At 64.1% G+C, this 56,001-nt stretch carries 52 protein-coding genes and 1 tRNA gene (2 of these 53 only partly in view); 35 read left to right on the forward strand and 18 right to left on the reverse strand.

Annotated features, from left to right (window positions below; translation table 11 throughout):
• Together dgcA and AC6BOR_RS12490 are read left to right on the forward strand one after the other, a co-directional pair.
• Nucleotides 1–697 carry the 3' portion of an N-acetyl-D-Glu racemase DgcA gene (gene dgcA, locus AC6BOR_RS12485; protein ID WP_498058717.1) on the forward strand. It extends 296 nt beyond the left edge of the window, so the window shows 697 of its 993 coding nt (coding positions 297–993); its start codon lies off the left edge, out of view; its stop codon occupies nucleotides 695–697.
• A gap of 40 nt (nucleotides 698–737) precedes the next feature.
• The gene (locus AC6BOR_RS12490) at nucleotides 738–3,500 is read left to right on the forward strand and encodes a [protein-PII] uridylyltransferase (RefSeq protein WP_498058718.1); all 2,763 of its coding nucleotides are present in this window, start codon (nucleotides 738–740) and stop codon (nucleotides 3,498–3,500) included.
• A gap of 7 nt (nucleotides 3,501–3,507) precedes the next feature.
• Here the strand turns inward: AC6BOR_RS12490 and AC6BOR_RS12495 are convergent, their stop codons facing one another.
• On the reverse strand, nucleotides 3,508–3,867 hold the full coding sequence (locus tag AC6BOR_RS12495; protein WP_498058719.1) for a winged helix-turn-helix transcriptional regulator: 360 nt from the start codon (nucleotides 3,865–3,867) through the stop codon (nucleotides 3,508–3,510).
• A 116-nt stretch (nucleotides 3,868–3,983) separates the two neighbouring features.
• On the opposite strand from AC6BOR_RS12495, the gene gstA reads away from it, so the two are divergent.
• From gstA to AC6BOR_RS12510, 3 genes are all read left to right on the forward strand, one after another.
• Nucleotides 3,984–4,595 carry a glutathione transferase GstA gene (gene gstA, locus AC6BOR_RS12500; protein WP_498058720.1) on the forward strand — a complete coding sequence of 204 codons (612 nt, stop codon included), beginning with the start codon at nucleotides 3,984–3,986 and terminating at the stop codon, nucleotides 4,593–4,595.
• A 115-nt stretch (nucleotides 4,596–4,710) separates the two neighbouring features.
• Complete coding sequence (gene scpA / locus AC6BOR_RS12505) at nucleotides 4,711–6,849, forward strand: methylmalonyl-CoA mutase (protein WP_498058721.1); 2,139 nt, start codon at nucleotides 4,711–4,713, stop codon at nucleotides 6,847–6,849.
• A 60-nt stretch (nucleotides 6,850–6,909) separates the two neighbouring features.
• Nucleotides 6,910–7,740 (forward strand): TauD/TfdA dioxygenase family protein, encoded by an 831-nt coding sequence (locus AC6BOR_RS12510; RefSeq protein ID WP_498058722.1) that lies wholly within the window; start codon nucleotides 6,910–6,912, stop codon nucleotides 7,738–7,740.
• Nucleotides 7,741–8,024: 284 nt separating this feature from the next.
• Here the strand turns inward: AC6BOR_RS12510 and AC6BOR_RS12515 are convergent, their stop codons facing one another.
• Entirely contained in the window at nucleotides 8,025–8,870 is an 846-nt protein-coding gene (locus AC6BOR_RS12515; protein WP_498058723.1) for an SDR family NAD(P)-dependent oxidoreductase, read from the reverse strand.
• Nucleotides 8,871–8,959: 89 nt separating this feature from the next.
• Between AC6BOR_RS12515 and AC6BOR_RS12520 the strand changes: the two genes are divergently transcribed.
• The 6 genes from AC6BOR_RS12520 to AC6BOR_RS12545 are packed head-to-tail and all read left to right on the forward strand — an operon-like array spanning nucleotide 8,960 to nucleotide 13,734.
• Nucleotides 8,960–9,814: a pirin family protein gene (locus AC6BOR_RS12520; RefSeq protein WP_498058724.1), complete on the forward strand. Its 855-nt coding sequence runs from the start codon at nucleotides 8,960–8,962 to the stop codon at nucleotides 9,812–9,814.
• A 12-nt stretch (nucleotides 9,815–9,826) separates the two neighbouring features.
• Nucleotides 9,827–10,783 (forward strand): proline iminopeptidase-family hydrolase, encoded by a 957-nt coding sequence (locus tag AC6BOR_RS12525; RefSeq protein ID WP_498058725.1) that lies wholly within the window; start codon nucleotides 9,827–9,829, stop codon nucleotides 10,781–10,783.
• 32 nt (nucleotides 10,784–10,815) lie between these two features.
• Nucleotides 10,816–11,235, forward strand: a complete 420-nt coding sequence (locus AC6BOR_RS12530) for a protein tyrosine phosphatase family protein (protein WP_498058726.1) — start codon at nucleotides 10,816–10,818, stop codon at nucleotides 11,233–11,235.
• Nucleotides 11,235–11,615, forward strand: coding sequence for a hypothetical protein (locus AC6BOR_RS12535; protein ID WP_498058727.1), 381 nt, complete (start codon nucleotides 11,235–11,237; stop codon nucleotides 11,613–11,615). The genes AC6BOR_RS12530 and AC6BOR_RS12535 overlap by 1 nt, the downstream gene beginning before the upstream one ends.
• Nucleotides 11,612–12,520, forward strand: a complete 909-nt coding sequence (locus tag AC6BOR_RS12540; protein ID WP_498058728.1) for a sterol desaturase family protein — start codon at nucleotides 11,612–11,614, stop codon at nucleotides 12,518–12,520. Before AC6BOR_RS12535 ends, AC6BOR_RS12540 begins: the two co-directional genes overlap by 4 nt.
• Nucleotides 12,517–13,734 (forward strand): Acg family FMN-binding oxidoreductase, encoded by a 1,218-nt coding sequence (locus AC6BOR_RS12545; RefSeq protein WP_498058729.1) that lies wholly within the window; start codon nucleotides 12,517–12,519, stop codon nucleotides 13,732–13,734. Before AC6BOR_RS12540 ends, AC6BOR_RS12545 begins: the two co-directional genes overlap by 4 nt.
• A 56-nt stretch (nucleotides 13,735–13,790) precedes the next feature.
• Here AC6BOR_RS12545 and AC6BOR_RS12550 read toward each other — a convergent pair whose 3' ends face one another.
• The 3 genes from AC6BOR_RS12550 to AC6BOR_RS12560 form a co-directional block, all read right to left on the reverse strand.
• Nucleotides 13,791–15,356, reverse strand: a complete 1,566-nt coding sequence (locus AC6BOR_RS12550; protein WP_498058730.1) for a DEAD/DEAH box helicase — start codon at nucleotides 15,354–15,356, stop codon at nucleotides 13,791–13,793.
• A gap of 160 nt (nucleotides 15,357–15,516) precedes the next feature.
• Nucleotides 15,517–18,426 carry a TonB-dependent receptor gene (locus AC6BOR_RS12555; RefSeq protein WP_498058731.1) on the reverse strand — a complete coding sequence of 970 codons (2,910 nt, stop codon included), beginning with the start codon at nucleotides 18,424–18,426 and terminating at the stop codon, nucleotides 15,517–15,519.
• 223 nt (nucleotides 18,427–18,649) lie between these two features.
• A complete protein-coding gene (locus AC6BOR_RS12560; RefSeq protein WP_498058732.1) occupies nucleotides 18,650–19,129 on the reverse strand; it encodes a hypothetical protein in 480 nt (159 codons plus the stop codon).
• Nucleotides 19,130–19,295: 166 nt separating this feature from the next.
• Here AC6BOR_RS12560 and AC6BOR_RS12565 point away from each other — a divergent pair, with 166 nt between their 5' ends.
• The 3 genes from AC6BOR_RS12565 to AC6BOR_RS12575 all read left to right on the forward strand — a co-directional run bounded on the left by AC6BOR_RS12565 (nucleotide 19,296) and on the right by AC6BOR_RS12575 (nucleotide 23,773).
• On the forward strand, nucleotides 19,296–20,708 hold the full coding sequence (locus AC6BOR_RS12565; RefSeq protein ID WP_498058733.1) for an FAD-binding oxidoreductase: 1,413 nt from the start codon (nucleotides 19,296–19,298) through the stop codon (nucleotides 20,706–20,708).
• A gap of 103 nt (nucleotides 20,709–20,811) precedes the next feature.
• Complete coding sequence (locus AC6BOR_RS12570) at nucleotides 20,812–21,570, forward strand: SapC family protein (protein WP_498058734.1); 759 nt, start codon at nucleotides 20,812–20,814, stop codon at nucleotides 21,568–21,570.
• Nucleotides 21,571–21,694: 124 nt separating this feature from the next.
• Nucleotides 21,695–23,773, forward strand: a complete 2,079-nt coding sequence (locus AC6BOR_RS12575; RefSeq protein WP_498058735.1) for a TonB-dependent receptor — start codon at nucleotides 21,695–21,697, stop codon at nucleotides 23,771–23,773.
• Between the two features lie 184 nt (nucleotides 23,774–23,957).
• Here AC6BOR_RS12575 and AC6BOR_RS12580 read toward each other — a convergent pair whose 3' ends face one another.
• Nucleotides 23,958–24,827, reverse strand: a complete 870-nt coding sequence (locus tag AC6BOR_RS12580; RefSeq protein ID WP_498058736.1) for an N-formylglutamate amidohydrolase — start codon at nucleotides 24,825–24,827, stop codon at nucleotides 23,958–23,960.
• A gap of 116 nt (nucleotides 24,828–24,943) precedes the next feature.
• On the opposite strand from AC6BOR_RS12580, the gene AC6BOR_RS12585 reads away from it, so the two are divergent.
• The 9 genes from AC6BOR_RS12585 to AC6BOR_RS12625 all read left to right on the forward strand — a co-directional run bounded on the left by AC6BOR_RS12585 (nucleotide 24,944) and on the right by AC6BOR_RS12625 (nucleotide 33,119).
• A tRNA-Val gene (locus tag AC6BOR_RS12585) sits at nucleotides 24,944–25,018 on the forward strand.
• Nucleotides 25,019–25,167: 149 nt separating this feature from the next.
• A complete protein-coding gene (locus tag AC6BOR_RS12590) occupies nucleotides 25,168–26,154 on the forward strand; it encodes a site-specific integrase (protein ID WP_498058737.1) in 987 nt (328 codons plus the stop codon).
• 2 nt (nucleotides 26,155–26,156) lie between these two features.
• Entirely contained in the window at nucleotides 26,157–26,759 is a 603-nt protein-coding gene (locus AC6BOR_RS12595; protein WP_498058738.1) for a hypothetical protein, read from the forward strand.
• Nucleotides 26,760–26,820: 61 nt separating this feature from the next.
• Nucleotides 26,821–27,255: a hypothetical protein gene (locus AC6BOR_RS12600; protein WP_498058739.1), complete on the forward strand. Its 435-nt coding sequence runs from the start codon at nucleotides 26,821–26,823 to the stop codon at nucleotides 27,253–27,255.
• Complete coding sequence (locus tag AC6BOR_RS12605) at nucleotides 27,252–27,575, forward strand: 3'-5' exonuclease family protein (RefSeq protein ID WP_498058740.1); 324 nt, start codon at nucleotides 27,252–27,254, stop codon at nucleotides 27,573–27,575. The genes AC6BOR_RS12600 and AC6BOR_RS12605 overlap by 4 nt, the downstream gene beginning before the upstream one ends.
• Nucleotides 27,576–27,708: 133 nt before the next feature.
• Nucleotides 27,709–28,275, forward strand: a complete 567-nt coding sequence (locus AC6BOR_RS12610; protein ID WP_498058741.1) for an SAM-dependent DNA methyltransferase — start codon at nucleotides 27,709–27,711, stop codon at nucleotides 28,273–28,275.
• Nucleotides 28,276–28,284: 9 nt separating this feature from the next.
• Nucleotides 28,285–29,865, forward strand: coding sequence for an Eco57I restriction-modification methylase domain-containing protein (locus AC6BOR_RS12615; protein ID WP_498058742.1), 1,581 nt, complete (start codon nucleotides 28,285–28,287; stop codon nucleotides 29,863–29,865).
• Nucleotides 29,858–32,389, forward strand: coding sequence for a GIY-YIG nuclease family protein (locus AC6BOR_RS12620; RefSeq protein WP_498058743.1), 2,532 nt, complete (start codon nucleotides 29,858–29,860; stop codon nucleotides 32,387–32,389). The genes AC6BOR_RS12615 and AC6BOR_RS12620 overlap by 8 nt, the downstream gene beginning before the upstream one ends.
• A 79-nt stretch (nucleotides 32,390–32,468) precedes the next feature.
• On the forward strand, nucleotides 32,469–33,119 hold the full coding sequence (locus tag AC6BOR_RS12625) for a hypothetical protein (RefSeq protein ID WP_498058744.1): 651 nt from the start codon (nucleotides 32,469–32,471) through the stop codon (nucleotides 33,117–33,119).
• A gap of 44 nt (nucleotides 33,120–33,163) precedes the next feature.
• Here AC6BOR_RS12625 and AC6BOR_RS12630 read toward each other — a convergent pair whose 3' ends face one another.
• A complete protein-coding gene (locus AC6BOR_RS12630; RefSeq protein WP_498058745.1) occupies nucleotides 33,164–33,730 on the reverse strand; it encodes a tyrosine-type recombinase/integrase in 567 nt (188 codons plus the stop codon).
• A gap of 828 nt (nucleotides 33,731–34,558) precedes the next feature.
• Here AC6BOR_RS12630 and AC6BOR_RS12635 point away from each other — a divergent pair.
• Nucleotides 34,559–34,843, forward strand: coding sequence for a DUF6626 family protein (locus tag AC6BOR_RS12635; RefSeq protein ID WP_498060660.1), 285 nt, complete (start codon nucleotides 34,559–34,561; stop codon nucleotides 34,841–34,843).
• Here AC6BOR_RS12635 and AC6BOR_RS12640 read toward each other — a convergent pair.
• Nucleotides 34,805–35,955, reverse strand: a protein-coding gene (locus AC6BOR_RS12640) for an IS3 family transposase (RefSeq protein ID WP_498058251.1) whose coding sequence is annotated in 2 segments (ribosomal slippage) — nucleotides 34,805–35,703 and nucleotides 35,703–35,955 — 1,152 coding nt in all. Because the reading frame shifts where the segments join, the coding sequence is not laid out codon by codon here. The two genes, AC6BOR_RS12635 and AC6BOR_RS12640, sit on opposite strands and share 39 nt — an antisense overlap.
• 755 nt (nucleotides 35,956–36,710) lie before the next feature.
• On the opposite strand from AC6BOR_RS12640, the gene AC6BOR_RS12645 reads away from it, so the two are divergent.
• A complete protein-coding gene (locus AC6BOR_RS12645; protein WP_094473505.1) occupies nucleotides 36,711–37,403 on the forward strand; it encodes a hypothetical protein in 693 nt (230 codons plus the stop codon).
• A gap of 204 nt (nucleotides 37,404–37,607) precedes the next feature.
• On the opposite strand, the gene AC6BOR_RS12650 is transcribed toward AC6BOR_RS12645, so the two are convergent.
• Nucleotides 37,608–38,609, reverse strand: a complete 1,002-nt coding sequence (locus AC6BOR_RS12650) for a fumarylacetoacetate hydrolase family protein (protein ID WP_498058746.1) — start codon at nucleotides 38,607–38,609, stop codon at nucleotides 37,608–37,610.
• Between the two features lie 88 nt (nucleotides 38,610–38,697).
• Between AC6BOR_RS12650 and AC6BOR_RS12655 the strand changes: the two genes are divergently transcribed.
• Nucleotides 38,698–39,912 (forward strand): acyl-CoA dehydrogenase, encoded by a 1,215-nt coding sequence (locus tag AC6BOR_RS12655; protein ID WP_498058747.1) that lies wholly within the window; start codon nucleotides 38,698–38,700, stop codon nucleotides 39,910–39,912.
• Here AC6BOR_RS12655 and AC6BOR_RS12660 read toward each other — a convergent pair.
• The 6 genes from AC6BOR_RS12660 to AC6BOR_RS12685 form a co-directional block, all read right to left on the reverse strand.
• The gene (locus AC6BOR_RS12660) at nucleotides 39,909–41,069 is read right to left on the reverse strand and encodes a glycosyltransferase (RefSeq protein WP_498058748.1); all 1,161 of its coding nucleotides are present in this window, start codon (nucleotides 41,067–41,069) and stop codon (nucleotides 39,909–39,911) included. The genes AC6BOR_RS12655 and AC6BOR_RS12660 overlap by 4 nt on opposite strands.
• Before the next feature lie 92 nt (nucleotides 41,070–41,161).
• Entirely contained in the window at nucleotides 41,162–41,701 is a 540-nt protein-coding gene (locus AC6BOR_RS12665) for a DUF2141 domain-containing protein (protein WP_498058749.1), read from the reverse strand.
• Nucleotides 41,698–42,621, reverse strand: coding sequence for a hypothetical protein (locus AC6BOR_RS12670; RefSeq protein WP_498058750.1), 924 nt, complete (start codon nucleotides 42,619–42,621; stop codon nucleotides 41,698–41,700). The genes AC6BOR_RS12665 and AC6BOR_RS12670 overlap by 4 nt, the downstream gene beginning before the upstream one ends.
• Nucleotides 42,622–42,758: 137 nt before the next feature.
• A complete protein-coding gene (locus tag AC6BOR_RS12675) occupies nucleotides 42,759–43,472 on the reverse strand; it encodes a DUF2334 domain-containing protein (RefSeq protein ID WP_498058751.1) in 714 nt (237 codons plus the stop codon).
• 3 nt (nucleotides 43,473–43,475) lie between these two features.
• Nucleotides 43,476–44,210: a 3'(2'),5'-bisphosphate nucleotidase CysQ gene (locus tag AC6BOR_RS12680; protein WP_498058752.1), complete on the reverse strand. Its 735-nt coding sequence runs from the start codon at nucleotides 44,208–44,210 to the stop codon at nucleotides 43,476–43,478.
• Between the two features lie 43 nt (nucleotides 44,211–44,253).
• A complete protein-coding gene (locus AC6BOR_RS12685; protein ID WP_498058753.1) occupies nucleotides 44,254–45,687 on the reverse strand; it encodes an NAD-dependent succinate-semialdehyde dehydrogenase in 1,434 nt (477 codons plus the stop codon).
• A 111-nt stretch (nucleotides 45,688–45,798) separates the two neighbouring features.
• Here AC6BOR_RS12685 and AC6BOR_RS12690 point away from each other — a divergent pair, with 111 nt between their 5' ends.
• Genes AC6BOR_RS12690 through AC6BOR_RS12705 form a run of 4 tightly spaced genes read left to right on the forward strand, consistent with a single transcriptional unit; the run spans nucleotide 45,799 to nucleotide 49,058 of the window.
• Nucleotides 45,799–47,103, forward strand: coding sequence for a spinster family MFS transporter (locus AC6BOR_RS12690; RefSeq protein WP_498058754.1), 1,305 nt, complete (start codon nucleotides 45,799–45,801; stop codon nucleotides 47,101–47,103).
• Nucleotides 47,078–47,983, forward strand: a complete 906-nt coding sequence (locus tag AC6BOR_RS12695; RefSeq protein WP_498058755.1) for a haloalkane dehalogenase — start codon at nucleotides 47,078–47,080, stop codon at nucleotides 47,981–47,983. Before AC6BOR_RS12690 ends, AC6BOR_RS12695 begins: the two co-directional genes overlap by 26 nt.
• A 5-nt stretch (nucleotides 47,984–47,988) precedes the next feature.
• Nucleotides 47,989–48,399: a DUF1330 domain-containing protein gene (locus AC6BOR_RS12700; protein ID WP_086117652.1), complete on the forward strand. Its 411-nt coding sequence runs from the start codon at nucleotides 47,989–47,991 to the stop codon at nucleotides 48,397–48,399.
• Complete coding sequence (locus AC6BOR_RS12705; RefSeq protein ID WP_498058756.1) at nucleotides 48,396–49,058, forward strand: 2-hydroxychromene-2-carboxylate isomerase; 663 nt, start codon at nucleotides 48,396–48,398, stop codon at nucleotides 49,056–49,058. The genes AC6BOR_RS12700 and AC6BOR_RS12705 overlap by 4 nt, the downstream gene beginning before the upstream one ends.
• Here AC6BOR_RS12705 and AC6BOR_RS12710 read toward each other — a convergent pair.
• Both AC6BOR_RS12710 and AC6BOR_RS12715 read right to left on the reverse strand, forming a co-directional pair.
• Entirely contained in the window at nucleotides 49,055–49,675 is a 621-nt protein-coding gene (locus AC6BOR_RS12710) for a YoaK family protein (protein ID WP_498058757.1), read from the reverse strand. The two genes, AC6BOR_RS12705 and AC6BOR_RS12710, sit on opposite strands and share 4 nt — an antisense overlap.
• Before the next feature lie 21 nt (nucleotides 49,676–49,696).
• Nucleotides 49,697–50,752, reverse strand: coding sequence for an MBL fold metallo-hydrolase (locus AC6BOR_RS12715; protein WP_498058758.1), 1,056 nt, complete (start codon nucleotides 50,750–50,752; stop codon nucleotides 49,697–49,699).
• Nucleotides 50,753–50,851: 99 nt separating this feature from the next.
• Here AC6BOR_RS12715 and AC6BOR_RS12720 point away from each other — a divergent pair, with 99 nt between their 5' ends.
• The 4 genes from AC6BOR_RS12720 (at nucleotide 50,852) to AC6BOR_RS12735 (ending at nucleotide 53,537) form a co-directional block, all read left to right on the forward strand.
• Nucleotides 50,852–51,223 carry a DUF4345 family protein gene (locus AC6BOR_RS12720; RefSeq protein WP_498058759.1) on the forward strand — a complete coding sequence of 124 codons (372 nt, stop codon included), beginning with the start codon at nucleotides 50,852–50,854 and terminating at the stop codon, nucleotides 51,221–51,223.
• A 74-nt stretch (nucleotides 51,224–51,297) separates the two neighbouring features.
• On the forward strand, nucleotides 51,298–51,885 hold the full coding sequence (locus AC6BOR_RS12725; protein WP_498058760.1) for a TetR/AcrR family transcriptional regulator: 588 nt from the start codon (nucleotides 51,298–51,300) through the stop codon (nucleotides 51,883–51,885).
• 84 nt (nucleotides 51,886–51,969) lie between these two features.
• Entirely contained in the window at nucleotides 51,970–52,473 is a 504-nt protein-coding gene (gene purE, locus AC6BOR_RS12730; RefSeq protein WP_498058761.1) for a 5-(carboxyamino)imidazole ribonucleotide mutase, read from the forward strand.
• Nucleotides 52,473–53,537 carry a 5-(carboxyamino)imidazole ribonucleotide synthase gene (locus AC6BOR_RS12735; RefSeq protein WP_498058762.1) on the forward strand — a complete coding sequence of 355 codons (1,065 nt, stop codon included), beginning with the start codon at nucleotides 52,473–52,475 and terminating at the stop codon, nucleotides 53,535–53,537. Before purE ends, AC6BOR_RS12735 begins: the two co-directional genes overlap by 1 nt.
• Here AC6BOR_RS12735 and AC6BOR_RS12740 read toward each other — a convergent pair whose 3' ends face one another.
• The gene (locus AC6BOR_RS12740) at nucleotides 53,538–55,169 is read right to left on the reverse strand and encodes a M28 family metallopeptidase (RefSeq protein ID WP_498058763.1); all 1,632 of its coding nucleotides are present in this window, start codon (nucleotides 55,167–55,169) and stop codon (nucleotides 53,538–53,540) included.
• 74 nt (nucleotides 55,170–55,243) lie between these two features.
• On the opposite strand from AC6BOR_RS12740, the gene AC6BOR_RS12745 reads away from it, so the two are divergent.
• Nucleotides 55,244–56,001, forward strand: partial view of a M16 family metallopeptidase gene (locus AC6BOR_RS12745; RefSeq protein ID WP_498058764.1) — the beginning only. The gene runs 2,026 nt beyond the window's last position; the window shows 758 of its 2,784 coding nt (coding positions 1–758); it begins with the start codon at nucleotides 55,244–55,246; the stop codon falls past the right edge of the window.

A 56,001-nucleotide genomic window follows, 5' to 3' on the forward strand; every position in this document is an offset into this window, starting at 1 on the left:
GGAGGCCAAGCTGACGGGCACCCGCGTGTGGCAGCGGCTGGGCCTGCCGGTGCCGCAGCCGATGCTCACCGCCTATACCGTCAGCGTCGGCGATATCGATGCGATGGCCGCCGCCGCCAGCGCCGCACGCGGCCGGGAGCTGTTGAAGATCAAGCTGGGCAGCGCCGATGGGCCCGATGGCGATGTCGCGCGGCTGGCTGCCGTGCGCCGGGCCGCGCCCGATGCCCGGCTGATCGTCGATGCCAACGAAGCCTGGGGCGGCACCGATGTGGAGCGCACGCTGGCCCGGCTGGCGCCGCTGGGGGTGGAGCTGGTCGAACAGCCGGTGCCCGCCGGCCGCGATGCCGAGTTGGACGGCATCACCGCCGCCGTGCCCCTGTGTGCCGATGAAAGCTGCCACGACCGCACCAGCCTCGATGCCGTGGTGGGCCGTTACCGCTTCATCAACATCAAGCTGGACAAGGCCGGCGGCCTGACCGAGGCGCTGGCCCTGCGCCATGCCGCAGCCACCCGCGGCCTGGGGGTGATGACCGGGTGCATGCTGTGCACGAGCCTGGCCATCGCGCCCGCCTTCCTGGTGGCGATGCAGGGCAGCTATGCCGATCTGGATGGCCCGCTGCTGATCCGCGACCGGCCGCATGGCCTGACCTTTGCCGGCAGCGACGTCTATCCCCCGCAAGCAGCGCTGTGGGGCTGATGGTGGCCAGCCGGGCCAAATCCCTCTATCGTCGCGCGGCATGAACCCGCACGACAGCATCAGCAACCGCCGCGCGATCATCGATCGCCGCCAGCTGGCCGACGAACTGGCCGCCGGCATGGCGCGGCTGGATGCGTTGCCGGCGCGGCGGCAATATCTGGCCGACACGCTGCGCGGCGCGCTGGTGGCCGGCCGCGCCGAAATCGCCCAGCGGCTGGAACGCCAGCCCGGCCGCGGCCTCGAACATGCCGCCGCACAAAGCTTCCTGGTCGATCAGATCCTGCGCCTCGCCTGCGACACCGTGGTGGAGCGTTTCTATCCGCTGGCCAATCCCACCCAGTCCGAACGGCTGGCGCTGGCGGCCGTCGGTGGTTACGGCCGCGGCCAGATGGCGCCGTTTTCCGATGTCGACATCGTGTTCCTCACGCCGTGGAAGCAGACGCCGTGGGGCGAGCAGGTCATCGAAACCCTGCTCTATCTGCTGTGGGATCTGGGCCTGAAGCTGGGCCACGCCACCCGCAGCCTCGACGACATGGTGCGCATGGCCAAGGCCGACATGACGATCTGCACCGCCTTTCTGGAGGCGCGCTTTGTCTGGGGCGACCAGGCGCTCTATGCCGAAGCCGCCACCCGCTTCCGCCGCGAGGTTGTGCAGGGCACCACGCGCGCCTTTGTCGCCGAAAAACTGGCCGAGCGTGAAGCCCGGCACCAGCGCATGGGCGACAGCCGCTATGTCGTTGAACCCAATCTGAAAGAGGGCAAGGGCGGCCTGCGCGACCTGCACGCGCTGTTCTGGATCGGCAAATATCTGCACCAGGTCGACAGCGTGGCCGACCTCGTCGACAAAGGGCTGCTCACCGCCGACGAGCTGCGCCAGTTCCGCCGCGCCGAGAGCTTCCTGTGGTCGGTGCGCATCATGCTGCACCACATCACCGGCCGCGCCGAGGAACGCCTGACCTTCGATGTGCAGCGCGAGCTGGCCATCCGCCTGCGCTATGCCAACCGCGAGAACATGAGCGCGGTGGAGCGCTTCATGCGCCATTATTTCCTGATGGCGAAATCGGTCGGCGATCTGACCGGGCTGTTCCTCGCCCACCTGGATGAATCGACCGCGCGGCTGGCCTGGCTGCCCACGCTCACCCGCCGGCCGTCGCGGCTGAAGGGCTTCACCTTGCGGCGCGGCCAGATCGGTGTGCCGTCGGACGAGTTTTTCCGCGAAGACCCGGTGCGCCTGATCGAGATGTTCGCGCTGGCCGACAGCGAGGGGCTGACCATCCACCCGCTCGCCATGCGCGCCGCCGCCCGCGATGCCGCGCTGATCGATGACCGCATCCGCCGCGACAAGACCGCCAACGCGCTGTTCCTGTCGGTGCTCACATCCCCGCGCGATCCCGAAACCGTGCTGAGGTGGATGAACGAGGCTGGCGTGTTCGGCCGCTTCGTGCCCGATTTCGGCCGTGTCGTGGCGCAGATGCAATATGACATGTACCACCATTATACGGTGGACGAGCACACGATCCGCGCCATCGGCCTGGTGGCGCGCATCGAACGCGGCGAGCTGAAGGGCGATCACAGCCTGTCCTCTGCGATCATCCACCAGCTGATCGATCGCCGCGTGCTGCACGTGGCGGTGCTGCTGCACGATATCGCCAAGGGGCGCGGCGGCGATCACAGCCAGCTGGGTGCCGAGGTGGCGCGGCGGCTGTGCCCGCGCTTTGGCCTGTCCCCGGCCGAAACCGAAACCGTGGCCTGGCTGGTCGAATATCATCTGCTGATGAGCCGCACCGCCTTCAAGCGCGACCTCAGCGATTTCAAGACGATCCTCGATTTCGCCGCCGCCGTCGCCAGCCCGGAGCGGCTGCGCCTGCTGCTGATCCTGACGGTGGTGGACATTCGCGCCGTCGGCCCCGGCGTGTGGAACGGCTGGAAGGCGCAGCTGCTGCGCGAGCTGTATGAAGCCGCCGAGGAGGTGCTGCGCCTGGGCCACAAGCAGACCGGCCGCGCGACACGGATCGCCGCCAAGCAGGCCGCGCTGAAGGCTTCGCTGGCCTGGCCGGAACCGCGCTTTGCCGCCTATGCCCGCCGCTTTGCCGACAGTTACTGGATCGCCGAAGCGCATGAGGTGCTGGTGGCCAACGCCGCGCTGGTGGCCAGCGCCGGGGAGGCGCCGCTCGCCATCGCCTGCACGCCCGATGCCGCCAGCGGCACCACGCTGGTGGCCATTTATGCCACCGATCACCCCGGCCTCTTCTATCGCATCGCCGGCGCCATTTCGCTGGCCGGCGGCAACATCTTCGATGCCCGCATCCACACCACCCGCGATGGCATGGCGCTCGACAATTTCGTCGTGCTCGATCCCTTGGGCCAGCCCTTTGCCGAACCGTCCCAGCTCGCCCGGCTGAAACGCAACATCGAGGATGTGCTGACCGGCCGGGTGCGCCTGGCCGACAAGCTCGCCGCCCGCCCGCTCGCCCGCCGCAAGGCCGAGCTGTTCCGCGTGGAGCCGCGCGTGCTGATCGATAACAAGGCCAGCAACCGCTACACGGTGATCGAGGTCAACGCCTCTGACCGGCCGGCTTTGCTCTATGCGCTGACCAACGGCCTGTTCCAGCAAAAGCTGACCATCCACAGCGCCCATGTCGCCACCTATGGCGAGAAGGCCACCGACACCTTCTATGTGACCGATCTGACCGGCGCCAAGATCGACAATCCCACCCGCCTGAAGACCATCGAGAAGCGCCTGCTGGCAATCGCGGCCACCGCCAGCCCCAAGGTGGAAACGCTGGCCGAGGCGGCGGAGTAGGCCAGCCTCACGCCCACGCCGTGCGCCCGCTCCATTTCAGTGCCAGCGCATCCAGCGCGTCAAGCGCGCCATGCAACTCCTGCCCGCGCGGCGTCAGGCTGTAGGTCACCTTCGGCGGGATCGATGGTTCATGCTGCCGGTCCACGATGCCGGTCTGTTCCAACAGGCGCAGCCGCTCCGTCAATACCTTGGCGGAAATTGCCGGCATCTGCTTCTTCAATTGCCCGAACCGCATCGGCCCGCGCTGGCGGAGCAGCCACAGGATATAGGTTGTCCACGGCCCACTCAGGATGGTCACCAGGCCGTGCACCGGGCAGTCCATCGAACTGTAGCTCTGCAGGTTCAACGCTGGGGCGGTGCTGGCCATGGTCACTCCGGGGAAACTGGTTACTTCAGGGTACCTACTTGCCTGAAGTAACCAATAGCAGCATCTGGCTGGCGTGGCACCTGAAATCCGGCCACGCCCCCAACCCGGAGTCCCCCATGAAGCTTTTCTACAGCCCCGCTTCCTGCGCGATGTCGCCCCACATCGTGCTCGCCGAAACCGGCTTGCCCTACACGCTCGACCGCGTTGATCTTGCCGCCAAGACGACCGAAACCGGCCGTCCGCTGAAGGAGATCAACCCGCAGGATGCAGTGCCGGTGCTGCTGCTCGACAGCGGTGACACGATCACCGAGGGCGCCGCCATCGTGCAGTATATCGCCGACCAGCGGCCCGAGGCCGGTCTGTTGCCGCCTGCCGGCACGCTGGACCGCGCCCGGGTGCAGCAGTGGCTGAACTATATCGCCACCGAACTGCACAAGGCGCATGTGCCGCTCTTCAAGGCCGATTATCCGCCGGTCACCCAGGAGATCGCCCTGGCCAATGTCAGGCGCGGCTATGATTTCGTTGCAGCGGCGCTGGCCGACCGCCCGTTCCTCACGGGAGAGGGCTTCACCGTCGCCGATGCCTATCTGTTCACCATCTTGAACTGGCACAAGTTCATCGGTGTGGAACTTGCAGCCTGGCCGGTGCTGGTCGCCTATCAGGCCCGCATCGCCGCGCGCCCTGCTGTGCAACAGGCGATGGCCGAGGAAGGCCTGCTGGCCGCTTGAACCTGAAGGGCCCCGGTCCCCACGCTGGGGCCCTTCCTGCCAGACGGCCTATTTGTCGCGCTGGTTGACGTGGGCCTCCCCAAGTGGCTTGGAGAGCCACGACGGAGGGATTTCGATGACCAAGCCGACGGTAGAGCAATGGGCCGCGATGGCCGCCAAGGAAGTGAAGGGGCAGTCGCTGGACTGGCACACGCCCGAAGGCTTCACCGTCAAGCCGCTCTACACCCAGGATGACACGGCGGGCTGGGACCCGGGCCTGCCCGGTTTCGCGCCGTTCACGCGCGGGGTGCGCGCCTCCATGTATGCCGGGCGGCCGTGGACGGTGCGCCAATATGCCGGTTTTTCCACGGCCGAAGAATCCAACGCCTTCTACCGCCGCAACCTGGCCGCCGGACAGAAGGGGCTTTCCGTCGCCTTCGATCTCGCCACCCACCGCGGCTATGATTCGGACCATCCGCGCGTGTCGGGCGATGTCGGCAAGGCCGGCGTGGCCATCGACACGGTGGAGGACATGAAGATCCTGTTTGACGGCATCCCGCTCGACCAGATGTCCGTCTCGATGACGATGAACGGCGCCGTCATCCCCTGCCTCGCCTTCTTCATCGTCGCGGCCGAGGAAGCCGGCGTGCCGCAGGCCAAGCTCGATGGGACCATTCAGAACGACATTCTGAAGGAGTTCATGGTCCGCAACACCTATATCTATCCGCCCGAACCCTCGATGCGCATCGTGGCCGACATCATCGCCCACACGGCGCGCAACATGCCGAAATTCAACAGCATTTCCATTTCCGGCTATCATATGCACGAAGCCGGGGCGACGGCGCTGCAGGAACTGGCCTACACGCTGGCCGATGGCATGGAATATGTCCGCGCCGCGCAGAAGCAGGGCCTGGATGTCGATGAATTTGCCGGGCGGCTGTCCTTCTTCTTCGCCATCGGCATGAACTTCTTCATGGAAGTGGCGAAACTGCGCGCTGCTCGCACCCTGTGGGCGCGGATCATGACCAATTTCGGCGCCAAGGACCCGCGCAGCCTGATGCTGCGCACCCACTGCCAGACGTCGGGTGTTTCGCTGCAGGAGCAGGACCCCTACAACAACGTTATCCGCACCACGATCGAGGCGCTGGCCGCCGCGATGGGCGGCACGCAGAGCCTGCACACCAACGCGCTCGATGAGGCCATCGCGCTGCCCACCGATTTTTCCGCCCGCATCGCCCGCAACACGCAATTGGTGCTGCAGGAAGAAGCCGGCATCACCAAGGTCGTCGATCCGCTCGGCGGCAGTTACTATGTCGAGGCGCTGACCAAGCAGCTGGTGGACGGCGCCCAGGCCATCATCGACGAGGTCGAGGCGCTGGGCGGCATGACCAAGGCCGTGGAAAGCGGCATGCCAAAGCTCAACATCGAAGCCGCCGCCGCCGCCAAGCAGGCGGGCATCGACATGGGCGAGACGGTGATTGTTGGCGTCAACAAGTACAAGCCCTCGAGCACCGACGAGGTGCCGGTGCTGGATGTCGACAATGTCGCCGTGCGCGCCAGCCAGATCGCCCGCATCGAGGCGGTGAAGGCCGCCCGCGATCCGGCCCGCGTGGAGGCGACGCTGGAGGCGCTGCGCCAGGGTGCGCGCGGCAACGAAAATCTGCTGGCGCTGGCCATCGAATGTGCCCGCGCCCGCTGCACGCTGGGCGAGATTTCGGCCGCGATGGAAGATGTGTTTGGCCGCCATGCCGCCGTCGTGAAGATGGTGAAGGGCGTTTATGCCGATGCCTACAAGGCCGATCCGGCCTATGTGCGCGTGGCCGAAGGCGTGGAGGCGTTCGAGCGCCGCACGGGCCGCAAACCCCGCGTGCTGATCGTGAAGATGGGCCAGGACGGCCACGATCGCGGCGCTAAGGTGGTCGGTACCGCGCTGGCCGATCTGGGCTTTGATGCCACCGTTGGCCCGCTGTTCCAGACGCCGGAGGAAGCCCGGGCGCTGGCCATCCAGCTGGAGGTCGACATCGTCGCCGCCTCCAGCCTGGCCGCCGGCCACAAGACGCTGGTGCCGGCGCTGATCAACGAGCTGAAGGCCGCCGGCCGCCCCGACATCAAGGTCATCGCCGGCGGTGTGATCCCGGCGCAGGATTATGAGTTCCTGACCAAGGCCGGCACGCTCGCCATCTTCGGCCCCGGCACCAACATCGTCGAAAGCGCCGCCGAACTGCTCCGCCTGCTGGGCCACAACCTGCCGCCGCTCAGCGAGGCGGCGGAATAAGCCCGGCATCTTGTCCTTCCCCCGCCGCCCTGCCACCATCGCGTGCGGGGAGGACAGGCGATGAACATCGAACCAACCGGGCAGGCCTGCGGTGCGGTGGTGACCGGGCTTGATCTTTCCGCCGCGCTGGCGCCCGAACAGATCGCCGCCATCCGCGCCGCCTGGCTGCAGCATCATGTGCTGGTGTTTCCGGATCAGGCCCTGTCTGACGATGATCTGGAACGCTTCACCCTGGCCATGGGCGGCTTTGGCGAGGATCCGTTCATCGCGCCGATCCCTGGCCGCCGCCATATCATCGCCGTGGCGCGCGCGGCGGATGAGACCGCGCCGATCTTTGCCGAAACCTGGCACACGGATTGGAGCTTCCAGGCCCGGCCGCCGGCCGGCACCTGCCTGTATGGCATTGAAATCCCGCCAATGGGCGGCGACACGCTGTTTGCCAACCAGCACATGGCGTGGGACGCGATGCCAGCCAGCCTGCGCGCCCGCGTCGAGGGGCTGGTGGCCATCCATTCGGCGCAGCGTGCCTATGCCCCCGATGGCTTCTATGGCGAGCAGGACAAGGGCCGATCGATGGACATCCGCCCGTCGGACACCGCCCGCGCCACCCAGACCCATCCGTTCGTCCGCCTGCACCCCGAAACCGGCCGCCCCGGCCTGTTCGGCTGCCTGGGCTATATCATCGGCTTTGAGGGCATGGCCGAGGCCGAGGCGATGCCGCTGCTGATGGAGCTTTATCACTGGCAGGGGCAGGAGCGGTTCCAGTATCGCCACACATGGCGGCCGGGCATGCTGGTGATGTGGGACAATCGCTCCGTGCTGCACGCCGCCACCGGGGGTTACCAGGGCCACGCCCGCCGCCTGCACCGCACCACCATCGCAGCGGCCTAGACTCGATTGCAATTTGAATGAACCGCTCATGCCGAGCTCGTCGAGGCACCGACCACCCTTGGAGCATGCTTCGACAAGCTCGGCATGAGCGGGTTTGGGTTTCAATCTTGCCGCAATCGGGTCTGACAGCCTGACCTACACGGGGTGAATCTGTCATCATCAGCGATCAGATTGCCTGCGCCGGCATCTGAAATTGCTTGGTATTTTTCCGGAATCCCGGCGAAAACGACAAAAGTGTCAAATGGCGCGGAGCCTGCTGTTCCTTCTTAGCTGTGATGGTCCATTCAACGGCGCGGCACCCGACCGCGCACCCGGTCAAACCCCTGCTTGATCGCCGAAAAGCGCGCGTCCACGCCCATTTCGAACTGGGTGTCGGTGAAGATATAGGGCCAGTCGCCCTGGATCGCCTCCACCACCAGTTCGCCGACATAGAGCGGATCAATGCCATGGGCGATGGCCTGGGCGGCCATGGCAGCAAAGTCGCTCAAGGGCTCGTCGCTGGGCGGCGGGATGGCGCCGGCCAGCCGTTCCGGCACGGCGCGGGCCGATTCCATGATCCGGGTGCGGATGAAGCCGGGGCAGAGCACCGAAACGCCAATGCCGCGCGCCGCCAGCACCGGGCGCAGCCCTTCCGAAATCGCCACCACGCCATATTTGGTGGCGTTGTATCCGGGGGCCACTGCCGCCACCAGGCCAGCCATCGATGCGGTGGAAACGATCTGGCCGCCGTCGCCGTGCGCTTCGATCAGCGGGCCGAAAATCTCGAACCCCCACACCACGCTCATCAGATTGACGCCTAGCACCCATTCCCACTGCGCGTCGGTCCATTCGCCATAGCCGCCGCCGCCACCCACGCCGGCGTTGTTGACGAGGATATGCACCTTGCCAAAGCGTTCGATCGTGGCTTCGGCCGCGGCCTGCAGATCAGCCTTCAGGCTGACATCGGCGCGGATCCAGCTGACATCGGCATTGGTCGCCGCCAGCCGCGCCGCCTCCCGCTCCACCGCGGCGCCGTCGATATCGGCCATCATCACCTTCACGCCGGATTGCGCCAGCGCCTCGGCAATGCCCAGCCCGATGCCGGATGCCGCCCCGGTCACAAAGGCCACCTTGCCGGCGAGTGACTGCATATGCTTTGCTCCCTTTCTATCCAGAGCTTAAACCGTGCCGGCCATGAGCCAACTCTCACAAGCCATGGCCTTGCCATCAGGAGCCCGCCATGCCGATCTCTGCCACCATCCCCGGCCGCACCCGTGATCTGGGCGGCTTTTCGGTGGCGCGGGTGCTGCCGTTTCCAGGCCGCCGGGCGCTGGGGCCGTTCGTGTTTTTCGATGAAATGGGCCCGGCTGATTTCCCGCCCGGCGCCGGCATCGATGTGCGGCCGCACCCGCATATCGGGCTGGCCACCATCACCTGGCTGTTTGCCGGCGCGCTGGGCCATCGCGACAGCCTGGGCACCATCATCGATATCCACCCCGGCGCGGTGAACTGGATGACGGCGGGGCGCGGCATTGTCCATTCCGAGCGCACGCCGCCGGCGGAACGGGCGGCCGGCCACCACATGCACGGCATCCAGGCCTGGGTCGCCCTGCCGGTTGCCGACGCCGAATGTGAGCCGGCGTTCGATCATCATCCGGCCAAAACAATGCCGCGCCATGTGGCCGACGGGGTGTCGGCGGTGGTGATTGCCGGCACGATGTGGGGCCTCACCTCCCCGGTGCGCTTCCCGCATCCGATTGTCTATGCGGAGGTGCAGATGGCGGCTGGGGCCCGGCTGGCACTGCCGGCTGAATGGGGCGAACGCGGCGTCTATCTGGTTGCGGGGGCTGCCGAAATCGATGGCGATCCGCTGGCGGTGGGCAGTCTTGCCGTTGCCACCGATGGTGATGCCGAACTGGTCGCTAAGGCGGCCAGCCGGCTGATGCTGCTGGGCGGTGCGCCGCTGCCGGAAGGGCGGCACATCGAATGGAATTTCGTCTCCCACGATCCGGCGCGCATCGCCCGGGCGGTGCGGGATTGGCGCGACGGCCGCTTCCCGCCGGTGCCGGGCGAAACTGAGTTCATCCCCTATTGAGGAGGCCGTGACATGATCAACCGCCGAACCATCATGAGCGGCCTTGCCGCCACCATGGCCCTGCCAGCCTTCGCTCCGCTGCTGGCCAAGGTGCCGGTCTCGAGCGGCTATCTGCCCGTCAATGATGGCCGCATCTTCTTCATGCGGCTGGGCAAACCGGGCAAGACGCCGCTGGTGATGCTGCACGGCGGGCCGGGCGCCGGCTATCGCTATCTGGAGCCGATGGCCCAACTGTTGGCCGACGAGCGCGAGGTGATCCTGTATGACCAGCTTGGTTGTGGCCTGTCGGACGCGCCAGAGGACCCGGCCATTTACACAGTGGCCCGCTATGCTGAGGAGTTGCAGCGCCTGCGCGACTGGCTTGGCCTGCGGGAGATCATGCTCTTCGGCAACAGTTGGGGCACGATGCTGGCGATCGAATATCTCACCGGCGCGCCGCGCACCGGGGTGAAGCGCCTGATCCTGTCAGGCGCGCTGGCCAGCGTTCCGCAGGCCAGTGCCGGGATGCAGCGACTGATCGATGCACTGCCCGATGGCAAGGGTAAGCGGCTGCACGCGCTGGAAGTGGCCGGCAAGCAGAACAGCCGCGAATATGCCGCCATCGCCCAGCTGTTTTATGATCGCCATGTCTATCGCCACACGGGGCCGACCAGCCCGGCCTGGGATGCAACGGCGGCCGTGATCGCGAAATCGCCGGCCTATCGCATCATGAACGGGCCCAACGAATTCACCATCATCGGCAGCATGAAGGACTGGGACAGGCGGGCCGATCTTGGCCGCATCACGGTGCCGACCCTGCTCACCACCGGCGAGCATGATGAGGTGACGCTGGATTGCCACGAGACCATCCGCGACGGCATCACGGGATCGCGGCTGGTCGTGCTGCCGGGCCAGAGCCATGTGACGATGCTGGAAGACGTGGCCGGTTATACGAAACTGGTGCGCGACTTCCTGAATGAGGAGGCATGACAAGCGGTGCCAGCGGCGATAGCATGAGCATCATGTTCATTCCCATCACGTCCACGGTTTCGGTTGCGCCGCAGATCAGTGCCGACGATGTGGCTGCCGCCGCAGCCCAAGGCTTTCGCACCATCGTCAACAACCGGCCGGATGGCGAGAGTTTCGATCAGCCTGCCGGTGCCGAAATTGCCGCAGCCTGCGCTGCGCAAGGCCTTGATTATGTGGCCATTCCTATCGACCATACCGGCTTCAGCCTGGAACAGGTCGAGGCGATGGCCGCAGCCTTGGCCAACGGCCCGGTGCTGGCCTTCTGCCGTTCGGGCACCCGCAGCTGCAATTTGTGGGCGCTGGCAGCAGCCAAGGGCGGCATCGCGCCCGCAGAGATTGTCGAGGCCGCGGGGCAGGGCGGCTACAATGTCGCCGGCCTGATGCCGTTGCTCCGGCAGCTCGCTAGCGCCTGATGGAGCGCATCGGCCTCCTCGGCTTTTCGGTGCTGGGCGTGGCCGTGCTGGTGCTGCTCACGCGGCTCTTGGGCTTTGCCCGCGCGCCCCGCCTGGCCAATCGGCAAGCTGCGGCCGATCTGGCACAGGCGGCGATTCCGGGCCTGATCGTGGCCGAAACCGCGCTTTCGGTGGACGCATCGGCGGCGCTGGTGGCCGCCACCGATGGCCGGGTGGCGCTGGTCCGCCCCTTTGGTGACCGGTTTGTCGTCCGCCTGCTCGATCACCCGCTGGTCAGCCGCGCCGGCACGGTTTTGCGCATCCGGCCCGATGAGCCGATGTTCCCCGAAACCGCGATCGATCTCGGCCCGGCGGCCGGCACCTGGGCGGCACGGCTGTGAACTGGACCAATCTGCCCGATCCGGTGGCCTTTGCCATCCCGGTGTTCGTGCTGAGCATCATCATCGAATTGGTGGCCGTGCGGCTGGGCTGGCGCGGCGATTATGATTGGCGCGACACCGGCACCAGCCTGGCAATGGGTCTGGGCAACACCATTGTCGGCGCGCTGCTGGCTGGCACATCGGCTGGCATCGCGCTGTGGGCCTGGCAATATCGGCTGTTCGATGTGCCCATGGGCTGGGCCAGTTTCGCGCTGTGCTTTGTGCTGGATGATCTGGCCTATTATTGGATCCACCGCGCCGGCCACCGCATCCGCTGGGCCTGGGCGGCACATGTCATCCACCACTCGTCCCAGCACTACAACCTGTCCACCGCGCTGCGGCAGACGTGGAGCGGGCTGTTCGGCCTCACCTTCATCATCAAGCTGCCCCTGTTCCTGATCGGCTTCCCGCCGGCGCTGGTTGCCTTTTGCGGCGGCCTCAACCTCATCTATCAATTCTGGATCCACACCGAGGTGATTGGCCGGCTGCCGCGCTGGTTCGAAGCGGTGATGAACACGCCGTCGCACCACCGGGTCCACCACGGCACCAACCCGCGCTATCTCGATCGCAACTATGCCGGGGTGTTCATCATCTGGGACAAGCTGTTCGGCACGTTCGAGGCGGAGCGGGATGACGAGCCGGTGCGCTATGGCATCATCAAGAATCTCGCCACCTTCAACCCCTTCTGGGTGGCGATCCACGAATGGGTCGGCATCGGCCGTGATCTGCTGAAGGCGCGCAGCTTGCGCCAGGCATTTCTGGCGGCCTTTGGCCCGCCGGGGGCCTTGAGCGGCGATACGGCCGATGTGATCCGCGCCCGCTGGGAAGCGCAAGCCGCCCGCACCGTGGCGCATCCCGCCGAATGAACGCGCCGAGCCGCCGCCAGCTGCTGTTCGGCGCCGGCGGCCTGGCGCTGGCCGGGCTTGGCGGGCGCGCCTGGCAACAGGGGCTGCTGGGTGGCGACAATCCGGCGCTGACCGCCTGGGATGATTGGTCCAGCGGGCGGCTGATCGGCCCGTTGAAGCTGGTCGGCGCCGGGGTGCTGGCGGCCAGCCCGCACAACACCCAGCCCTGGTCGTTCGCGGTCGGCCGGCTGGGGGTGGATATTTTCGAAGTGCCCGGCCGCCATCTTGGCGCCATGGACCCGTTCGGCCGCGAACGGCTGGCCGGGCTGGGCGCCGCCATCCACAACATGGCGCTGGCCTCCACCGCGGCTGGCCGGGCGGCGCGGGTGCGGCTGCTGCCCGATCCCGGCAATCCCGCCCATGTCGCCCGCATCGTGCTGGGCCCAGAAGGCAGCGGCCCGCCGCCGCACCGGCTGTTGCCCTTCATCGGCCGCCGTCATACCCACCGGGGCGCCTGGCGCGGCGGTGGCATCGTTGAGGCCAAGCTGGCGGCGCTGCTGGATTTTCCGGCCTTTGCCGATGTGCGCGTTGCCCTGTTCACGCCGGCCAGCGCCCGCGGGCAACGCTTTGCCGCCCTCACCAGCGATGCCACCGCCGCCATCGTGGCCGACGCGGCGATGATGGCCGACAGCCACCGCTGGATGCGCCACGAGCGCCGTGATGCGATGCGCCTGAAGGATGGCCTGACCATCGCCACGTCGGGCGTGTCGCCCGTGCTGGCCAATATCGCCGCGCTGCTGCCGGAACAGTCAGCCGCCAGCGAGGGTGAATATTGGCTGGCCAACACCAGGGACAATCAGCTCCCCACCGCCTCGCTGTTCGGGCTGGTCCTCACCCCCAACCCGCACGACCGGCGCAGCGCCCTGCTGGTCGGCAGCGCCTGGCAACGCCTGCACCTGAACGCCACCGCCGCCGGGCTGGTGGCGCAGCCGCTGAACCAGCTGCCGGAAATGATTGACCGCGAGCGCCAGCTTGGCCAGCCCGCCCGCTTTGCCGGCCAGACCGATGCCTTGCTTGATGATGCTGCCTGGCGGCCATCCTTCGCCTTCCGCCTGGGCCTGGCCGATGGCCCGGCGCCGCCCGCGCTGCGCCGCCCGGTGAGCGAGGTGATCGGCCCGCCGGCGCGGCTGGAGTGGGAAGTGGAACAATGGCGCGCCGCCGGCGGCGCGTTTTGAACCGCGCGGCCTGAACGCCCGCGGCCGCGGGGCGCCGCACGCGAATGCCTGCTGGCTTATTTGGCGGCCTGGCGGATCGGGCGGGCGAGGAATTCGGGCACGCCTTCCGGGCCGAAGCCGATGAAGGCTTCGCCATCATCATCGTTGCGGTGCCGGTTGGGGGCCTGCGGGGCGAGCGCGCGATAGCTGGCAAGCGGATCGCGGCCGGCGGGGGCGCGGCGCGGTGCGGCCTCGCTGCGCGGAGCCGGTTCGCTGCGCGGGGCACGCTCGGCGCGCGGCTCCGAATGCGGCCTGGCGGCCTTGGCCGGTTCGCTGCTGGCCACGGCAACAGGCGCGACATCGGCTTGCGTCGGGCGTTCCGGCCGCTCGCCACGGTCAACGCCACGGCGCTTGCGGTCACGCTTGCGCTTCTCGCGCGGGGCGCTGTCGGCAGCGGCCTCTGCCGGAGCCGGGGCAGCCGGAGCAGGGGCAGCCGGCGCCGGGGTGGCTTGCGCTGCTGGGGCTGAGTCGCCGCCCGTCCAGCGGGCGATCTTCTGGCGTGTCAGCTTTTCGATGTTGGCCAGATTCTCGGCATCGTCGGGCGTGGCAAAGCTGTAGGCGGTGCCGGTGCGGCCGGCGCGGCCGGTTCTGCCGATGCGGTGGACATAATCATCCGGGTGCCACGGCATGTCATAATTGACGACGTGGGAGACGCCGGGAATGTCGAGCCCGCGTGCCGCAACGTCGCTGGCCACCAGGATGGTGATGGCGCCCGACTTGAACCGGTCAAGCTCGCGGATGCGGTCGGCCTGTTCCATGTCGCCGTGGATCTGGCCAACCGGCAGGCGGGCGCGCTTCAGGCTGTCGGTCAGCTCGCGCACCGTGGTCTTCTTGTTGCAGAAGATGATGGCGGTGGTCACATCCTCCTGCCGCAGGATGGAGCGCAGCAGCTCGCGCTTGTCGCGGCTGGGCGTTTCCACGATCCATTGGGTGATGTTGGTGTTGGTGCTGGCGGCGCGGGCGACCTCGATGCTTTTCGGGGCATCCATGAACTGGTCCGCCAGCTTCTTGATCGGCGGCGGCATGGTGGCCGAGAACAGCAGGGTCTGCCGGGCCTTGGGCAGCTTGGAGCAGATGGTCTCGATATCGGGGATGAAGCCCATGTCGAGCATGCGATCGGCTTCATCGATGACCAGCATGGCACAGCCGGAGAGCAGGATCTTGCCACGGGCAAACAGGTCCATCAGCCGGCCCGGCGTGGCGATGAGCACATCGACACCCTTTTCCAGCGCGGCCAGCTGATCGCCCATCGAAACGCCGCCGATCAGCAGCGCCATCGAAAGCTTGTGGTTCTTGCCATATTTCTCGAAATTCTCGGCCACCTGCTGCGCCAGTTCGCGGGTGGGTTCGAGGATCAGGCTGCGCGGCATCAGGGCGCGGCTGCGGCCTTCGGCCAGGATGTCGATCATCGGCAGCACGAAGCTGGCGGTCTTGCCGGTGCCGGTCTGGGCAATGGCGATGATATCCTTGCCCATCAGCACGGACGGGATGGCCTGGCGCTGGATGGGCGTGGGCGTGTCGTAACCGCTGTCTGCAACGGCGCGCAGCAGGGCATCAGAAAGGCCCAGATCGGAAAAGCTCATCGTGTTCCTGTGAAAGCAGCCGCTATCCGGCTTGCATGCGGCAATGCGGGTGATGCCTCAAAAAGTCAATGGGCGGGCGGGAGCCTTCGCTGGCGGTGATGGACCCAAAAGGAAAGGGCGGCCATCGCTGGCCGCCCCCCTTGGTGACAGATGCCGCTGATCAGAAGCGGAAGCCGGCCGCCACACCATAACGCCGGGGTTCCAGCGTGAAGATGTTGGTGAACAGGCCCGACGACTGGTCGGTGACATACAGGCCGGTGACGGCGTTGTTGTTGGTCAGGTTCTGCACAAAGGCGCGGACATACCATTTGTCGTCCTTGCCGTTCAGCTGCATCTGGGCGTTGACCACCGTGTAGCTGGGCACCCGGTTGATCGCACCGTTGAAGATGTTGCCATAGCTTTCACCGGTGTGGGCGATGTCCACGCGCGGCACGAAGCTCATGTCATCCCCGATGGCCAGGGTATACTGGGCACCAACCGAGAACTTGTACTGCGGCGCCTGCGGCAACTGGTTGCCCTTCAGGTTCTGCAACACGCCTTCCGGCAGCATCTGGAACTGGGTGCCGGTGCCAAGCGCCTGCAGCACGCCGCAGAAGCTGAAGGCACCGCCCACCCCGGCCGGCAGGCCGCTGTCGGACGGGAAGTCGGTGGGGGCGCGCAGGCCGGCGCCGGCCTGCAGACCCGGGATCAGGCCGGCGTTGATGGCGCCATTGGCTTGGGCCACGAAGGCACGGGTGGCCGCCTGGCCGCCTGCACCATTGTTGACCACGGCGCAGTTGGAGCCGTTGGAGATATCCTTGATGATCACCGCATCGCTGCGGTCACCAGCCGGATTGCGCGGATTGGCCAGGAACTTGTCGGTCGACACCCGGGTGTTGAGGTACGACGCGTTCATGTTGATCGCCAGGCGGCGGGTCGGCTGGATGATGAATTCGCCTTCCACACCATAGACGGTGGCATCAACGTTGTCGTTGACCGACGTGCGGGCGGTGATGCGCGACAGCTGCAGGCCCTTGTACTTGTAATAGAAGGCCGTGATGTTGGCGCGCAGCGTGCCATCCAGGAAGCTGTTCTTCGAGCCGATTTCAAACGCATCGATGAACTCCGGCGTGAACGTGTCAGGCACCGCGAAGATCGGCTGCAGCGGCGGGTTGATGCCGCCCGACTTGTAACCGCGCGAGTAGGAGAAATAGAGCAGATTGTCGTCGGTGATCTGCCAATCCACCACAAAGCGCCCGGTGACTTCCGAGAAGCTCACGTTGCGGTTGGAGAAGGGCTGGATGCCGGCGCGGTTGGGATCGCCGTCAAAATTGGCTGCCGCCGGCGAATTGAAGGCATTGCCGGTGGTGCCGAACGGCACGAAGAAGCTGGCCAGCGTGGAGCGGGCCGAAACGAACTTCTTGTCGTTGTTGTACCGCAGACCGGCCGTGATCTTCAGATTGTCGGTCAGGTTGTAATAGGCTTCACCGAAGACGCCATAGCTCTTCAGCGTGTAGCGCGCGGTGTTGTTGCGGAAGAACGGGGTGCCAAGATAGCCACCGTTCGCCGCGCCGAGCACGCCGACCAGATAGTCGATACCCCAGCTGTTCACATAATAGCTGTTTTCCGGCAGCACGGTGTCGACATAGATGCCGCCGAGCAGGAAGTTGAACTTGCCGTCCCACTGCGAGGAGATGATGCCTTCCAGCGTCTTGCCGCGGACAATCTGGTTCGACCGGTCAAAATCCTGCGGTGTGGAATAGCAGTCCCGGAAGCCGCCATAGGCACCCAAGCCATTTTCGACCGGCTGCGAGGTGCAGAAGCTGGTGCCGCTGCTGACAGCGTTGACCACGTTGGTCAGGCCGGGGATGGCCGCGCTGAAGGCACGCGCCGTGGCCAGGGCCGCATTGGCCACCGCCGGGTTGAACACGCTCTGGTTATAGTCGATCGAGCTGTCCACCTCGTTGCGCTGGTACATGCCGGTCAACTGGGCCTTGATCCCGCCGAAGTCATGCTGGATGCGCAGCATATACTGCTCTTCCTGGGCGAAATATTTCGGCGTGTAGTCGGTGCGGATCTGGCGCACATCGGCCGGGTTGGTGTGGCCGGCATAGTTGTACGGGTCAGGCGCATATAGGCTGCCGAGGCCGAGCGCACCAAAGGCGGCGCCGCCCTGGGTGGTCAGGAATTCGCGGCTGGCCAAGGTGCCGACGAAGGTGGAATTGGCGTTGATGAAGCCATTGTCACGCCGGCCGGGCAAGCAGCCGAGCACGCCGGTGGGATCGGTCTGGCACAGCTGCTTCTGGTTGCGGTTGCGATCATCCTTTTCGCGGAAATAATAGGCCATGGCATCAACCGTGGTGTTCTCGGTCGGCTGCCAGCGGATGCTGCCGCGGATGGCATAGAGATCACGGCCATCGATGCGCGTGTTGTTGAACACGTTGGTGGTGAAACCGTCGCGCTTCAGATAGGTGCCGGCCACGCGCACGGCCAGCGTGTCGCTGATCGGCAGGTTGAACATGCCCTTCAGGCGCAGCGAATCGAAATTGCCATATTCGACTTCGCCAGCGGCATGGATCGCATCCATCTTGGGCTTGGCGTTGACGAAGTTGACCACGCCGCCGGTGGCGTTGCGGCCGAACAGCGTGCCCTGCGGGCCGCGCAGCACTTCCACGCGCTCCAGATCGAAGAATTCGGCTTCGAACAGGCGGGTGGCGAACAGCGGCATGCCTTCGGCGTGGATGGCGGTGGCGCTGTCGCACGTCACGCCGACGCACAGATCGCCGATGCCGCGGATGGTGAAGCTGGAGCCGGTGAAGTTGCCCTTGGTGAAGGTGATGTTGGGCAGGGTCAGCTGGATGTCGAGCGGGTTGTTGATCTGCTGACGGGCAAGCGCGGTGGCGTCAAAGGCGGTCACCGCGATCGGCACGTCCTGCAGGCTTTGCGCGGTGCGCTGCGCGGTGACGACGATTTCCTCGATGCCGTTCTCCTCGGCCTGGGCTGCCTGCTGGGCAGCGGCCGGCAGCGCCAGCATGGCAACGATGGACGCACTGGCCACCAGACCGGCACGGAATCCAGACACAATTCGCATGTTCTTCCTCCCCAAAAACCCAAGACGGCGGGACCTTTGGCATGGGCTCTGGCGGCCCGGTCCTCTGCCGTTGCATCAGGCCTCTTCCCTGGCCATCGCTGCAATCATCAGTTTGGACAGGAGGCGGTGGCTTTGTCCAGCCTTGCAGGGGGTTGCGCCAATTTGCCGGGGGCACGCGGCACCTGAATGTGGCGCGGGTGCAACAGTGGATTGCCGGTGCAGATTATTTGCGCGGCAATTTCGTGCGGCCGGCCGGCATGATCGAGGCAATGGCGCATTCGCCGCCAGAACGCGCGCCGATCACGTCGCGGCCGGCACACAGCTGGCCGGCCTGCTTCTGCTGATAATAAAAGCCCTGGTAGAAGGACAGCGCCGGGCATTCCTGCGCCAGATAGAGCCGCCAGCGCCGGCCACCCTTCAGTGTGAGCTCGATGGCGCGGTCACCAAACAGCTGGGCCGCCGCAATGGTGTCGATGGCGATGCAGCGGCGGCGGCCGGCGCGCGGCGCCTTTTCGCGTGGCAGTGCGGCGGGTGCGATGCCGCCGGGCCGCACCGGCACGCGGCGCCAGGCTTCGCCGTCAAAGCTTTGCAGCGGAGTGGCCGGTGGCGGCGGTCGGCGGCGGTCGGCAGCCGTGCCGCTGGCGGCGATGCCCATCAGCATCGCCATCACGCCCAGCCGCCAGACCCTCAGCCCGTTCCGCAACACCTGCTCCTTGCCCCCAAGAACATGCCGGACGCGCCGTTGCCGGCCATGGTGCCCCCACCTCGGCCGCAGACCCGCCCGCATCCTCCCTGTTGCCGGGCAGTTTAACAGCCCGTGAATGGTGCGGCCTGTTCGGACGGCGGCAAAAGGGGTAAGCCCTGTTGCCATGACTTTGCCTGCGTCCCGCCCGGTTTCGCCCGATGCCCTCGCCGCCCTGAAAGCCGCCGCCGGCGCGGACTGGACCGACGATCCCGAACTGATGGCGCCGCGCCTGGTGGATTGGCGCGGCAAGTTCCACGGCGCGGCGCCGATGATGCTGTTGCCGCGCGATGCCGAAGCGTTGGCGGCGACGGTGCGCGTGGCTGCGGCCCACCGTATCGCGCTGGTGCCGCAGGGCGGCAACACCGGGCTGGTGGGCGGCGGCATCCCGCCCGGCGATGGCTCGGCGGTGCTGGTCAGCCTCACGCGCATGAACCGCATCCGCAATCTTGATGCCGCCGGCCAGCTGGTCACGGCGGAAGCGGGCGTCATTCTTTCCGATCTGCACGCGGCGGCGGAGAAACTTGGCCTGATGTTCCCGCTGTCGCTGGGCGCCAAGGGCTCGGCGACGCTTGGCGGGCTGGCTTCGACCAATGCCGGCGGCGTGCAGGTGCTGCGCCATGGCACGATGCGGGCGCTGGTGGCTGGGATCGAGGCGGTGCTGCCCGATGGCCGGATCCTGCACGGCCTGTCAGGCCTGGTGAAGGACAACACCGGCCCCAATCTGGCGCAGCTGCTTGTTGGCGCCGAAGGCACGCTTGGCATCATCACCGCATTGACGCTGAAGCTGGTGCCGCAGCCCCGCCATCGGGCCGTGGGCTGGGCCGGCGTGGCCAGCCCGGCGGCCGCACTGGCGCTGCTCAGCGGCCTGCAGCGCTTGACCGGCGGTCAGGTCGAAAGCTTCGAGCTGATGCCCTTGTCGGGTGTGGCGCTGGCCGCGCGCTTTCTGGAACAGGCCGCCCCGCTGACGGGCGATCACCCTTGGCAGTGCCTGGTGGAACTGGCCGGGCCGCAGCCGCTGGATGATTTGCTGATCGAAGGCCTGCTGGCGGCCGATGATGCCGTGATTGCCCAATCCGACACGCAGGCGCGGGCGCTGTGGCGGCTGCGGGAGGAGTTGCCGCTGGCCGAACGCCGCGAAGGGCCGGCCGTGCACCATGATATCTCGGTGCCGGTGTCGGATCTGCCTGCTTTCACCCTTTCCGCCACGGCAGCGGTGGAAGCAGAATTTCCCGGCGGCCGGGTCATGGCCTTTGGTCACCTGGGTGACGGCAATCTCCATTTCAACGTGCGGGCGCCGCTGGCCGATGGCGCGGCCTGGGTGTCGCGGCATGGCGATGCCGTCACCCGCCTGGTGCATGATCTGGTGGCGGCGGCCGGCGGATCGATCTCGGCCGAACATGGCATCGGTGTGCTGAAGCGGGATGATCTGGCCCGACTGGGCGACCCTGCCAGGCTGGCGGCCCAGTGCGCCATCAAGCAGGCACTTGATCCAGCCGGCATCATGAATCCGGGCAAGTTGTACGGCATGATGGCCTGACATTACCACCATTCAACATCGCCTTGCGCCCGGCCAGTCTGGCCATTAGGAAGGCGTGCATCGTTTGAACCTGCAACTCCAGTCAGAAAGAACCTTGGGTATCATGGCCACTCAGCCTCCTGCCAATCAGCTGCCGCTTTTCTACAACAGCCTGGCACCGCTTTCTTCGCAGCTTCACCCCACCCACGGCCTGAAGCCGCGTGCCGATCTGGGCTTCACCCGCGGTACCCATGCCATCCCGGTGACCGTGGACGAATTCCCGCTTGTGCAGCGTCATTACCCGATCGTGTTCGGCGTGGGCGAAAACCCGGCGCCGCTGGCCCTGGTTGGCCTGCAGGAAGGCGAAAACCTGTTCCTGGGCGCCGATGACCAGTGGGAAGCCAATCTTTATATCCCGGCCTTCGTCCGCCGCTATCCGTTCATGCTGGCCCGGCTGACCCCGGACGCCCAGGACCTGTCGCTGTGCTTTGACGACGCGTCGGGCATCGTGGTGGAAAACGACGGCACCCCGCTGTTCGAAGGCACCGAGCCGAGCGACACCACCAAGGCCATCCTGCAGTTCTGCGAGCAGTTCGAACAGGCCGTGATGCGCACCCGTGGCTTCATGGAAGAGCTGGAAAAGCTGGACCTGTTGATGGACGGCGAAGTGTCGATCCAGCGAGAAGGCCTGGCCCAGCCGGCCGTGTATCGCGGTTTCCGCATGGTGAACGAGGAAAAGCTGCAGAATCTGCGCGGCGATCAGGCCCGCAAGATGGTGCAGTCGGGCATGATGGGCCTGGTCTATGCCCATCTGTTCAGCCTGTCGTTGATCAGCCCGCTGTTCGAACGCCAGTTCGCTGCCACCACTGCCCAGGCGGCCTGAGGCGCGATCCAAACGCGAAATTGAAGGGGCGGTGGCGCCAGGCCACCGCCCTTTTTCATGCCTGAAACGCCACTTGACGTGATATAAAGTAACATCTTATGGGGCCGCATACCCAATTAGGAGGATGCCCCTGATGTCGCGTATGCGTGCCCTGTTTGCCCTGCTGCTCATGTCGTCTGCGCCGGTGGCAGCCGAAGACGCGCCGGCCGACAAGCAGCACGGCGAGCAGGACCCGGAGATCGTGGTCAGCGCGCCCTATGCCCGCGACCGCAAGCTGGTGGCGACGGCGATCACAGTGCTGTCCGGCGAGGATCTGCAACGCCAGACCCGCTCCACCATCGGTGAAACCCTGGCGCGCCAGCCCGGTGTGACCAGCAGCTTCTTCGGCCCCAACGCGTCGCGCCCGATCCTGCGCGGCCTCGACAGCGAGCGGGTGCGCGTGCTGACCGATGGCATCGGCAGCTTCGACGTCTCCAACACCTCGGTCGATCATGCCGTGGCGGCCAACCCGCTGCTGGCAGACCGGGTGGAAATCGTGCGCGGCCCGGCGGCGCTGCTTTATGGGTCGGGCGCCATCGGCGGTGTCGTCAACATGCGCGATCTGCGCATCCCGCGCGAGGTGCCGGAGGGCGCGGTGCACGTCGATGCATCGGCGGGCCTCGCCAGCGCGGCCGAGGAACGCAACATCGCCGCCAGCCTGAACGCGGCGCTTGGCTCCGGCTTTGTCGCCCATGTCGATGGCAGCTTCTTCCAATCGGGCGATTATCGCAGCGGCGGGTTCGTCTTCTCGCGCGAACTGCGGGCCGAGGCGGCGGCCAAGGGCGGCGGGGTGGCCGATGAGGCCAAGGCCCGCGGCCGGGTGGACAACAGCGCTGCACGCACCTGGGATGTGGGCGGCGGCATCGGCTGGATCGGAGACAATGGTGCCAATTTCGGTGTGGCGGTCAGCCGTCTCGCCAACCGCTATGGCATCCCCAACACGCTGGATGTCGAACATCACGATGATCCCGGCCATGATCCGCATGCCCATGACGACATCACGCTCGACATGCGGCAGACGCGGGTGGACGTGCGCGCCGGCCTGCCGCTGGGCGGCCTGTTCAAGGAAGTGAAACTGCGCGGCGGCTGGGCCAGTTATCGCCACGACGAGCTGGAGAGCGACGGCACCATCGGCACCAGCTTCTTCAACAAGAGCTGGGAAGGCCGCATCGAACTGGTGCAGGAGGCGCGCGGCGGCTGGCAGGGCGCCAGCGGCGTGCAATATTTCAGCCGCAACTTCCGCGCCGAAGGTGAGGAGGCCTATATCCCGGCCAACCAGACCCGCCAGTTCGGCCTGTTCACCCTGCAGGAGGTGGATCTGGGCGGCGTGCGGCTGGAAGGCGGCGCCCGTTATGAGCACAGCGAGGTGGAATCGGCCGCTGTCGGCCGCCAGCGCCGCTTTGATTCGGTTTCGGTTTCGGCCGGCGGCTCGGTTGATCTGGGCGGCGGCTTCCGCCTCGCGGCCAGCCTGGCGCGCAGCGAACGCGCGCCCTCGGCCGAGGAATTGTTTGCCGATGGCGCCCACGCCGCCACCCGGGCGTTTGAAATCGGCAACCCCAATTTCCGCACCGAACGCCAGATCGGGGCCGAAACCGTGCTGCGCGGCCGCGGTGCCGGCTGGCGCATTGAATTGTCGGCCTTCTTCAACCGGTTCGACAATTATATCTTCCTCGCCCCCACCGGCGCTGAAGCGGATGATCTGCCGGTGTTCCAATATGCCCAGGCCGATGCCCGCTTCTGGGGCATCGAGGCTGAGGCAGCGGTGAAGCTGGCGCAGCTGGGCGGCACCCGCATCGATCTGACCGGCCTGCTGGATTACACCAACGCCACCATCCTGGCCGGCGGCGGCGCCGTGCCGCGCATTCCGCCGCTGCGCATGATTGGCGGGGTGGAGGCCAGCGGCGGCCCCGTCGGCAGCCGCATCGAAGTGGAGCATGTGACCGCGCAGGATCGGCTGGCGGCGTTTGAAACCCGCACGCCCGCTTACACCATGGTCAACGCCAGCCTGAGCTGGAAGCCATTCGGGCCCGACAGCGCCACCAGCGTGATCGTGCAGGCCAACAACATCTTCGATGTGGAAGCCCGCCGCCACAGCAGCTTCCTGAAGGATGTGGCGCCGCTGTTCGGCCGCGATGTCCGCCTGTCCATCCGCACCGCCTTCTGATCGGCGAAAAACCGGCCCGCTGCTCTTGAAAAGCGGCGGGCCGCCCCCAAATCATGGGAACGGCGGCACGGTCTTCCCCCCTCAAGCCCCTGCTGCCCGTGGCAATGCCTGCCACTGTCCCCGATGGGCTTTTCGCCCAGACCCTGGCCGCGCCGGTTTCCCCCACCGGCGCGGCCTTTTCGGATTATTCGGCCGCCATTGCCCAGCCTGGCTGCACGGCAAGCTGAGGCCAGCTGGCCACCAGTTGCTGCACCAGCGCCGTCAGGCTGGCGCGCACCCGCACTGCCCCGCCGGTGAGGATCAGCCGCTGCGGATCAAGATAAAGGCTGCGGCAGATTTCGATCTGAACGGCGTGGATGCCCACCGCGGGCCGGCCATGATGATGGGTGGTATAGCCGCCGGCATAGGGGTGATTGCGCGCCACCCGCCAGCCGGCGCGGCGGAAATGATCCTCGATCGCCGCCATGATGGCCGGGTGGGCTGCCAGGCCGTGGCAATCGCCCAGCACGATCTGCGGCGGGCGTGGACCCTGCGGCTGCGGCATGCTGTGCACATCCAGCAGCAGCGCTGCACCGTGCGCCGCCCGTGCCGCCGCAAGCTGGTCCGCGATCAAGGCGTGCCAGGGCCGGTGATGGCCATCAAGCCGCCGCTGCGCCTCTGCCGGATCGAGCCGGCGGGCATAGATCTCCTGCCCCATCGCTGCCAGCCGCGGGATCACGCCCAGGCCGGCGGCGACGCGTGGGCCGGGTGTGACCGGCAGCGGCAACGGCCCATCGAACAGGCCGGGATCAAGCTCGTCGGCGGCGCGGTTCAGGTCAAGCCAGCTGCGCGCATGGGTGGCGGCCAGCACCGGCACGCCGGCAATGCCGTCCAGCAGCGCATCGACCAGCGCATCTTCCGCCCGCCTGAGTTCGGCCAGGCTGAGCCGGGACGCCGCCAGGAAGGCCGCCGGATAATGGCGGCCGCTGTGCGGGGAGGTGACCAGCACCGGCCAGCGGCCATCGCCATCGCCAGTGAGGCGCCAGGGCGGCGGGGTGGAGGAGCGCATGGCCATCCCCGCCACTGCTACGCCAGCCGGCCTTGCCACGCAAAGCTTTGTCTTTGCCGCAGGCGGTGGCTGGAATCAGGCTTGCCAAGCCCGGCAACTGCCACTAACAGGCGCTCTCCCGTGGACGCGTAGCTCAGTGGTAGAGCACTGTGTTGACATCGCAGGGGTCGCAGGTTCAATCCCTGCCGCGTCCACCATTATCTTACATATTGTCACCACGACAGAAAACGCTGTGAAAACAGTGTTCTAAGTTGCTCGTGACGATGTGAGAGACGGTGTCAGTGAGCCTGTCACACCATTGTTTCCGATGCTGAAAATCACAACAGCATCACGATGGGCTTGAAATTTGGCCACAATCTCAAAGCGAAAGCACGGCTACTGCGTCCAGATTCGTCGCAAGGGCTTTGAGCCGATCAGCAGAACGTTCCCGACACGCTCCCAAGCTGAGCAGTGGGCGAGGGATGAGGACAGGAAGCGCGTCTCCCAGCGTGGGAAGCGATTGCTTTTGAACCCCCGCAAAATCACCCTGCGTGAGCTGCTCACACGCTACCAATCCAGCGTGACGCCCAACAAGCTGAGTCACGAGAGCGAAGCATATCGAATCAACAAGTTGCTTCGGGCTCCCGTGTGTGACCTGACGCTTTTTGACCTCACCCCCAATGCTATCGCGAGCTATCGCGACGAGCGATTGAAGGAAGCGCAGGCCGCCACTGTTTGCCGTGAAATCCATTTGATCAAGCACGCCCTCACCATCGCCAAGAATGAGTGGGGCTATGATCTGGGGGAGAATGTGGTGGACAAGGTGAAGCTCCCCCGCATTCGCAACGCTCGGAGCCGTCGTGTCAGCGACCATGAGATCGAGAGGATTGTTTTACACCTAACTGAGCTTGGCCGTGACGATGTGATTTTGGTGGTCAGGTTTGCGCTGGAAACAGCCATGCGTCGTGGCGAGCTTCTTGCCCTGGAATGGAAGCATGTGGACCTCAAGCGGCACACGGCGCATTTGCCCAAAACCAAGAACGGCCACGCAAGGACAGTGCCACTCACCAGAACGGCCGTTCAGCTCTTGAGCAGCATGGATAGGCGTCAGGGCCGTGTGTTCAGCGTGACCTCAGATGCGCTGAAAATGTGCTGGCGCAGGATGGTGGACAAGCTCGACCTGAGCGACGTTCACTTCCACGATCTGAGGCACGAAGCCATTTCGCGCTTCTTTGAGATGGGCTTGAGCATGCCTGAGGTTGCCTTGATCAGCGGCCACCGTGATCCGCGCATGTTGCTGCGCTACACCCATCTGGTGCCGTTCAAGCTGGCCGAGAAACTCGCTGCGATGTGAAAGTGAAGGAGCCTTTTCCTAGCCACTTTACTGAGAATGCTGTTTTAGGCACTGTAGCGAACATGCATACACTCGCCGACCCTGCTGCTTATTTATCTGAGCATTATGTTTACGAAATCAACATGCTGCGAGCAATATACCGAGCACTACCTTCTGCTTTAGCTAACAGAAGCAGCAGTGAGCAGCATGCCTGTACTGCAAACGCCTTGATGGAAGCATTCTGCATCCATGCGCGTGCCTTGCTGGACTTCTACCAGTGTAATCCTAAACAGGATGACGTGGTGGCATCAGACTTCACTCAATCTGGCTTATTTGTTGCAAATGCGACTGTTCAATTGCCCTCTGACATACGAAACCGCATGAACAAGCAAATTGCGCATCTTACTGGTGGACGGGAAGGTGCCTCAAAAATCGATGAAAATGACAGAACTAATTTGCTAAGCGCCATAGAAGCAGATCACGCATCATTCAAAAGTGTCATTGACCCCCAATATGCAAATTGTTTTGCCAACGAGGTGCCTGCTGTCCAATTTATTAATGTATCTGGTTTATCATCTGCAACCAATGAAGTAAAAACTGTCGCGTCAGGTCAAAGCAGTACATAAATTAATTTGAAAGAACGCATTTGCATAGATGATAAATACACTCAGATAGGAGTGATTTATCATGGAGATGAGGGAAGAGCTGAAGCGGTGGATTGCTGTCGTTTTGAAGGATGCGGAACAGGCAGACAGCAAGGTCATCAAGAAGGATGCCAAGCTTTTTCTCGACACGGCGCATAGCTTCATCGATCTGCTGGCGAACAGGAATGAAACGCTGCGTCGCCAGTGTCGTCCCCGCAAAGCGCCTGCTCCCAGCCCAGCCCCTTCAAAGCCCCACAAGCAGCCTGCGAAGCCTGATCGCAGTGATGACACCCCGAACCCCGAAACTGGCGCTAAGGACCGCGCACAGGAGCTCTCAGGGGTGCAGCAGGGGATTCAGCAAGCGTTGCGGCAACGGCCAGCGCCCATGACAGACAAGCGCGCGCTGCGTCAGCAGACATATGGTGGGATGGACGATGACAAGCGATTGCGCGTCGCGGCACAGGGGCTGACGCGATGACGAGCGAGCTCCATCAAAGTCTGTTCGATCTCTACATGATTGGCGGTCTCGAAGCCGTGAAGCTGGGCGCACGAGGGATCAAGCGCGAACTGCTCGTCCGCTTTGAGACATCTGGGCTGACGTCCGACACAGGCGAGATCATCCACTTCTACGCCGTCAATCGCTGGGACGAGGACGACGAGTTTGATGAGTGGGCCAGGCCATTGGTGCCACTGTCACCTGAGGCAGAGCGCATCGTTGGCGTCACGACTGAGCAGCTTGCGCGCTGTCGTCCGAGTGAGGCTGTTCTGCGCGACTTTATGGACTTCATGTCGGCCTAAATCATTGTTAAAACGGTATCTTCATGCCACATTGGACATGCTCCGTTCCCATCGATAACGTCCCCTGCGTATGTCCCTAATCAAATCAAAAAGGCGCGTTGCCGATCACGGAGAGGTGTTCACACCGCACTGGTTGGTCGAGAAGATGCTCGATCTGGTGAAGGGTGAAACCGAACGGATTGACTCGCGCTTTCTCGAACCAGCGTGCGGTAGCGGCAACTTCCTCGTGCCCATCTTGCAGCGCAAGCTGGCAGCGGTTGAGCTGAAGTTTGGCAAATCCGAGTTCGACAAGAGGCATTATGCACTGCTCGGTTTGATGTGCTGCTATGGCATCGAGCTTCTGACCGATAATATCGACGAATGCCGCGCCAACATGCTTGGAGTGTTTGCAGATTATCTTGGTATCGGCGAGACTGATGATCTCTATCGGGCAGCAAGCTTTGTGTTGACGCTCAATCTCATCAACGGCGACGCTATGACGATGAAGGATGCGAAGGGGCAACCGATCAACGTGGTGGAGTGGGGCTATCTTGGCAAAGGCAAGTTTCAGCGTCGCGATTTCCGTTTGGATGTGCTGACAGGCATGTCCAGCTTCGCCGCCGAAGATTCCTTGTTCGCCCATTTGGGCAAGCACGAGATATTCACCCCAACCTCGTCCTATCCACCCGCGACCATTCGTGATCTCGCTGGCATGGCATAAGGGAAGAGCATGAGCGAACTGGCGAGTTTTGCCCTGCGCGGGCGCAACCCCGATGTGCTGACCTGCATTGCCAATCTGTCGAACGATGAAGTTTTTACGCCCCCAGAGTTTGCCAATCGCATGCTCGACACACTGGCCCAGGCGTGGGCTGAGCGTCATGATGGTGCTGACATATGGTCGGACAGCTCGGTTCGCTTTCTCGACCCGTTCACCAAGTCGGGTATCTTTTTGCGCGAGATCGCCACTCGGCTAATCAAGGGGCTCGAAGCTGAAATCCCCGACCTTCAGGAGCGCGTCGATCATATTCTGACCAAGCAAGTTTTTGGTATCGCCATCACGCGTCTGACCAGTCTGCTGGCCCGCCGCAGCCTGTATTGCTCGAAATTTGCAAACGGGCTGCATTCCGTCTCGACCAAGTTCGAGAATGAGAGCGGCAATATCTGGTTTGAACGGATGGAGCACACTTGGGACGGGGAAAAATGCAAGTTTTGTGGGTCGCCTAGGCGTGTGCTTGATCGTGGCGAAGAGCTGGAAACACACGCCTATGCGTTCATTCACACTGACAACATTAGGGCTCGCATAGCCGAGTTGTTCGGAGACAATATGCAATTTGATGTAATCATAGGAAATCCGCCATATCAGTTAAAGGGTGGCGGTGGCGGAACTAATGACTCATCGATTTATCATTTGTTTGTGGAACAAGCGATTGATTTGGAACCTCGCTTTCTCGTGATGGTCATTCCCTCAAGATGGCTTGCTGGGGGCAGAGACATGGGGCCGTTTCGGCAGAGGATGTTTAGCGACGGACATATTCGGGAATTTGTAGATTATACTAAAATGAGCACGGCCTTTCCTGGCGTAGATTTTGAGGGTGGGGTTGGATACTTCCTGTGGGATCGTGATAATTCGGGACCTTGTCGATACACACTTTTTCAAGGCGAGGAGCAACTGCCAGCAATCGAGCGCAAGCTTGATGATCATGACGTGTTTGTCAGAGACACGCGAGCTTTGTCGATTTTGAACAAGGTCCTCGAAAAAAAGGAATCTTCGCTGTCAGAAATTATCAGTGGAGATACCCCATTCGGTCTTGCCACAAACTTCGCCCATTACCATCAAAAAGAAGCAGAAAACTGCCTGCCGCTCTACATGACGATAAAGGGAAAGCGCACCAAGGCATGGGTTAACGATAATTTTGTTAAGAAAAATCGCCATCTTATCTCAGGTTGGAAGTTGCTCCTTCCTGAAGCATATGGTGAGCGTGGAGCAATTCCCGCAATGGTTTTGGGGCCACCGATTATTGCGGGTCCAAATTCCGTCTGCACTCAAACCTATCTTGTAGCAGGGCCTTTCCAGTCAGAAAATGCCGTAAAAAGTTTTGAAACTTATTATCGGACGAGGCTGTTTCGATTCTTAGTTTCGCTGCGAAAAATTACCCAGCACGCATTACGATCAACCTATTCGTGGGTTCCTCAGCAATCGTGGGACCAAAATTGGACCGATCAAATTCTATATGCGAAGTATGGTATCACGATGGAGGAAGCTTCTTACATCGAACAGATGATCCGTCCAATGGACAGTGCCGATGCCTAGACCCATCGAAGAGATTCTCCCTCCAAAGCCAGAAGCGTCTCCCCGCATCTACGCTTACTCAATCCAGAGCAGTTCGCATCAAGGGCTGCTCAAGATTGGGCAGACGACCCGCGACGTGAAGCAGCGCATTGCAGAGCAGGTCAAGACTGCCGCCATCGCGTTCAAGATTGAACTGGATGAGCCTGCCGCGCGCGATGATGGCTCGGTGATTACCGATCACGCTGTAAGGGCCACGCTCAAAAAAAAAGGTTTTGAGAACCCGCAGCTCGAATGGATGCGCTGTTCGGTTGCCGATATTCGAACCGTTCTGACCGAGCTCCGAACGGGCCAAAAGCTTTCAGAAAACCGCAGTGAGACGTTCCCACCGCGACGCGAGCAAGCTGACGCTGTTGAGAAGACCTACGCCTATTTCACGTCCATCTGGCGAGAGGATGCGAAGGCGGTGCCGCGTTTCCTGTGGAACGCAAAGATGCGTTTTGGGAAGACCTTCACCAGCTATCAGCTTGCCAAAAAGCTGGGCGCCAAGCGCGTCCTTGTCGTCACCTTCAAGCCCGCTGTGGAAGATGCCTGGCAGACGGACCTTGAGTCGCACGTGGATTTTGAAGGCTGGCAGTATCTCTCACGCAAGTCTGATAGCGACCCAACCCAGATTGATCCCAGCAAGCCTGTTGTCTATTTTGGCTCGTTCCAAGACCTGCTGGGGCGAGACAAAACCACAGGCGCGATCAAGCCCCGCAACGAGTGGCTGCACACGATCAACTGGGATCTGGTCGTGTTCGATGAGTATCATTTCGGGGCTTGGCGCGACACAGCGAAAGAGCTGTTTGAAGGGGAGGACGACGCCAAGCGCGAAGCGAAGCTGGAATATGATGCTGGCCTGGACGAGGTGAATGACGATCTCAGCGAGATATCGGCCAACGAAGCGATCTTTCTGCCCATCACCACTCGCGCCTATCTCTACCTGTCGGGCACACCGTTCAAAGCGCTGGCAACGGGCGAGTTTATCGAAGAGCAAATCTTCAACTGGACCTACACCGACGAGCAGAGAGCCAAAGCCGAGTTTGCGGCCGAACATCCCGACAAGCGCAACCCATACGCTGCGCTGCCTCAGATGCGCCTGCTCACCTATCAGATGCCCGACGAGCTGTTGGCAATCGCCAGCGCTGGCGAGTTCGACGAGTTCGACCTGAACGAGTTTTTCGCCGCGAAAGGCACGGGCAAGAACGCGACCTTCACGCACAAGAGCGACGTGCAAAAGTGGCTTGAGATCATTCGCGGGGCCTATGTTCCGCAGACGGTGGATAGCTTGAGGTCGGGAACGCGACCGCCATTTCCATATTCAGACGCGCGCCTGCTGCCCTATCTCCAGCATTCGTTCTGGTTCCTGCCCAACGTTGCGGCCTGTCATGCAATGGCGAACTTGCTGGCAGAGCGGCACAACGTCTTCTGGCATGGCTACACGGTCATTCTGGCCGCTGGCTCGCAGGCGGGAATTGGCCTCGATGCGGTTCCGCCTGTGCGTCGGGCGATCGGCAATGGCTTCGACACCAAAACCATCACGCTCTCATGCGGGAAGCTGACAACAGGGGTCACGATCCCGCAGTGGTCATCGATCTTGATGCTGCGCAATCTGAAATCGCCAGAGACATACTTCCAAGCCGCATTCCGCGTGCAATCGCCCTGGTCGATCAAGAACCCTCATGGCGACAATCCCAACGAGGAAGAGATCATCAAGCCCGTGTGCTTCGTGTTCGACTTTGCACCGACACGGGCGCTGAGGCAGCTGTCTGACTATGGCATCGGCCTGTCACCTGGAGAGACCAATCCTGAGAACGCCGTGAGAGAGCTGGTGTCGTTCCTGCCCGTGCTTGCCTACGATGGGGCAAACATGACCCAGATCGATGCTGGCGGCATTCTCGATATCGCTATGGCTGGCACATCGGGGACGCTGCTTGCGCGCAAGTGGGAGTCAGCTCTGCTGGTGAACGTCGATAACGACACGTTGCGCCGTGTTCTCGACAATCCAGAAGCAATGGCAGCTGTCGAACGCATCGAGGGCTGGCGGGCGCTTGGGGACAATATCATTGAGACCATCATCAACAAGAATGAGAAGGTGAAGGAGCTCAAGGGAAAGGAGAAGCGAGAGGGTCTGTCTCCGAAGGAAAAGAAGGAGCTGACCGAAGAGGAAAAGGAATACAAATCGAAGAGGAAGCTTGTTCAGGAAAAGCTGATCAAGTTCGCGACGCGCATTCCAGCGTTCATGTATCTCACGGACTTCAGAGAGAACACGCTTCAAGACGTGATCACGAAGCTTGAGCCTGACCTGTTTCAGTCGGTGACGGGCCTATCTGTCGGTGATTTTCATCTGCTTGTGCGGTTGAAGGTGTTCAACACGGAGAAGATGAATCAGGCGGTGTTCGCATTCCGTCGATATGAAGACGCATCCTTGCGCTACACAGGGATCGAGAGCCACAAGGGGCTAACGCATTATGGGCTTTACGACACCGTCGTCGCAAAGGATTGACTGTCTGCGCTAGCGATGTTCATTGTCGGAGCGATGACGAGTCGCAAGAATTCAAGTTTGTAAGTGTTGGGGGAGTAGTATGAACCGTGAATTTCTCGTTGCTCTGACTGCAGGGGCTTTATTGTTGGGGGGATGCGGTTCTAATAAAAGCAATGAGGACGTTGCGGAAAATGAAGAGGGCCCGTCACTGGCGACATCCTCTGAGGAAAGTGCAATAAAAGAAGAAGATAATAAGCTTCTAGAACTTGCCGATACGAGCAAGCCCATGAATGAAGCTTATCTACAAAAGTCAAAATCTGCCTTAAGGTGCGGTATGCTGTTTAATGTATTAAGGGCAGGATCTGTTTTTAATAACGAAAATTTTGACGCCGTTAAGGAATTTGCTTGGCCGCCTGAGGCTCTCAGCTTGGCGGGTATCACTTTAGATGATGCGCGCGAATTGGCCAGGAAAGAAGCGCAAGGCCCTGCTTATGACATGGCGTTTTTGTCGATTGCAAAGTGGTATTTCATCAATGCGAACCTCCGAGAAGAAAATCTCGAAACATTCGCAGCGAAGGAGCGCGAAGAGAGAAATCAAGACCTATTCCAACTCAAGGTTAGACTGTCAAAAATTGCAACTAAAGATGATTATATATCAACATTTAAGGCAATAAACAGCGCCGCTTCTAGCGAGAAGTGCGATTTGAATGAGAATGGACAGTTTGGTGATGCCGTAAAGAGTATGCAGTAGCGCTGAAGAGGCGGGGTTGTTTTCGTGAATAACGAATGGCCGACTTAAAGCGCATTCACGGCGCTCTTAATCTGATCGTCGGTTACGTCGCAGTAGAGTGCCGTCGTCTGGATCGATGAATGGCCCAGCGCAGTCTGAATCGTTCGCATTCCGATGCCAGCAGCATTCAAGCGCGTTGCGAACGTCCTGCGTCCTGAGTGCGAGCTCGTCCTGATGCCAGCTGCTTCATAGATCGCCTTGAAGCGCAGGCTCAGACTGACATTGCTGAAATGCCCACCAGTGCGTGTGCTGCGAATGAATGCCTTACTGTCATCGAGCTTCGCAAGCGTTGCCAGGTATGCGTTCAAGAGCTTCCTGAGTTCGTCGCTCACAAAAACGCGCCGCGAGCGATTGCCCTTCGTCTGATGCTTGCTGAGATTGATGACCTCGACAGCCTTGCCATCAAGCCCGCGCACATCGCCGATCGTCAATGCAGCAATCTCTCCGACACGCATCCCCGCCATGATGCTCAGCGCCAGCGCCACCCTATCCCGCATGCCGTTGCTGCCCGTTTCAGCGATACGCATAACGCGCTTGATCTCGTCCTTGCTGAGCACCTTTGCCTTCGCCATCTGTCTGCCTTTCATAAAGAAAAGTGATGGCAGACATATAAATTAATCAGTGCGATGGTCCTACCGAAAAGGTAGATAGTTCAATATCTTGGTTTTCAAATACCTATCTTGTTTTCGTAAACTTCTATGTATTTGTTTATATCGCGACATCGAGTGGGTATGGCTTTTCATTTGAGATGAATATCATGTGTCCCAGCGTCGCTGTTCCACATTCGCTTGCTGCTATGTTCGCTTCGCTACGCTTCTCTCACATACGCAGCAGCGATGGATTTACGATTTGAAAGACTAAATGATTTTCCTGCTGATTATCGGTTCGGGGTGGGCATTCAATAGGGAGCAAAGCCATTGCCCCTTCGGGCAATGACAGAACAGGCGTTCAATGAGGTATGCCTTGAGCGATATGGACGAAACTCAGTGCGAAGCTGAGAAGAGGTAGGTTTTGCGATCACCTTTTACACGCCGTCAGACGCAGATGCTGCCAGCTCATATCGCGGCTATGGGCAGCTCTCTTGTGGGTTTAATGTTTTTCCCACTCACTTTGAGTCTTAATGGGGTATCTTGATAGGTAACTCATTACTGAGGACTCAACCGTTACGACATCGCAAACGCTACGAGCCATTGGGCTGTCGTTTCAGGCATCCATCGTGAGATGGGTAGTGCGATGAAGACGAGTAGTGAGACCCTCGATTTGCTTACCGTCACACATCAGAACGGACTTCGCAGCGCAATGCAATCGGCGCGCCAACCTTAACCTCACTTGTGATAAATACAGAGAGCCTATCAGTCTCTCTATGTCGCATGTCTATTTATCACAGGATGAAACAAACGATGAAAAAACAACTTATTTTGGAGATTTTCGATTTGCTAAAGGAAAAGAAGATTACGGACAATGAGAGCGAGTTTAGCGAACATTGGCTTGGGCACAGTGAGGGCTATATGCGTAAACTCAGGTCAGCTCGGTCAGAGCCAAGCCTCGGCGCGGTAGCGATTTGCGCGAGTCGCCTGCTCAATGCGTCCGACCAGTTCAGCCGCGTGCCGCGATACAGTGTGACGTGCACCCCTGATTGGTACCGATCAGAAGTAGAGTCCTGTGCTTTGATGGCTGATGGTTGATGTGATGGCAACGGGGTTGGGGGCATGCCCCCAACCCCGTTGGCCGGCGATCTCGGCAGGGGCGCATCCGCCCAGTTTCGAGTGCGGCCTGACGGTGTTGTAGTCGTGCTTCCAGGCCGCGAGGATCGATCTGGCGTGCGCCAGCGATGTGAACAGGGTCTCGTTCAGGCATTCGTCGCGCAGCCGGCCATTGAAGCTCTCCACGAAGGCGTTCTGCGTCGGCTTGCCCGGCATGATGTAGTGCCATTCCACCTGCCGCTCCTGTGACCAGCGCAGGATGGAGGTCGAGGTCAGTTCGGTGCCATTGTCGCTGACCACCGTCAGCGGCTTGCCGCGGACGGCCGCCAAGCTGTCCAACTCCCGCGCCACCCTTGCACCGGACAGCGACGTGTCGGCCACCAGCGCCAGGCACTCACGCGTGAAGTCGTCGACCACGCACAGGATGCGGAAGCGCCGGCCGCAGGCGAACGCATCACTGACGAAGTCGAGTGACCAGCGCTGGTTCGGCCCCTGCGGCATCGTCATAGGTGCCCTGGTGCCCAACGCCCGCTTGCGGCCGCCACGGCGGCGCACCTTCAACCCTTCTTCCCGGTAGATCCGCAGGAGCTTCTTGTGGTTCGGCGCATGCCCTTCGCGCGCCAGCAGATACCCCAGGCGCCGATAGCCGAACCGCCGCCGTTCGCCAGCCAGCTCACGCAACCTGGTGCGCAAGCCAGCATCATCGGGACGGGTCGGTTCATATCGAACCACCCGCCTCGCGACACCGATCAGACGACACGCCCGCCGCTCGCTCAGCCCGAACGTCTCCCGGGCATGGGCGACCGCATTCCGCTTCGCGTCGGGCGTCACCATTTTTTTGAGCTGATGTCTTTCAACACGGCGATATCCAGCATCGCCTCCGCCAGCAGCTTCTTCAGCTTGGCGTTCTCATCCTCCAGCGACCGAAGCCGCTTGGCCTCGGACACCTCCAGGCCACCGTACTTGGCCTTCCATTTGTAGAACGTCGCCGAACTGATCCCGTGCCGCCGGCAGACCTCGGCAGTCGCCATGCCCGCCTCCTGCTCCTTCACGATCCCAATGATCTGCTCGTCCGAAAACCTGCTCCGCTTCATGCGTCCGTCTCCTCGAGAAACGGACTCTACCCAAAAATGGGACCAATTCAGGGGTGCACGTCACCTTTCGAAACTGATCGATCCAATGTTCGTTGATGGCGCTGCAGGGAACAGATGGGTTTGCCATCCCTTCGATGTAATGAACCACATGCGCCAGTCGGGCCCGTATCGCCTCTTCAGACACACGATCTGGCGCGACCACCGTCAAATAGTCGGCGATTGCATCCAGGACGAGCTTGCCGTGGCTTTCCGGCAAGGGCTGACCACAGGAAGGGCAGATTGGCCGGCCACCGGTTTCTCTGAGGTAATAGACGTCTAGCGCTTGCTGCGCGGCTGCGACATCCGCCGTGCCCGTTGAAGCGCTGACTGTGCGTCCGCGCCCTGGGTCATACCAGAAGATATAATAGTTAGGGCTGCGCGCGGTCCCGTCGCCCCGCCGGTCGAGGTCGAGCCAATACGGGCCGCGCTGGTAGATGCCTTGCGATTTTCTTCTCGACATTTGTTATGCTCCTGCAGGGCCTCGTTCCTGGCGCCCGAAACGAGGGCATGAATGTTCAGGTCGATCATCACTTCGACCTCTCCGGGTGTAAGCGACAGCCGGCGGCCACTTTGCGCAGCAGACAGAAGCTTCCTGTCGATCGAAGCGATGGTCTTGAGTCGCTCTTCCACTGTCACTTCACTCTCCAAAAGCTAAGGATTAATCCGAACCTTAAACTCCTCTAGACACATCCGGCTTGGCATGCAAGAGAAAAGTTATGGATCAATCTTTGTCTGAAGTGGCCATCGGCTCGAAAGAGCTAGAACAGCTGCTGATCGCTATCAATGATGTGCCAGAAGAGGATCAGGCCGCGCTCACCTCGCGGTTGAAACTGCTCGCGCGCCTAGGTGTTCCCGATGCGCAGCGGGTCGGAACAGGGCGCAAGGCGCGCTTTGATCTGATCAGTGTCTTCCAGGTGGCAATCGCCGTGGAGATGATCCAGATGTCGCTGTCGACGGAAAAGGCCGCTCGGCTTCTGACATACGCTTGGCCAAGGGGACTATCGAACATCCTGTCCACCATAGGCCGTGCGCATCGCGGCCAGCTGACCGGGGAGAGCATTTATCCTGCGGTGATCACCCTCAGCCTCGAGCGCTTTGATGGGCTGACGAAATCCGATGACCCGAAGGCCGTGGAAGAGGAGCGGCGCCGGCAGTCACCCAATGGGAGGTTCACCCCAATCGTTGGCTATGGCCCTTTGCGGCGGGCGACCTCAGCCGAAGGTTATTTTGACCTTACGGATCCAATGAAGGCCAAACGGATCAGCGTGATCAATGCCAGCAGCCTTGCGCACCGGATTGGCGTGTACCTCGAGCGCACCAAAGTCATGACGCTTGCTGAGCTGCATGCTTGGTGCTTGGCATGTCCATATCAACGGCCAAACCCGGCCATGCACGATAGGGATGGGTAGCCCGTACGTTCCGGTGAAACTCCGGTGAGGAAGCGGCATGTTTTGCTATGTTCTTGATATGATTATGGTGTGTTTCGTGGCCAAGAATAGGCTAAGCCATTGAAATATAACACGCAAATGCCCTTCTTTTTGTGTTGACATCGCAGGGGTCGCAGGTTCAATCCCTGCCGCGTCCACCATTTTCCCCCATCGCTGTGTCGTACGTCAGGCCACCGTCTGTTCGATGGCGCCGAAGATGCTGTGGTGTTTTTCGTCCAGCATCTCGATGCGCACCACGTCGCCGGGGCTGAGCCAGCCGGTCTTGGGCGCGCCATCGCGGATGGTTTCGACCATGCGCTGTTCGGCGATGCAGGCATAACCACGGCCGCCAAGGGCCACCGGCCGGCCGGGGCCGCCGTCGGCATCGCGGTTTGATACCGTGCCCGATCCGATGATGCTGCCGGCGCCGATGTTGCGGGTCTTCGCCAAATGGGCGATCAGCGTGCCGAAATCGAACGTCATGTCGATGTGGGTTTCCACCCGGCCGAACGGCTGGCCATTCAGATCGATGCTGAGCGTGCCGATCAGCTTGCCATCCTGCCAGCGCGCACCCAGGGCTTCGGGCGTCACCAGCACGGGCGACAGGGCCGAGGCCGGCTTGGACTGCACGAAGCCGAAGCCCTTGGCCAGTTCATCGGGGATCAGCCCGCGCAGCGAGACATCGTTGACGAGGCCGACCAGCCGGATGGCGGCGAGCGCCTCTTCACGGCTGGCACCCTGGCGCACGTCGCCGGTCACCACCACCACCTCGGCCTCCAGATCCAGGCCCCAGGCCGGATCGTGGAACGGAATGGCGCAGCGCGGCGACAGGAATTCGTCGCTGCCGCCCTGATACATCAGCGGATCATGCCAGAAGCTGGCCGGCAGTTCGGCGCCGCGCGCTCGGCGCACCAGCTCGACATGGTTCACATAGGCGCTGCCATCGGCCCATTGGTAGGCGCGGGGCAGGGGGGCCGCCGCGTCCCGTTCATGGAAGCGCGCGTGCGGCACGGCATCGTGGGAGAGGGACAGCGCCACCCCTTCGAGCACCGGGGCAGCCCGGTCCCAATCGTCCAGCACCGATTGCAATGTGGGATACATGGGCGGCGGTGCGGCGCACCAGGCCAGATCTTCGGAAACGACGACCAACCGGCCATCCCGGCCGGATTTCAGGGATGCGAGCTTCATAATGCCTTGCTGAACCCGTTTGGCGCGGCTGGCAAGCCTTGGCGCGGCGCATTTGCCGGCTTAAGACAGGCCAAAAGGGAGTTTCACCATGGCCACTGCTGCCGCCGCAGATAACCAGCATTTCGCGCCGAAATGGCCGAAGTTCGATTGGGAAGACCCGCTGCTGCTGGCCAGCCAGCTGACCGAGGAAGAGGTGATGATCCGCGATGCGGCGCGCGCCTTTTGCGATGCGGAGCTGATGCCGGCGGTGAAGCTGGCCAACCGGCACGAGACGTTCGATCCCCAGCTGATGAAGAAGTTCGGCGCCGCCGGCCTGCTGGGCCCCACCATCAAGGGCTATGGCTGCGCCGGTGCGTCCTATGTCGCCTACGGCCTGATCGCGCGCGAGGTGGAGCGGGTGGATTCGGCCTATCGCTCGGCAATGAGCGTGCAGTCGTCGCTGGTGATGTATCCCATCTATGCCTACGGCTCCGAAGCACAGCGCGAACGCTATCTGCCTGGCCTGGCCAGTGGCGAGCTGATCGGCTGCTTCGGCCTGACCGAGCCCGATGCCGGCTCGGACCCGGCCGGGATGAAGACCCGCGCCAGGAAGGTGCAGGGCGGCTGGCTGCTCACCGGCGCCAAGATGTGGATAACCAATTCGCCGCTGGCCGATGTCGCCGTCGTCTGGGCCAAGTGCGAGGATGACAAGATCCGCGGCTTCATCGTGGAGCGCGGCGATGCCGGCTTCTCGACGCCCAAGATCGAAGGCAAGTTCTCGCTGCGTGCCGGCGTGACCGGGGAGATCGTGCTGGCCGATGTGCACTTGCCCGAGGAACGTATCCTGAAGGGCGTCGAAGGCCTCGCCGGCCCGTTCGGCTGCCTCAACAACGCGCGCTATGGCATCGCCTGGGGCGCGATGGGCGCGGCGGAGTTCTGCTGGCACGCCGCCCGGCAATATACGCTGGACCGCAAGCAGTTTGGCCGGCCGCTGGCCGCCACCCAGCTGGTGCAGAAGAAGCTGGCCGACATGCAGACCGAAATCACCCTGGGCCTGTGCGCGGCGCTGGCTGGCGGCAAGCTGATGGACGCGCACGCGCTCGCGCCGGAAGCCATTTCGCTGTTGAAGCGCAACAATTGCGGCAAGGCGCTCGCCATCGCCCGCGAGGCGCGCGACATGCACGGCGGCAACGGCATTTCCGATGAATATGGCGTGATCCGCCATGTGATGAACCTGGAAGCGGTCAACACCTATGAGGGCACGCACGATGTGCACGCCCTGATCCTCGGCCGCGCGCAGACCGGGTTGCAGGCGTTTTTCTAAGCGGCCTGGCGGCTGGCCAGCACCTCGGCATAGCCGGCGAACAGCGCCTCGAAATGCGCATCGATGGTGCGTGCACCGGGCGCGGCCGCAATGGCGCGGGCGCGCATGGCCGGCAGTTGCGGGATCGCCTCGGCAATCACGCCGGCCAGGCTGGCGGCATCAAGCGACGTGAAGGCAAGGCCCATGCCCGGTTCCAGCTGGTCATAGGCCGCACCCTGATCCGGCACGATCAGCGGCAGCCCGCTGGCCCGCGCCTCGGCGCAGGCGATGCCAAAGGTTTCGGCCGGGGCGCCGTGCACCATCATGTCGGCACTGGCGAGGATGCGGGCAAACTCCGCCCGGTCGCGTACCGGCGCGATCAGCTGGATATGCGGGTTTTCGCCCACGGCGCGCACGACGCTGGCGCGGCCATGGCCATCGCCCAGGATGATCAGACCCATCGGCCGGCCATAGCTGGCCGCCGTCACCCCGGCGATCACCATCGGCCATTGTTTTTCCGGGCTGTGCCGGCCCACGCCCACCAGCAGGGTCGCCTCGGGCGGCAGCGAACATTGTGCCAGCAGCCGCGCGCGCAAGCCCTCGTCGCGGTTGGCCGGGGAAAACACGCCGGGATCAACGCCCAGCGCATTGTCCACCACATGGGTCAGGCCGCCATCGCGCAGCCGCTTCGACAGGCTGGGCGCCGCCGAGATCACCTGATCATAACGCGCGTCGAGCCGGCGCAGATAGCGCCAGAACCAGTCAAAGCCGCGATCGATGGCCTGGCGCGGCAGGAAGCCATCCAGATAGCGATAAACCCAGGCCGACAGCGGTTCGGCATGCATGAACAGGCTGCGCGGCGCGGCGCCCGGCCAGTCCGCCACCGCCGCCGCACTGCCCCAGGGCGAGGAGCATTCGATGAAATCCGGCTGATATTCATCCAGCGCGGCGTGGATGATGCGGTCGCTGGCGAAATAGAAATAATTGCGGTCAAGCGGGAAGCGCGGGCTCTTGATGCTGATCAGCCGGGCCTTGCCCACCTCCCGCACGCCGTCCTCGGCACCGGGCACCACCACGGTCAGCCGCACGCCATGACGTTCCGCCACCTCCAGCTTGCGATGGGTATAGGTGCGGATACCGCCCCCATCGGGCGAATAAAGCGCGGAAATGTCGACCACATGCACGGCTGTGCGGTTCCTGCCGGAGCTGCCCTGCCGTCCATTGGCGGCCGATGCCGCCCACGGTCAACCCCCTTTGCGGCCAACGCTGCTCAATTTGCCGGACGATCGAGCGGGCCGAAACTGAACAGGCCGCGGCGATAGTTCAGGCGGATGCTGATATCAGTCAGGCCCGGCCCGGCGGGAAAGCGCACGGCTGCGGCCTTGGGCTTCGACAGGCCAAGCTTGGGGTTGTTGGGAAAGCCGACCCCATCGGTTGACAGGCCGAACTTGCGGTTCATGTCGCGATCATGCAGCAGGCTGAGCGTGTAATGGCCCGGACCCGGCACGCGGATGCACAATTGCACGGCGCCGGTTGGCGGCACCGGCATCTCCACGCGGCGGAATGTCTTGCCGGCGTTGATCAGGATATTGTCGTCCTCAAGGAAATCCTTGTCATTGTCGGGATAAAGCTCGGCCCGCATGTTGCCCTTGCGGTCCTTGAGCCCGACGATGGTGACGATCACCGCCGGCCCGGCCTCGTTCGGGCGGCATTGGCCTTCGGCCTTGCCCAGATTGGGGTTGGATTCCACCTGCGCCTGCGCCGCTGCGGGCAGCAGGGCCAGCATCACCGCCAGCGCTACTTGCCTCATTTCTTGCGCCACCCCACCGCTTCGCTGCCCATCAGCAGCAGGCCCAGGCCAAGATGGGTGACCAGCAACAGGCTGGCCATCATCGCCATCAGCGTGCCCACTTCGGCATCATGGCCGATCATGAACACCGCCAGCGCGGCGAACACCACATCCTTGTTGGGCAGGAAGGGCAGGCGCGACAGCAGCATGCGCATGGCCGACAGCAGCACCCACAGCTCCCAGCTTTCGGCCGGCAGGGCGAGGTGCCAGCACCAGCCTGTGAGCACCAGCGTCGCCACCACGCGCAGCATCTGCACCGCCGTCACATGCCACAGATCGCGCGCCGGCAGGCTGAACAATTTTTTCCGGAACAGCAGCACGCCCGATGAAATCACCAGCATCAGCACGACGGACCAGGTGAAGGCGCTGGAATCAATGCCTAGGTGCAGCGTGTCGAGCAGCGGATAGGCCATCACCATCAGGATCAGGGTGACGATATTGGCCGCCATCGCCGAGAGAATGGCGACATCCTTGACCGCACCAAAGGGTGCCGAGGTCATGCCGGTGCGCTGCCGCGCCCAGGTGTAGAAATAAAGATCGCCAACATAGCCGGTGATCAGTTCGTTGCCGATCAGCTTGCGCAACAGGGCCAGGAAACCGGAGGCCGGGATCTGCCACAGCCGGCGGAAGATGATGAAATCGCCCAGCGGCCCGGCAAAATAGGACAGGGCATACACCGCCCAGAAGCCGATGCCCGCCGGCACGATCGCCATCATGCGGGCAAAATCCACCTGTGCCAGTTGCACCAGCGCGGCGATGAGAACGGCAAGCGTGATGGCCGAACCCACCCACCACGTCCAGCCGCGCTCGCTGCGCGGCAGCGCGGGCAGCGTTTCCGGACCCAGGCTGGTGGGGGCGGCGCCGGCGTCACTCTGATACATGTCTGGCGCCAAATCCTCTGAACTCTTTTCGGCCTTACTGGGCCAATATGGCATTTTCGCGACGTCGGACAAGAGTGGCGACGGGGGTGGCGACGCAGGTGACCCGGGGGGAGGGCGCTCGTGCCCGTTGTCGTCGGTCATGTCAGCAGATCGCCATAGCGGGCGGGCCGGTGGCTGCGCGCCAGTCGGGCCAGGGTGGCGCTGATGCTGGTGCGGATGGCCGGCACTGTCACATCGCCGGGGTGCACCGCCACGCGCGCCACCGGCAGCGGCCGCAGCACATGCCGCCCCAGCGCCGCGACCGTCAGCGACGAGGCAATGCGCGCGCGCGACCGGCTGGCCCAGGTGATCACCGGTCCGCGCGCCAGCGTGGCGCCACCCGGCTGCCACACCCGCCAATGATCCTCGGCCAGCGCCAGCCCGCTCGCAGCCAGCGCCGTGTGGGTGCCGGCGCTGTAGAGCCAGGCCGGCGCGACGAACCCGGCCAGCGGCCGGCCCAAGATATCTTCCAGCAGCGCGCGCCCGCGCCCGATGCGATCGCCGGCCTCGGCGGCAGACAGGCCGGAAAACTCGCCCTCGCCGGCGGTCAGGTGGCGGGCGGCCAGGCTGGCCTGCACCGCATCACGGTGGCACCAGCCGTGCAGGAACATCTCGCAGCCGGCATCGGCCCAGGCCCGCAGCCGCGCCTGGAACGGCCGGTTGCCGGCAATCGGCGCCTTGCTCCAGTGATCGGGGATGACCAGCAGGGCGATCCGGTTGCCGACATGCGCCGAAAGCTGGTCGGCCAATTGGTCCACCGCGGCCTCGCTCAGCGGCGAGACATCATGGATCGAGGCGAGCAGCCGCCGCACCGGTCACAGCAGCGGGGCGATATGCGCCAGCAGCCGGTCGCGGTTTTCCATGTGGCAGATGAGGATATCGGGCGTCAGCGGCCGTTCCTGGTTGAATTTCAGCGCGCTGCCATCCAGCCGCGACACCCACAAGCCGGCGGCTTGGGCCACGGCAGCGGGCGCGCCGCTGTCCCACTCGTTCATGTCGCCCTGGTGCAGATAGACATCCACCTCGCCGCGCACCACGGCCAGTGTCTTCACGCCGGCGCTGCCCATCGGCACCAGTTCACCGCCCACGGTGGCGGCCAGCGCCTCGGCCATCGGCGCTGGCCGCGTGCGGCTGACAGCAAAGCGCAGGGCATCCGCCGGGGCCGGGATGGACGGCGGGTTGGCGGTGCAGAAACATTGATCCAGCGCCGGCTGCGCCACCGCGCCATCGGCGATGCGGCCATCGATACTCAGCGCGACATGCACCGCCCAGTCGTGCCGGTGCTCGCCATATTCGCGTGTGCCGTCCAGCGGATCGACCAGCCACACCCGCCGCGCCGCCAGCCGCGCCAGATCGGGCGCTTCCTCTTCCGACAATATGGCATCATCCGGCCGGGCGGCGCGCAGCGCATCCATCAGATAGCGGTTGGCGTCGGCATCGCCGGCCTTGCCGAGCGCCTTTCCCTCCAGGCCGCTGTCGCGGCGCAGGGCAAGCAGGATCTGGCCGGCTTCGGTGGCAAGCTGGCGGGCAAGTGCGGCATCGGTCATCATGGCTCCCTCCACTGGCAGGCACCTGCGGCGGGCGCAAGTCGCATCAATGCTGGTGGATGGCCTTCACCACCTGAAAGGCGCGCATCCCCTCCGGCCCGTCCTCGCTGCCGTGGCCGCTGTCCTTCACCCCGCCAAAGGGCGCATCGGCCGCGCTCATTGCCATCATGTTGATGCCCACCATGCCGGCCTCCACCGCGTCCGAAAGGATGTTGGCGGTGCGGGCATTCTCGGTGAACAGATAGGCGGCAAGGCCAAAGGGCAGGCGGTTGGCTTCGGCAATGGCGCCGTCGAGCGTTGTGACACGGCTCACGGTGGCAACCGGGCCGAACGGCTCCTCGTTCATCAGCCGGGCGGTCAGCGGCACATCGGCCAGCACGGTGGGGGCCCAGAAATTGCCGGCGCTGCCCAGCCGCTCGCCGCCGGCCAGCAAGGTTCCGCCCTGCGCCAGTGCATCGCCGATCAGGCTGGCCATGGCCATCGGCCGGCGCGGGTTGGCCAGCGGGCCCATCTGGGTGGCTGCATCCAGCCCCGGCCCCACCTGCAGCGCCCGCGCGCGCTGCGCCAGCGCAGCGGCAAAGCGGTCGGCAAGGGCATCGTGCACAATGATGCGGGTGGGAGACACGCAGACCTGGCCGGCGTTGCGCCACTTGAAGGCACTGACCATGGTCACCGCCTTTTCAAAATCGGCATCCTCCCACACGATCACCGGGCCATGGCCGCCCAGCTCCATAGTGGTGCGCTTGGCCCCGGCGGCGGCCAGTTCCATCAGATGCTTGCCCACCGGCACCGATCCGGTGAAGCTGATCTTGCGGATCACCGGGCTGGCGATCAGGTGGCGCGACACCTGATCGGGCACGCCGAACACCATGCTGGCCACCGGTGCCGGCAGCCCGGCATCGATGAAGCATTGCAGCACCAGGGCGGCGGTGCCGGGGGCCTCCTCGGGCGGTTTGATGATCATGCTGCAGCCGGCGGCCAGCGCCGGCGCCAGTTTGCGCGCCGGGTTCAGGATCGGGAAATTCCATGGGCACAGCGCCAGGCTGGGGCCCACCGGCTCGTGCACCACCAGGCTGCGGTGCCCGGCCGGCCGCGCCAGCACCCGGCCATAGTTGCGGCGCACCTCGCCGGCATAAAACTCCACCAGCGCCGCCGTATAGGCCGCCTCGCCGCGCGCTTCGGCCAGCGGCTTGCCCTGTTCCAGCGTGGCGGTGGTGGCGATCATCTCGCTGCGCTCGCGGATCAGCCGGGCGGCGCCGGCCAGCACAGCGGCCTTCTGATCGATCGATGTCGCCCGCCACAGCGGATAGCCGCGCTGGGCCGCATCCAGCGCGGCATCCAGATCGGCCGTGGTGGCCAGCGGCAGCTCCGCCAGCGGGCGGCCATCGGCCGGGTTGATCACCACATGCGCATCGCGGCCCTCGCGCGCCAGCCAGTGGCCATCGATGAACAGGCTGGGCCGGGCGGGATAATCGGTCATGGCAGGGCTCCTTTGCCTGTCCTCTCTAATCCAAGCAGCTTGCCAGCCAAGGGGCTTGCAGGCAGGCTGGCAATAGGACGGGCAACAGCCCGCCGATGGGGAGGGAAATGGATGGGCGCCAACGCGCTGCCAACCGCTGTGCATCCGCGGCTGCTGCTGTGGACATTGCTGGTCGTCTATATCTTCAACTTCATCGATCGCCAGATTGTCTCGATCCTGGCCGAACCCATCGCCCGCGAACTCCATCTGTCTGACAGCCAGATCGGCCTGATGACCGGCCTGGCCTTCGCGCTCTTCTATGCCACGCTGGGCGTGCCCATCGCCCGCTGGGCCGACAAGGGCGGGACGGACCGGTCCAGACTCATCGCCATCTGCCTGGTGGTGTGGTCCGGGATGACGGCGCTGTGCGGACTGGCGCAAAATTATTGGCAGCTGCTGCTCGCCCGCATCGGGGTCGGCGTGGGCGAGGCCGGCTGCACCCCCACCGCCCATGCCCTGATTGCCGACAGTCTGCCGCCCGAAAAGCGCGCCGGCGGCATCGCCTTCTTCGGCCTTGGCATCCCCATCGGCGGCCTGATGGGCACGCTCATTGGCGGCGGCGTTGCCGAGGCGCTGGGCTGGCGCCAGGCCTTCTGGCTGGTCGGCCTGCCCGGCATTGCGCTCGCCATCTTCGTCTGGCTGGTCCTGAAAGACCCGCGCCGCGCCCGTGCCGCCCCCGTCAACGCGCCGCCGCGCCTGTCGATGTGGGCCGGGCTGAAGGCCCTGGCCACCTCGCCGGCCTATTGCATGATCCTCGCCGGGGCCTCGCTCGTCGCCTTCCTTTCCTATGGCAAGGGCGTCTGGGTGCTGATCTATTTCCAGCGCACCCACAAATTGTCGGTGGGCGAAACCTCGCTCTGGGTTGGCGTGATCCTCGGGATTGCCGGCATCATCGGCACCTGGGCCGGCGGCTGGGCGGCTGATCGCTGGGGCGCGAAGGATCGCCGCCACATGCTCACCCTGCCGGCGGTTGCCATGGTGCTGGCCGCGCCGATCCTGTTCATGGGCTATGCCGCCGATGATTGGCGGATGGCAATTGCGCTGCTTGTGCTGCCCACCATCGCCAATTCGGCCTATTATGGGCCGGCCTATGGCGCCGCCCAGGTGCTGGCCCGGCCCGACACGCGGGCGATGGCGGCGGCCTGGATGGTGTTTGGCCAGAATCTGATCGGGCTGGGCCTTGGCCCGCTGCTGTTCGGGGCGCTGTCGCAATGGCTGAAGGCCGATTATGGCGCCGAATCGGTGCGCATCGTGCTCTATTTCGCCGCCTGGGCCGGGCTGCTGCCGGCGCTGCTGTTCTGGCTGGGCGCCCGCGCGCTTGGCCGCGAAACCAATGGAAAGGATGTGACCGATGCAGGTCTTGCGCACGCCGGATGAGGCCTTTGCCGATCTGGCCGATTATCCCTTTGCGCCGCACTACCACCAGTTGACCGACCGGGCCTCCGGCGTGCCACTGCGGCTGCATTATGTCAATGAAGGCCCGCGCGCTGCCGCCCCCGTGCTGTTGATGCACGGCGAACCCAGCTGGTCCTATCTCTACCGCAAGTTCGTCGGCCCGCTCACCGCCGCCGGCCACCGCGTTGTCGCGCCCGATCTCATCGGCTTCGGCAAATCCGACAAGCCGGCCGCGCGCACGGATTACACGTTCGAACGCCATGTCGAATGGATGAGCGACTGGCTGACCGCGCTCGATCTCAAGGGCATCACCCTGTTCTGCCAGGATTGGGGCGGCCTCATCGGCCTGCGCCTGGTGGCTGCCTTCCCGGATCGCTTTGCCCGGCTGGTCATTGCCAACACCGGGCTGCCGGTGGGCACCGGCTGGTCGCCGGGCTTCAAGGCCTGGCTGGATTTCTCGCAAAGCGTGCCGCAATTCCCGGTCGGCTTCATCGTCAACGGCGGCACCACCCGCGAACTCACCCCGGCCGAAGTTGCCGCCTATGATGCGCCCTTCCCCAACGAAGGCTTCAAGGCCGGCGCCCGCCAGTTCCCGGCACTGGTGCCCGTTACCCCCGAACATGCCAGCGTCGCTGAAAACAAGGCGGCGTGGGAGGTGCTGTCCCGCTTCGACAAGCCGGTCGTCACCTGTTTTTCCGACAAGGATGCCGTGACGGCGGGCGGCGAGAAGGTCTTCATCGAACGCGTGCCGGGCGCCCGTGGCCAGCCGCACACGATCGTGGCCGGCGGCGGCCATTTCCTGCAGGAAGACGCACCCGAAGAGCTGGTGCGCATCATCCTCGACCATATCAACAGGGGGTAAGCCAGATGCAGGTGACCAACGAGACCGCGCCCCGGCCGGAACTGGCCCAGGCCTTTTTCAGCGATGCCGATCATGGCCCGATGGTCATGGTCAACCTGCTGAAGTTCAAGGACAAGGCGACCTACCCTGACGGCCGCGATCCCGATCTGTCGGGCCGCGAGGCCTATGACCGTTATGGCGCTGCCGTGGTGGATTGCCTGAAGGCGGTGGGCGGCCATGTCGTCTATTCCGGCCCGGTCACCGGCATCCTGTTGGGCGATGTCGGGGAACTCTGGGATGCCGTCGCGCTGGCCTATTATCCCAGCCCCCAGGCGATGCTGCAGATGGTGGCAACGCCCGAATATCAGGCCATCGAGATCCACCGCTATGCCGGGCTGGCCGGCCAGCTCAACATCCGCACGAAACCCCGCCCATGACCGGCAAGTCACCTCTGGCCTTCGACCTGTTCTGGTCCTTCCGCTCGCCCTATTCCTATCTGCTGCTGCCACGCGTGGTTGATCTGGTCGCCACCCATGATGTCGCCTGCAATGTCCGCATCGTTTATCCCATCGCGGTCCGGCAGGCGGATTTCTTCCAGAAGGTCGATCCGCTGTGGATGTTCTATCTGATGCGCGACACCTATCGCGAGGCGGAATATCTGGGCATGCCCTATCGCTGGCCCAAGCCCGATCCGGTCTACATGGACCCGGCCACCCGCCTCTATCCGCCCGAACAGCCGCACATCCACCGCCTGTCGCATCTGGGCATCGCCGCGACAGAGGCCGGGAAGGGCCTCGCCTTCATCCGCGAAGTCTCCCACACCATCTGGTCGGGCGCCATCGATGATTGGCACGAGGGCGATCATCTGGGGGAGGCCGCCGCCCGCGCCGGGCTGGACCTTGCCACGCTCGATGCCGCTGTCGCCGCCAATCCCGATCATTACCGCGCCCAGATCGAGGCCAATCAGGAGGCCCAGCGCGCCGCCGGCCATTATGGCGTGCCGCTCATGGCGCTGGAGGGCGAACCCTTTTTCGGCCAGGACCGGTTTGACCAGCTGGTCTGGCGGCTGCGGCAGAAGGGCCTACAGCCGCGCTAAGCGTCAATCACCAGCGCCAGCACCGCTGCCACGCCGGCCGCCACGCCCAGATTGGCGATGCCCAGCACCGGCCAGGCCAGCGCACCGGCCACCGCGCCGCCGATCATCGCCAGCCACAGCAGCAGCCAGGGCAGAAACGCCAGCGCCGGGCCGCCAGCCAGCGCCAGCCCCAGCCGCTGGCCGATCTTGACCAGATTGCCGGTCATGAAGGTCAGGCTGATCTTCACGTCGCCGCCGGTTTCGAACACGCAATTTTCCGCCCCCATTGCCATCGCCGCCAGCAGCAGCGCCGGCCAGATCGCCCCGGCCAGCCCGACAGCGCAGCCTGTGGCCAACAGCGCCGCCACCAGCAGCAACTGCCCCCGCCGCCGCTTGCCCAGGTGCGGGCCAGCCCAGGTCGCCAGCGCCACCCCGGCCACAAAGGCAGCGATCAGGCTGCCGGCCAGCGCCGCCAGGCCGCGCGCTTCGGCAAGGCCAATGCCCAGCCGGGTGGAATTGCCGCTCATGAAGCTGATGAACAGCCCGCCCGACGCGATGAAGCCGACGGCATCGACATGGCCGGCCAGCGCCGCCAGCCCGGCGGCGATGATCTGGTCACGCCGGGGATGATCCTGCACCGCCTCAGCCCGCTGCCCGGATCACAGGCTCTTCATCTCGATCTTGTCGCTGCCGGCCGGCAGGTGCAGCAGGGTGCCGTCGCGGGCGATGTTGATCTTGCCGTCAAACCGGCTGGGCGCATCGCCCAGGAAGGCGGCATCGAACAGCCGGTTGGGCACCGGCGGCACGATGTGGGTGAGCATCAGCATCTTCACCCCGGCCTGTGCCGCCAGCGCCGCCGCCTGTTCCGGCGTGGCGTGATAGGACAGGATATCGCGGGTGATCTGGGCGGTGCGGGCCTGGCCGCTGTTGGCCAGGCCGCGCGTGATCGCCGCCACCAGCCGCGGCTGCAACGCTTCGTGCACCAGCACATCGGCGCCCCTGGCCGCCGCGCTCACGGCCGGCGTGCTGGCGGTATCACCGCTCACCACCACCACCCGGCCCTTGTATTCGATGCGATAGCCATAAGCCGGCACCACCGGCCGGTGATCCACGGCAAAGGCGCTGATCAGCAGGCCGCCTTGATTCCAGACCACCCCTGGCGCGGTTTCCCGGCCGGCAAAACGGCCGCCGCCGGTTGGCGCAATCGCCTCGCCATGATGGGCGGTGCGATATCCGGCGTCGGCCTTCAGCATCAGATTGTAACCGGCCGCCACATCATTGGTGCCCGGCGGGCCGACCAGCGGCAGCGGCGTGGTGGCGGCACTGCCGGTCCAGCGCAGCAGCAGCGCCGGCGCCAGCCCTTCGATATGGTCGCTGTGCAGATGGCTGAGCAGCACGCCATCCAGCCCGCCCAGCCGCACGCCCATGCCGGCCAGCTTGCGCACGCCGCCATCGCCGCCATCGATCAGCAGCATCGTGTCACCGGCCAGCACGGCCAGGCAGGATTCGGCGCGCTGCGGATCGGGCAGTGGGGAACCGGTGCCGCAGAAGATAAGGGTCAGGCCATCGCTGCCGTCCAGCGCCTTGGCCAGCACATCGCGGCCGGCGCGGCGCTCGGCAATCCGGTCAAACAGCCAGCCGCCCAGCACGGCGCGCCCAGCGACGCCCAAGCCCAGCACCAGCAGCAGCACCGCCACGCACCCAAGTTTGCGCATCGCCATCCTCCCCAGGAAACCAAGCAAGCCTAAGCAATATCGGGGCATTGGCAAGCGCCCGCCGGTTGCTAAGCTGCCGGCCGACAAGGGGAGGGGTCCATGCACAATATCCTGCGCGTTCTGGTCGGGCTGGTCGGCCTGTTCAACATCGCCATCGGGCTGGGCTTCATGGCGCGGCCGGCGCAACTGGCGGCGGGTTTCTTCCTGTCGCCGCTAGGCAGCCAGGGTCTTGTCACCCTGCGTGCCGATTTCCCCGGCTTCTTCATCACCGGCGGGGCCTTTGCCTTGTTGTCGTCCGTGCGGCGCGATGCCCAGGCGACGCTGGTTCCGTTGGCGCTGCTGGCGATTGCCCTCACCGGCCGGGTGGTGAGCATCGCCTTGGACGGCATGGCGCCGACCGCCATCCAGCCAATGGTGGTGGAAGCCGTGATGATCGGCCTGCTGCTGCTCTATCGCCGCACCCTGGGCTGATCCCCGCACCGCCCGCCGACGGGGCAATCCGGGCAATTTGCAAAGTGCCCGGCTGATGATAGTTTGCCGGCCAAATGAAGAATCCCGGCTTCCATGAAACTGACGGACGGCGCCTGCGCTCGCAGGCCAGCCGGGAACGCATCATCGATGCGGTGGTGGCGCTGATCGATGAAGGCCATACCAATCTGAACGCCGAATTCGTTGCCGATCGCGCCGGGGTCGGCCTGCGCAGCGTGTTCCGCCATTTCGGCGACATGGCCTCGCTCTACACCGCCGTGCTCGATCGCATCGGCCGCCGCTATGCCCATCTTGCTCGCCCCTATCAGGCGACCGATTGGTCGGGGCAGCTGCGCGAGGCGCTCGGCCGGCGGCTTGAGGTGTATGAAGGCGGCCTTGCCTTCAGTCGCGCGGCCTCGATGCACCGCGACGGCAGCGCCACCATGGGCATGGGGCCCAGCGTGTTCAACGAACTGCTGCGTTCCCGCCTTGAGTCCGTGGTGCCGCCGGCGCTGCAGGCCGATGTGATGTGGTTTGAACAGGTTGATCTGTGGCTCAGCCTTGATTGCTATGCCAGCCTGCGACAGCGCCGGGCCATGACCCACACCGATGCCGCCGAACTGATGACCCACGCGATCGAACGGCTGATCGCCGAAAAGCTCTGAACCCCGCGGCAGGCGCGAATTTCTTTGCGTGCGCACCGGCCAGCGGCTAAACGCTGCCGCTTTCCGCAGGCAAGGTGAACGGCCATGGCAAGCGAACAGCCCCCGCTGGTGGGCATCATCATGGGCAGCCAATCCGATTGGCAGACCATGGTGCACGCGGCCGAAATTCTGGCCACGCTGGCCGTGCCGCACGAAACCCGGATCGTTTCCGCCCACCGCACCCCCTTTCGCCTGCATGATTATGCGCAAGGCGCTGCGGCCCGTGGGCTGAAGATCATCATCGCCGGGGCCGGCGGCGCCGCGCACCTGCCCGGCATGGCCGCCAGCATGACCAGCCTGCCGGTGCTGGGCGTGCCGGTCGAATCCCGCACGCTGAAGGGCATCGACTCGTTGCTCTCCATCGTCCAGATGCCGGCCGGTGTGCCGGTGGGCACCTTTGCCATCGGCAAGGCCGGCGCCGTCAACGCCGCCCTGCAGGCGGCCGCCATCCTGGCCCTCAATGATCCGGCGCTGGCGGCCCGGCTCGCTGCCTGGCGCCAGGCGCAAACCGATGCCGTGGCCGACGCGCCATCGGATGATCTGCCCTGATGCTCTCTCCCGGATCGACCATCGGTATCCTGGGCGGCGGCCAGTTGGGCCGCATGCTGGCGATGGCCGCAGCGCAGCTGGGCTATCGTTGCCACGTTTTTGCCCCCGAAGACGCGCCGCCTGCCACCGATGTGTGCGCCGCCGTCACCCGCGCCGAATTTTCGGACACGGCGGCACTCACGGCCTTTGCCAATGCGGTCGATGTCGTCACCTTTGAATGGGAAAATGTTCCCACCGCCGCCGTCCGCCTGCTGGCCGGGCTGGTGCCGGTCCACCCCGGTGTCCACAGCCTCGAAGTGGCGCAGGACCGGATGGCCGAAAAACAGTTCGTTGAATGGCTCGGTGGCCGCACCGCGCCCTGGGCCCCGGTGTCGAGCCGCGCCGAGCTGGACGAGGCCATTGCCCGCATCGGCCTGCCCGCCATCCTGAAGACCCGCCGCTTCGGCTATGACGGCAAGGGTCAGGCCCGCCTCCACAGCGCCGCTGATGCCGATGCCGCCTGGGAGGCCATCGGCCAGCAGCCTGCCATCCTGGAAGGCATGGTGGAATTCGCCCATGAATACAGCGTGATGCTGTGCCGTGGCGCTGATGGCGCCCAAGTGGATTGGCCGGTGCCGGTCAATGTCCATGCCGGCGGCATCCTTGCGTCCTCCAGCCTGCCGGCGCCATCGCTGGTGCGGGCCCAGGCCGCCGATGCGGTGGCGCTCAGCCGCCGGATTGCCGACAAGCTGGGCCACATCGGCGTGCTCACCTGCGAATTCTTCGCCTGCCGCGATGGCCTGCGCTTCAACGAAATGGCGCCGCGCGTCCACAACAGCGGACACTGGACGATCGAGGGCAGCCTGACCAGCCAGTTCGAGAACCATATCCGCGCCGTCGCCGGCCTGCCGCTGGGCCCCACCGATCTGGTGCTGCCCAAGGTGGAAATGCTAAACCTGATTGGCGATCAGGCCGATGATTGGCCGCGGTTGTTTGGCCAGGCCGGCGCCCATGTCCATCTTTACGGCAAGGGCGCCTCCCGCCCCGGCCGCAAGATGGGTCATGTCACCCGCTTAAGCCGCTGATCAGGGTTTCTTGGCTTTCGGTGCCCCGGCCGCAAAGGCGTTGCCGAAATAATCCCCTTCATACCAGCGCGGTGCCGCCTTGCCATTGGCCAGGCCGCGGATGATGCCGATGTTCAGCCGCGTCCATTTGGCGGCGGCGTTCCAGTCGAACGGCAGATCCAGCTGGTCCGACACCTCGTGATAATTGTTGAGGCGGAACATGCGCTCGGCCTCCTTGCAGGCAAGCCCGCCCTTGGTGTCCGTCCAGCCGGTCTTCAGGAACACCGATGGCACGCCCTTCCTCACAAAGGGATAATGGTCCGAACGGGTGAACACCGCCTCTTCCGGCTGCGGATCGGGGGAAACGCCAAGCTTTTCGGCCTTCGCGGCCTGCGCCACCAGCATGCCGATGGTCGAACGCTCTCCGCCAAAGGCGACGACATCGCCGAAATCACAGGTCAGGATCGGCATGTCGATGTTCACATCGGCGACGATCCGCTTCACGTCCACGGTGGGGAAACGCGAGAAATAATCCGCACCCAACAGGCCGGATTCCTCCGCCGTGGTGGCCAGGAACAGCACGGTGCGCTTGGGCGGGGCCTTCACCAGCGCGGTCGCTGCCTCCAGCAGGGTGGCGGTGCCGGCGGCATTGTCCATCGCGCCGTTGTAGATGGCATCCTCACCCGGCTTGGCGCCCACCTTCATGCCGACATGGTCGCTGTGGCCCGAAATCACCACGATCTCATTGGCCAGCGTCTTGTCGGTGCCGGGCAGCAGTGCCAGCACATTGGGGCTGCTGATCCGCTCCACGCTGGTGGCGCGGCGCACGGTGAAGCGGCCGGGCAGGGCGAAGCCCTTGACCATGCCCTTGGCGGCAGCGGCGCGCACAGCGGCAAAATCCATCGGGGCATTGGCAAACAGCGCGGTGGCGGCGGCATCATCAATGGCAGCGCGCACCTTCAGGCCGGCGCCATCGCCCAGCGGCTGGCCGCTGGGATCCAGCAGCAGCCGGCGCGGCAGCCGGGCCCGGCTGGCATATTTGTCCCACGGCAGCCTGGCAGCCTCTTTCATTGTGCGGATGGTGATCACGCCGATGGCGCCCGCCGCCTCGGCCCCCGTCGCCTTGGTCACGCGCGCCAGGTGAGCAGCAATCTCGCTATTCATGCCATCGGGCGCGCCCGACAGGACAACGGCATATTTGCCCTTCAGATCGAGCCCGGCATAATCATCAATGCCCTGCGATGGGTCCTGAAGGCCATAGCCGACAAACACCATCTCGCCGGTCACCTCTTCCGCGCCGGCCGTGTTGCCCGGCGACACCACCAGGCCAACGCCGTTTTCCAGCGTCAGCTTGGTGGCACCCAGATCCAGCACCGCCGATTCGCGCTCGCTGGCGAAGCGGCTCTCGGCAAACTGGATGCGCTGGAACCAGCCGTTGGTGCCGGCCGGCTGCAGGCCCAGCCGGGCGAAATGCTGGGCGATATAATTGGCGGCAATCTCGTGCCCGCGGCTGCCCAGCCCGCGCCCTTGCAAGAGATCATCGGCCAGAAAGGCGACATGGCTGCGGAAACTGGCGGCCAGCGGATCGGCGGGCGGCGGGGCTGCGGCGATCAGCGGCAGGGCGGCGGCGGCGAGCAGGAGCGGCTTGTTCATTGGCGCGCTGTATCAGTCGCGCTATGCACCGGCAAATGCCTTGTTTTGACGGGATGCCGCGCATGAAGCCCTTGATGATCGCTGCCCTGGCCAGTCTGATGCTGGCGCAACCGGTTGCAGCCCAGCCGGCCAACCCGCCGGCGGCCTCCATCGCCGCCCTCGTCGATCAGGTGCGACTGCCCTATGAGCAGTTCACCCTGCCCAACGGCCTGCGCGTCATTGTCCACACCGATCGCAAGGCTCCCATCGTCGCGGTCAGCGTGTGGTATCATATCGGATCGAAGGACGAGCCGGCCGGCAAGTCCGGCTTTGCCCATCTGTTCGAACATCTGATGTTCTATGGCAGCGAGAACAACGACGGCGTGTTCTTCAAGAAGCTGGAGAATGTCGGCGCCACTGATGCCAACGGCACCACCTGGTTCGATCGCACCAATTATTTCGAGAATGTGCCCACGCAGGCGCTGGAGCTGGCGCTGTTCCTCGAATCCGATCGCATGGGATGGTTGCTGGGCGCCGTGAACCAGGCCAAGCTCGATGCCCAGCGCGGCGTGGTGCAGAATGAAAAGCGCCAGGGCGACAACGAGCCGTTCGGCCTCACCGGCTATGCCATGCTGAAGGCGCTGTTCCCGGCCGGCCACCCCTATGCCCATGATGCCATCGGCTCCATGGCCGATCTCAACGCTGCCAGCCTGGCCGATGTGCAGGCCTGGTTCCGCGCCAACTATGGCCCCAACAATGCCGTGCTGGTGCTGGCCGGCGACATTGATGCGGCCACCGCGCGCACGCTGGTGACCAAATATTTCGGTGCGATTCCAAAGGGCCCTGAGGTAAA

This window comes from Sandarakinorhabdus sp. FBCC-B8862, from assembly GCF_059745315.1.

Excerpts from the sequence above, each read along its gene's own strand:
- AC6BOR_RS12665 (WP_498058749.1), bottom strand. The coding sequence starts at position 41,701 with ATGAGGCAAGTAGCGCTGGCGGTGATGCTGGCCCTGCTGCCCGCAGCG.
- AC6BOR_RS12600 (WP_498058739.1), top strand. The coding sequence starts at position 26,821 with ATGGAGATGAGGGAAGAGCTGAAGCGGTGGATTGCTGTCGTTTTGAAG.
- AC6BOR_RS12690 (WP_498058754.1), top strand. The coding sequence starts at position 45,799 with ATGGGCGCCAACGCGCTGCCAACCGCTGTGCATCCGCGGCTGCTGCTG.
- AC6BOR_RS12580 (WP_498058736.1), bottom strand. The coding sequence starts at position 24,827 with ATGGCCATGCGCTCCTCCACCCCGCCGCCCTGGCGCCTCACTGGCGAT.
- gstA (WP_498058720.1), top strand. The coding sequence starts at position 3,984 with ATGAAGCTTTTCTACAGCCCCGCTTCCTGCGCGATGTCGCCCCACATC.
- AC6BOR_RS12635 (WP_498060660.1), top strand. The coding sequence starts at position 34,559 with ATGAAAAAACAACTTATTTTGGAGATTTTCGATTTGCTAAAGGAAAAG.
- AC6BOR_RS12715 (WP_498058758.1), bottom strand. The coding sequence starts at position 50,752 with ATGCGCAAACTTGGGTGCGTGGCGGTGCTGCTGCTGGTGCTGGGCTTG.
- AC6BOR_RS12545 (WP_498058729.1), top strand. The coding sequence starts at position 12,517 with ATGAACGCGCCGAGCCGCCGCCAGCTGCTGTTCGGCGCCGGCGGCCTG.
- AC6BOR_RS12525 (WP_498058725.1), top strand. The coding sequence starts at position 9,827 with ATGATCAACCGCCGAACCATCATGAGCGGCCTTGCCGCCACCATGGCC.
- AC6BOR_RS12740 (WP_498058763.1), bottom strand. The coding sequence starts at position 55,169 with ATGAACAAGCCGCTCCTGCTCGCCGCCGCCGCCCTGCCGCTGATCGCC.
- AC6BOR_RS12535 (WP_498058727.1), top strand. The coding sequence starts at position 11,235 with ATGGAGCGCATCGGCCTCCTCGGCTTTTCGGTGCTGGGCGTGGCCGTG.
- AC6BOR_RS12735 (WP_498058762.1), top strand. The coding sequence starts at position 52,473 with ATGCTCTCTCCCGGATCGACCATCGGTATCCTGGGCGGCGGCCAGTTG.
- AC6BOR_RS12700 (WP_086117652.1), top strand. The coding sequence starts at position 47,989 with ATGCAGGTGACCAACGAGACCGCGCCCCGGCCGGAACTGGCCCAGGCC.
- AC6BOR_RS12630 (WP_498058745.1), bottom strand. The coding sequence starts at position 33,730 with ATGGCGAAGGCAAAGGTGCTCAGCAAGGACGAGATCAAGCGCGTTATG.
- AC6BOR_RS12620 (WP_498058743.1), top strand. The coding sequence starts at position 29,858 with ATGCCTAGACCCATCGAAGAGATTCTCCCTCCAAAGCCAGAAGCGTCT.
- AC6BOR_RS12515 (WP_498058723.1), bottom strand. The coding sequence starts at position 8,870 with ATGCAGTCACTCGCCGGCAAGGTGGCCTTTGTGACCGGGGCGGCATCC.
- AC6BOR_RS12520 (WP_498058724.1), top strand. The coding sequence starts at position 8,960 with ATGCCGATCTCTGCCACCATCCCCGGCCGCACCCGTGATCTGGGCGGC.
- AC6BOR_RS12615 (WP_498058742.1), top strand. The coding sequence starts at position 28,285 with ATGAGCGAACTGGCGAGTTTTGCCCTGCGCGGGCGCAACCCCGATGTG.
- AC6BOR_RS12685 (WP_498058753.1), bottom strand. The coding sequence starts at position 45,687 with ATGACCGATTATCCCGCCCGGCCCAGCCTGTTCATCGATGGCCACTGG.
- AC6BOR_RS12655 (WP_498058747.1), top strand. The coding sequence starts at position 38,698 with ATGGCCACTGCTGCCGCCGCAGATAACCAGCATTTCGCGCCGAAATGG.
- AC6BOR_RS12575 (WP_498058735.1), top strand. The coding sequence starts at position 21,695 with ATGCCCCTGATGTCGCGTATGCGTGCCCTGTTTGCCCTGCTGCTCATG.
- AC6BOR_RS12565 (WP_498058733.1), top strand. The coding sequence starts at position 19,296 with ATGACTTTGCCTGCGTCCCGCCCGGTTTCGCCCGATGCCCTCGCCGCC.
- AC6BOR_RS12490 (WP_498058718.1), top strand. The coding sequence starts at position 738 with ATGAACCCGCACGACAGCATCAGCAACCGCCGCGCGATCATCGATCGC.
- AC6BOR_RS12605 (WP_498058740.1), top strand. The coding sequence starts at position 27,252 with ATGACGAGCGAGCTCCATCAAAGTCTGTTCGATCTCTACATGATTGGC.
- AC6BOR_RS12530 (WP_498058726.1), top strand. The coding sequence starts at position 10,816 with ATGTTCATTCCCATCACGTCCACGGTTTCGGTTGCGCCGCAGATCAGT.
- AC6BOR_RS12670 (WP_498058750.1), bottom strand. The coding sequence starts at position 42,621 with ATGTATCAGAGTGACGCCGGCGCCGCCCCCACCAGCCTGGGTCCGGAA.
- purE (WP_498058761.1), top strand. The coding sequence starts at position 51,970 with ATGGCAAGCGAACAGCCCCCGCTGGTGGGCATCATCATGGGCAGCCAA.
- AC6BOR_RS12495 (WP_498058719.1), bottom strand. The coding sequence starts at position 3,867 with ATGGCCAGCACCGCCCCAGCGTTGAACCTGCAGAGCTACAGTTCGATG.
- AC6BOR_RS12625 (WP_498058744.1), top strand. The coding sequence starts at position 32,469 with ATGAACCGTGAATTTCTCGTTGCTCTGACTGCAGGGGCTTTATTGTTG.
- AC6BOR_RS12570 (WP_498058734.1), top strand. The coding sequence starts at position 20,812 with ATGGCCACTCAGCCTCCTGCCAATCAGCTGCCGCTTTTCTACAACAGC.
- AC6BOR_RS12650 (WP_498058746.1), bottom strand. The coding sequence starts at position 38,609 with ATGAAGCTCGCATCCCTGAAATCCGGCCGGGATGGCCGGTTGGTCGTC.
- AC6BOR_RS12725 (WP_498058760.1), top strand. The coding sequence starts at position 51,298 with ATGAAGAATCCCGGCTTCCATGAAACTGACGGACGGCGCCTGCGCTCG.
- AC6BOR_RS12695 (WP_498058755.1), top strand. The coding sequence starts at position 47,078 with ATGCAGGTCTTGCGCACGCCGGATGAGGCCTTTGCCGATCTGGCCGAT.
- AC6BOR_RS12705 (WP_498058756.1), top strand. The coding sequence starts at position 48,396 with ATGACCGGCAAGTCACCTCTGGCCTTCGACCTGTTCTGGTCCTTCCGC.
- AC6BOR_RS12720 (WP_498058759.1), top strand. The coding sequence starts at position 50,852 with ATGCACAATATCCTGCGCGTTCTGGTCGGGCTGGTCGGCCTGTTCAAC.
- AC6BOR_RS12645 (WP_094473505.1), top strand. The coding sequence starts at position 36,711 with ATGGATCAATCTTTGTCTGAAGTGGCCATCGGCTCGAAAGAGCTAGAA.
- AC6BOR_RS12510 (WP_498058722.1), top strand. The coding sequence starts at position 6,910 with ATGAACATCGAACCAACCGGGCAGGCCTGCGGTGCGGTGGTGACCGGG.
- scpA (WP_498058721.1), top strand. The coding sequence starts at position 4,711 with ATGACCAAGCCGACGGTAGAGCAATGGGCCGCGATGGCCGCCAAGGAA.
- AC6BOR_RS12555 (WP_498058731.1), bottom strand. The coding sequence starts at position 18,426 with ATGCGAATTGTGTCTGGATTCCGTGCCGGTCTGGTGGCCAGTGCGTCC.
- AC6BOR_RS12550 (WP_498058730.1), bottom strand. The coding sequence starts at position 15,356 with ATGAGCTTTTCCGATCTGGGCCTTTCTGATGCCCTGCTGCGCGCCGTT.
- AC6BOR_RS12680 (WP_498058752.1), bottom strand. The coding sequence starts at position 44,210 with ATGATGACCGATGCCGCACTTGCCCGCCAGCTTGCCACCGAAGCCGGC.